General features: G+C 68.2%; 46 protein-coding genes and 1 tRNA gene. 24 read left to right on the forward strand and 23 right to left on the reverse strand.

What is annotated here, in order from left to right; translation table 11 throughout:
• Positions 1-212 precede the first annotated feature (212 nt).
• Together AC1DHD_RS00480 and AC1DHD_RS00485 are read left to right on the forward strand one after the other, a co-directional pair.
• Positions 213-1,412: an acetyl-CoA C-acetyltransferase gene (locus AC1DHD_RS00480; protein ID WP_476877794.1), complete on the forward strand. Its 1,200-nt coding sequence runs from the start codon at positions 213-215 to the stop codon at positions 1,410-1,412.
• On the forward strand, positions 1,412-1,966 hold the full coding sequence (locus AC1DHD_RS00485) for an aminoacyl-tRNA deacylase (RefSeq protein ID WP_476877795.1): 555 nt from the start codon (positions 1,412-1,414) through the stop codon (positions 1,964-1,966). The genes AC1DHD_RS00480 and AC1DHD_RS00485 overlap by 1 nt, the downstream gene beginning before the upstream one ends.
• Before the next feature lie 110 nt (positions 1,967-2,076).
• Here the strand turns inward: AC1DHD_RS00485 and AC1DHD_RS00490 are convergent, their stop codons facing one another.
• The 10 genes from AC1DHD_RS00490 to AC1DHD_RS00535 form a co-directional block, all read right to left on the reverse strand.
• Positions 2,077-3,909, reverse strand: a complete 1,833-nt coding sequence (locus AC1DHD_RS00490; RefSeq protein ID WP_476877796.1) for a bifunctional metallophosphatase/5'-nucleotidase — start codon at positions 3,907-3,909, stop codon at positions 2,077-2,079.
• A gap of 224 nt (positions 3,910-4,133) precedes the next feature.
• A complete protein-coding gene (rplL, locus tag AC1DHD_RS00495) occupies positions 4,134-4,511 on the reverse strand; it encodes a 50S ribosomal protein L7/L12 (protein WP_476877797.1) in 378 nt (125 codons plus the stop codon).
• Between the two features lie 77 nt (positions 4,512-4,588).
• Positions 4,589-5,179 carry a 50S ribosomal protein L10 gene (gene rplJ / locus AC1DHD_RS00500; protein WP_138768559.1) on the reverse strand — a complete coding sequence of 197 codons (591 nt, stop codon included), beginning with the start codon at positions 5,177-5,179 and terminating at the stop codon, positions 4,589-4,591.
• A 291-nt stretch (positions 5,180-5,470) separates the two neighbouring features.
• On the reverse strand, positions 5,471-6,589 hold the full coding sequence (locus AC1DHD_RS00505) for a GNAT family N-acetyltransferase (protein WP_476877798.1): 1,119 nt from the start codon (positions 6,587-6,589) through the stop codon (positions 5,471-5,473).
• A gap of 132 nt (positions 6,590-6,721) precedes the next feature.
• Positions 6,722-7,834 (reverse strand): GNAT family N-acetyltransferase, encoded by a 1,113-nt coding sequence (locus AC1DHD_RS00510; RefSeq protein WP_476877799.1) that lies wholly within the window; start codon positions 7,832-7,834, stop codon positions 6,722-6,724.
• 94 nt (positions 7,835-7,928) lie between these two features.
• Positions 7,929-8,636 carry a 50S ribosomal protein L1 gene (rplA, locus tag AC1DHD_RS00515; protein ID WP_476877800.1) on the reverse strand — a complete coding sequence of 236 codons (708 nt, stop codon included), beginning with the start codon at positions 8,634-8,636 and terminating at the stop codon, positions 7,929-7,931.
• 181 nt (positions 8,637-8,817) lie between these two features.
• Complete coding sequence (rplK, locus tag AC1DHD_RS00520) at positions 8,818-9,249, reverse strand: 50S ribosomal protein L11 (protein ID WP_476877801.1); 432 nt, start codon at positions 9,247-9,249, stop codon at positions 8,818-8,820.
• Between the two features lie 129 nt (positions 9,250-9,378).
• Positions 9,379-10,185 (reverse strand): transcription termination/antitermination protein NusG, encoded by an 807-nt coding sequence (gene nusG, locus AC1DHD_RS00525; protein ID WP_476877802.1) that lies wholly within the window; start codon positions 10,183-10,185, stop codon positions 9,379-9,381.
• A gap of 112 nt (positions 10,186-10,297) precedes the next feature.
• Positions 10,298-10,582 (reverse strand): preprotein translocase subunit SecE, encoded by a 285-nt coding sequence (gene secE, locus AC1DHD_RS00530; protein ID WP_056738571.1) that lies wholly within the window; start codon positions 10,580-10,582, stop codon positions 10,298-10,300.
• Between the two features lie 79 nt (positions 10,583-10,661).
• Positions 10,662-10,734 (reverse strand) — tRNA-Trp (locus AC1DHD_RS00535).
• 286 nt (positions 10,735-11,020) lie between these two features.
• Here AC1DHD_RS00535 and AC1DHD_RS00540 point away from each other — a divergent pair.
• Positions 11,021-12,238: a pyridoxal phosphate-dependent aminotransferase gene (locus tag AC1DHD_RS00540; protein ID WP_476877803.1), complete on the forward strand. Its 1,218-nt coding sequence runs from the start codon at positions 11,021-11,023 to the stop codon at positions 12,236-12,238.
• Between the two features lie 82 nt (positions 12,239-12,320).
• On the opposite strand, the gene AC1DHD_RS00545 is transcribed toward AC1DHD_RS00540, so the two are convergent.
• Entirely contained in the window at positions 12,321-12,953 is a 633-nt protein-coding gene (locus AC1DHD_RS00545) for a LuxR C-terminal-related transcriptional regulator (protein ID WP_476877837.1), read from the reverse strand.
• Positions 12,954-13,006: 53 nt separating this feature from the next.
• The gene (locus AC1DHD_RS00550) at positions 13,007-14,383 is read right to left on the reverse strand and encodes an ATP-binding protein (RefSeq protein ID WP_476877804.1); all 1,377 of its coding nucleotides are present in this window, start codon (positions 14,381-14,383) and stop codon (positions 13,007-13,009) included.
• 124 nt (positions 14,384-14,507) lie between these two features.
• Here AC1DHD_RS00550 and AC1DHD_RS00555 point away from each other — a divergent pair, with 124 nt between their 5' ends.
• The 5 genes from AC1DHD_RS00555 (at position 14,508) to AC1DHD_RS00575 (ending at position 18,665) form a co-directional block, all read left to right on the forward strand.
• Complete coding sequence (locus tag AC1DHD_RS00555; protein WP_476877805.1) at positions 14,508-16,151, forward strand: PspC domain-containing protein; 1,644 nt, start codon at positions 14,508-14,510, stop codon at positions 16,149-16,151.
• Between the two features lies 1 nt (position 16,152).
• Positions 16,153-16,419 (forward strand): hypothetical protein, encoded by a 267-nt coding sequence (locus AC1DHD_RS00560; RefSeq protein ID WP_476877806.1) that lies wholly within the window; start codon positions 16,153-16,155, stop codon positions 16,417-16,419.
• A 3-nt stretch (positions 16,420-16,422) separates the two neighbouring features.
• Positions 16,423-16,677 carry a PspC domain-containing protein gene (locus AC1DHD_RS00565; RefSeq protein ID WP_476877807.1) on the forward strand — a complete coding sequence of 85 codons (255 nt, stop codon included), beginning with the start codon at positions 16,423-16,425 and terminating at the stop codon, positions 16,675-16,677.
• Between the two features lie 207 nt (positions 16,678-16,884).
• On the forward strand, positions 16,885-17,910 hold the full coding sequence (locus tag AC1DHD_RS00570) for a 6-phosphofructokinase (RefSeq protein ID WP_476877808.1): 1,026 nt from the start codon (positions 16,885-16,887) through the stop codon (positions 17,908-17,910).
• A gap of 44 nt (positions 17,911-17,954) precedes the next feature.
• Positions 17,955-18,665, forward strand: coding sequence for a GNAT family N-acetyltransferase (locus AC1DHD_RS00575; protein ID WP_476877809.1), 711 nt, complete (start codon positions 17,955-17,957; stop codon positions 18,663-18,665).
• On the opposite strand, the gene AC1DHD_RS00580 is transcribed toward AC1DHD_RS00575, so the two are convergent.
• The 6 genes from AC1DHD_RS00580 to AC1DHD_RS00605 form a co-directional block, all read right to left on the reverse strand.
• On the reverse strand, positions 18,662-20,209 hold the full coding sequence (locus tag AC1DHD_RS00580; protein WP_476877810.1) for a DHA2 family efflux MFS transporter permease subunit: 1,548 nt from the start codon (positions 20,207-20,209) through the stop codon (positions 18,662-18,664). The genes AC1DHD_RS00575 and AC1DHD_RS00580 overlap by 4 nt on opposite strands.
• 74 nt (positions 20,210-20,283) lie before the next feature.
• Positions 20,284-20,700 carry an ankyrin repeat domain-containing protein gene (locus AC1DHD_RS00585; protein ID WP_476877811.1) on the reverse strand — a complete coding sequence of 139 codons (417 nt, stop codon included), beginning with the start codon at positions 20,698-20,700 and terminating at the stop codon, positions 20,284-20,286.
• A complete protein-coding gene (gene ygfZ, locus AC1DHD_RS00590; protein ID WP_476877812.1) occupies positions 20,697-21,779 on the reverse strand; it encodes a CAF17-like 4Fe-4S cluster assembly/insertion protein YgfZ in 1,083 nt (360 codons plus the stop codon). The genes AC1DHD_RS00585 and ygfZ overlap by 4 nt, the downstream gene beginning before the upstream one ends.
• Before the next feature lie 22 nt (positions 21,780-21,801).
• Positions 21,802-22,548 (reverse strand): flavodoxin family protein, encoded by a 747-nt coding sequence (locus AC1DHD_RS00595; RefSeq protein ID WP_476877813.1) that lies wholly within the window; start codon positions 22,546-22,548, stop codon positions 21,802-21,804.
• 71 nt (positions 22,549-22,619) lie between these two features.
• Positions 22,620-23,234: a nitrobindin family protein gene (locus AC1DHD_RS00600; protein WP_476877814.1), complete on the reverse strand. Its 615-nt coding sequence runs from the start codon at positions 23,232-23,234 to the stop codon at positions 22,620-22,622.
• A gap of 184 nt (positions 23,235-23,418) precedes the next feature.
• Positions 23,419-24,153 carry a permease gene (locus tag AC1DHD_RS00605; RefSeq protein ID WP_476877815.1) on the reverse strand — a complete coding sequence of 245 codons (735 nt, stop codon included), beginning with the start codon at positions 24,151-24,153 and terminating at the stop codon, positions 23,419-23,421.
• A gap of 376 nt (positions 24,154-24,529) precedes the next feature.
• On the opposite strand from AC1DHD_RS00605, the gene AC1DHD_RS00610 reads away from it, so the two are divergent.
• The 13 genes from AC1DHD_RS00610 (at position 24,530) to asd (ending at position 37,154) form a co-directional block, all read left to right on the forward strand.
• Complete coding sequence (locus tag AC1DHD_RS00610) at positions 24,530-25,228, forward strand: winged helix-turn-helix transcriptional regulator (protein ID WP_476877816.1); 699 nt, start codon at positions 24,530-24,532, stop codon at positions 25,226-25,228.
• 266 nt (positions 25,229-25,494) lie between these two features.
• Positions 25,495-26,493 carry a mycothiol synthase gene (gene mshD, locus AC1DHD_RS00615; protein WP_476877817.1) on the forward strand — a complete coding sequence of 333 codons (999 nt, stop codon included), beginning with the start codon at positions 25,495-25,497 and terminating at the stop codon, positions 26,491-26,493.
• 103 nt (positions 26,494-26,596) lie between these two features.
• Positions 26,597-28,861: an RNA degradosome polyphosphate kinase gene (locus tag AC1DHD_RS00620; protein WP_476877818.1), complete on the forward strand. Its 2,265-nt coding sequence runs from the start codon at positions 26,597-26,599 to the stop codon at positions 28,859-28,861.
• A gap of 11 nt (positions 28,862-28,872) precedes the next feature.
• Entirely contained in the window at positions 28,873-29,838 is a 966-nt protein-coding gene (locus AC1DHD_RS00625; protein ID WP_476877819.1) for an NUDIX hydrolase, read from the forward strand.
• A gap of 75 nt (positions 29,839-29,913) precedes the next feature.
• Complete coding sequence (locus tag AC1DHD_RS00630) at positions 29,914-31,572, forward strand: hypothetical protein (protein ID WP_476877820.1); 1,659 nt, start codon at positions 29,914-29,916, stop codon at positions 31,570-31,572.
• Complete coding sequence (locus AC1DHD_RS00635) at positions 31,569-31,994, forward strand: GntR family transcriptional regulator (protein ID WP_476877821.1); 426 nt, start codon at positions 31,569-31,571, stop codon at positions 31,992-31,994. The genes AC1DHD_RS00630 and AC1DHD_RS00635 overlap by 4 nt, the downstream gene beginning before the upstream one ends.
• A 9-nt stretch (positions 31,995-32,003) precedes the next feature.
• Positions 32,004-32,807 (forward strand): thymidylate synthase, encoded by an 804-nt coding sequence (locus tag AC1DHD_RS00640; RefSeq protein ID WP_476877822.1) that lies wholly within the window; start codon positions 32,004-32,006, stop codon positions 32,805-32,807.
• Positions 32,804-33,388, forward strand: coding sequence for a dihydrofolate reductase (locus tag AC1DHD_RS00645; RefSeq protein WP_476877823.1), 585 nt, complete (start codon positions 32,804-32,806; stop codon positions 33,386-33,388). The genes AC1DHD_RS00640 and AC1DHD_RS00645 overlap by 4 nt, the downstream gene beginning before the upstream one ends.
• Positions 33,388-33,606: an NF038396 family protein gene (locus AC1DHD_RS00650; protein WP_476877824.1), complete on the forward strand. Its 219-nt coding sequence runs from the start codon at positions 33,388-33,390 to the stop codon at positions 33,604-33,606. Before AC1DHD_RS00645 ends, AC1DHD_RS00650 begins: the two co-directional genes overlap by 1 nt.
• A 186-nt stretch (positions 33,607-33,792) precedes the next feature.
• A complete protein-coding gene (locus AC1DHD_RS00655; protein WP_476877825.1) occupies positions 33,793-34,881 on the forward strand; it encodes a WXG100 family type VII secretion target in 1,089 nt (362 codons plus the stop codon).
• 15 nt (positions 34,882-34,896) lie between these two features.
• A complete protein-coding gene (locus tag AC1DHD_RS00660; protein ID WP_476877826.1) occupies positions 34,897-35,550 on the forward strand; it encodes a hypothetical protein in 654 nt (217 codons plus the stop codon).
• A 55-nt stretch (positions 35,551-35,605) separates the two neighbouring features.
• Complete coding sequence (locus tag AC1DHD_RS00665; protein WP_476877827.1) at positions 35,606-35,938, forward strand: hypothetical protein; 333 nt, start codon at positions 35,606-35,608, stop codon at positions 35,936-35,938.
• Between the two features lie 73 nt (positions 35,939-36,011).
• The gene (asd, locus tag AC1DHD_RS00670) at positions 36,012-37,154 is read left to right on the forward strand and encodes an aspartate-semialdehyde dehydrogenase (protein ID WP_476877828.1); all 1,143 of its coding nucleotides are present in this window, start codon (positions 36,012-36,014) and stop codon (positions 37,152-37,154) included.
• Here asd and AC1DHD_RS00675 read toward each other — a convergent pair.
• The gene (locus tag AC1DHD_RS00675; RefSeq protein WP_476877829.1) at positions 37,151-38,269 is read right to left on the reverse strand and encodes a winged helix DNA-binding domain-containing protein; all 1,119 of its coding nucleotides are present in this window, start codon (positions 38,267-38,269) and stop codon (positions 37,151-37,153) included. The two genes, asd and AC1DHD_RS00675, sit on opposite strands and share 4 nt — an antisense overlap.
• 150 nt (positions 38,270-38,419) lie before the next feature.
• On the opposite strand from AC1DHD_RS00675, the gene AC1DHD_RS00680 reads away from it, so the two are divergent.
• Positions 38,420-38,932: a hypothetical protein gene (locus AC1DHD_RS00680; RefSeq protein ID WP_476877830.1), complete on the forward strand. Its 513-nt coding sequence runs from the start codon at positions 38,420-38,422 to the stop codon at positions 38,930-38,932.
• A gap of 49 nt (positions 38,933-38,981) precedes the next feature.
• Here AC1DHD_RS00680 and AC1DHD_RS00685 read toward each other — a convergent pair whose 3' ends face one another.
• Genes AC1DHD_RS00685 through AC1DHD_RS00700 form a run of 4 tightly spaced genes read right to left on the reverse strand, consistent with a single transcriptional unit; the run spans position 38,982 to position 42,302 of the window.
• Positions 38,982-40,049 (reverse strand): UDP-N-acetylmuramate dehydrogenase, encoded by a 1,068-nt coding sequence (locus AC1DHD_RS00685; RefSeq protein WP_476877831.1) that lies wholly within the window; start codon positions 40,047-40,049, stop codon positions 38,982-38,984.
• Between the two features lie 52 nt (positions 40,050-40,101).
• Positions 40,102-41,373, reverse strand: coding sequence for an MFS transporter (locus tag AC1DHD_RS00690; protein WP_476877832.1), 1,272 nt, complete (start codon positions 41,371-41,373; stop codon positions 40,102-40,104).
• Positions 41,374-41,394: 21 nt separating this feature from the next.
• Positions 41,395-41,832, reverse strand: coding sequence for a MaoC family dehydratase (locus tag AC1DHD_RS00695; protein WP_476877833.1), 438 nt, complete (start codon positions 41,830-41,832; stop codon positions 41,395-41,397).
• Positions 41,833-41,834: 2 nt separating this feature from the next.
• Positions 41,835-42,302, reverse strand: a complete 468-nt coding sequence (locus AC1DHD_RS00700) for an FAS1-like dehydratase domain-containing protein (RefSeq protein ID WP_476877834.1) — start codon at positions 42,300-42,302, stop codon at positions 41,835-41,837.
• Between the two features lie 157 nt (positions 42,303-42,459).
• Between AC1DHD_RS00700 and AC1DHD_RS00705 the strand changes: the two genes are divergently transcribed.
• Both AC1DHD_RS00705 and AC1DHD_RS00710 read left to right on the forward strand, forming a co-directional pair.
• A complete protein-coding gene (locus AC1DHD_RS00705) occupies positions 42,460-42,837 on the forward strand; it encodes an ArsR/SmtB family transcription factor (RefSeq protein ID WP_476877835.1) in 378 nt (125 codons plus the stop codon).
• Positions 42,834-44,393 (forward strand): SulP family inorganic anion transporter (locus tag AC1DHD_RS00710; RefSeq protein WP_476877836.1); only part of this gene is annotated, 1,560 nt, incomplete at its 3' end. The genes AC1DHD_RS00705 and AC1DHD_RS00710, both read left to right, overlap by 4 nt.

The following is a 44,393-nucleotide window of genomic DNA, read 5'->3' on the forward strand; positions in this document are numbered from 1 at the left end:
GGCTAAGCCCACCGCTATATGAAGGCTGAAGGTAAACAGGGAAGACGCAAATATCTACGATACGGCAAAGCAACCTACTTGTCTACCCCACTTGCGGCGTGAATGCAAGCACGTCCCCCGGCGCCGGCGCTCCCGCCCTCCCCGCCGAATAGCACCGTGACGGGGCTCACGATAGCCTTGAAGAACATCGTTAGAGATCGGAAGAGATAACCATGAACAACTCCGCGGACAACAATGATGTTGTCATCCTCGCAGCCGCCCGCACCCCCCAGGGCCGGCTCAACGGGCAGCTGGCCAGCTTCACCGCCGTCGAACTCGGTGCCCACGCAATCCGCGCCGCCCTTGCTGCCAGCGGAGTCAAGGCTGACCAGGTCGATTCGGTAATCATGGGCCAGGTCCTGCAGGCCGGCGCCGGGCAGAACCCGGCCCGGCAGAGTGCCATCGGGGCAGGCATCGGCTGGAACGTTCCCACCGTCACCATCAACAAGGTGTGCCTTTCCGGCCTTACCGCCGTGATCGACGCAGCCCGGCTGATCCGCAGCGGGGATGCCACCGTGGTGGTCGCCGGCGGCCAGGAGTCCATGACCCGGGCGCCGCACCTGTTGCCCGGCTCCCGGCAGGGCTGGACGTACGGTTCCATCCAGGCGCTCGACGCCGCCGCCCACGACGGCCTCACCGACGCCTTCGACGGCCAGTCGATGGGACTGTCCACGGAGAGCAAGAATGTCACCCTCGGCATCGACCGCGCCTCCCAGGACGAGGTGGCCGCGGCCTCGCACCAGCGCGCCGCATCGGCTGCGAAGGATGGCGTCTTCGACGGCGAGATCGCGCCGATCAGCGTCAAGCAGCGTAAGGGCGACCCGCTGGTGGTCAGCGCCGACGAGGGCATCCGTCCGGACACGTCGGTCTCCTCCCTGGCCGGACTGCGTGCCGCGTTCGCCACGGACGGCACCATCACGGCCGGCAACTCCTCGCCTCTCTCTGACGGGGCAGCCGCTCTGGTCCTCACCTCGCGGCAGTTCGCCGAGGACCACGGACTGGAGTACCTGGCCGTGGTCGGCAAGCCCGGACAGGTCGCCGGACCGGACAATTCGCTGCACTCCCAGCCGTCCAACGCGATCAAGAGCGCACTGGATAAGGCCGGATGGTCAGCCGCGGACCTGGACTTCATCGAGATCAACGAGGCCTTCGGCTCCGTGGCCGTGCAGTCCCTCAAGGACCTGGACTACCCGCTCGAACAGTGCAACATCCACGGCGGCGCGATTGCCCTGGGCCACCCGATCGGCGCATCCGGAGCACGGCTGGCCCTGCACGCGGCCCACGAGCTGAAGCGCCGCGGCACCGGCAAGGCCGCCGTGTCCCTCTGCGGCGGCGGCGGCCAGGGCGAGGCCCTCCTGCTGTACCGCGACTGATGACCGAACCCACGGCACACCCGGCTGCGGGGCAGGCTTCCGGCCCCGCAGCCGGTCTTCCTTCCGGGCACCACCACGGCGGGAGCACCGGCAGGAAACGCTTCCTCGCCGACGCCGCCGCACGCGGGATCACGGTGGAACTGGTGGAGCGGATGGCCGCGAGCAGCCTGGAGGAGGCCGCGGCCATCCTCGGCATCAGCCCCGGCGACATCGTGAAGTCCCTTGTGGTCAAGCACAAGGACGGCAGCTTCCTCTTCGCCCTTGTCCCCGGCGACCGCCAGATCTCCTGGCCCAAACTCCGCCAACTGGTCGGCGTCAACAAGTTGTCCCTGCCCAGCGCCGACGTCGCCCTCGCTGCGACCGGCTACGAGCGGAGCACCATCACCCCGCTCGGCAGCACCACCGCGTGGCCTGTGTACGCGGACAGCACCATCGCCGGCCGCCGGATCTCGATGGGTGCCGGTGAGCACGGCTACAGCGCGTTCGTCGACGCGGACGCACTGACCGCCGCCCTCGGCGCCGTCGTCGCGGACATCACCGATCCGGTCCAGTAACGACGTAGCCCAGCCCGGTTAACACGTGCCTGGCGCATCGACTGCTCCGTAGGTGCCGTTCTGGGCGCTGAAAACGGCGGTTACGGAGCAGTCGATGGGAGCTCACTGCGTCAGGCGGTGACTGTCAGGGCTTGCCCGTTGACCGTGAGCCGCCAGTTGTCCTGGCTGAAGACCGAGGCGTCGAGCGTCCCGCGGGCCACGACGTAGTCGATGATGCGCTGCCGGATCTCCTGCTGGCTGTTGGAGAGGACCGGGGCCGTCTTGACCGCGGGGAAGTTGCCGCCACCGCTCTGGCGGTAGTTGTTGATGGCCATGGCAAATTCCTTGTCCGCCGGCACGGGGGCGCCGCCGTAGGTGAGATTCATGATCCTGTCCCCCACCGGGCGGCCCAGGTCGATCTCGTAATTCAACGGCGCGTCCAGCCCGTACACGACGTCGTAGTTGTAATCCGGGGTGCCGTTCGGCGCGATGGCGGTGGCCGCGTTCGTGACGTCCTGGGCGCGCGCGGTAGTGCCGCTGACCGGCTTGAAGTACTGGGCCGACCACTCCAGGTAGGCCTTGACCTGCGCGCCCGTGACCTTGATGGAGAGCAGCGTGTTGTCGAAGATGTAGAGGCCCGCCACGTCGCGGATGGTCAGCGGGCCGGCCTTCACATCCACCGACCGGGAGAAGGCAGCCGCAATGGACAGCACCGGGAGTGCCGCTGCCGGGCCGTTGGCGAGTTCGGCTTTGATGGTGGCCGCCTGGACGTAGTTGATCGCATCGATCGCTGCGGAATCGCCCCAGCAGGCGGTGGCCGTGGACAACGGCGCGGTGGAGGTGCCGATGACCTGGTTCACGTACTTCACGGTGGCCTGGTGCCCGGCCTGCACCGCGTTGACAACGGCGGGGTCCGGGTCCACGGTCTTGGCATCCAGCAGGTGTGAGTGGGCCGAGGTCACCTTCCACTCTCCGCGGTCCTTGACCAGATCCAGGTCGATGACGGCGACCCGCATGCCCCATTTCAGCGGCTCGGTCAGGAGGACCTGCCGGCCGGTGGCCTTGTTGGTGACGAACCGCTCGGGGATCTCCAGGTGCGCGTGCCCCACCAGGATGGCGTCAATCCCTGGAACCTCCTCGGCGAGCTGGGTGGACGCGTTCTCGGGGAACGGCAGCGCATCCCCGTAGGAGGAACCCGGGGTGGCGCCCGAGTGGCTGGAGACGATAACGACGTCAGCCCCGGCCGCCTTCATTTCCGGGATGACCGTCTTGGCTTCCTCGACGATGCCGTTGAAGTCGAGCTTGCCCTGCACGTTGTCGCGGTCCCAGAGCGCACACCCCGGAGTCACGAAGCCAACCAGGCCCACCGTCACCCAGCCGTTCCCTGTCTTGACCCGCTTGAGGACGTACGGCGTGAATGCCCGCCCGCCGCTGACGGCGTCGTGGACGTTGGCGCCGAGCAACGGGAAATCAAGCTGCTTCTCCCAGGTCCGCAGCATGGGGACCCCGTAGTTGAACTCGTGGTTTCCGAGGGCGACGGCGTCGTAGCCCACGGCGTTCATGGCCAGGGCCATGGGGTGCTTGACGGTGTCGGAGATGGGGTTCACCTTGGCGAAGTAGTAGGCCAGGGGCGTGCCCTGGATGGTGTCGCCGGAGTCTATGGTGAGGGTGTTGCCGGCGCCGCGTTCGGCCCGGACGGCCTTGATCAGGGTGGCCGCCTGGGCGATGCCGATCTTGTTGCCCGAGCTGTCCGAGTACGGAACGTCCTTGAAGTAGTCCCAGTTGAAGACGTTGTTGTGCAGGTCGGTGGTGCCCAGCACCGTGAGGGTGAACTGCTTCTTCCCGTTGGCGGGTGCTGCCTGGGCGGCCGGGGCCCCGGAGAGCGTCGCTGCGGCGGCGCTGCCGCCAACGAACGCCGCGGTGAGCATGGCGCGGCGGGAGAACGACGGGTTGGGATCGGTCATTGTATGAGCTCCTCAGGGGTTTCGCGGCCGGTCGGCACAAAGCCAAAGTCTAGGGCGGCGGCCGCGTCCTGAAAAGGAGAGCCCGCCATCATTTGCACAGGATTCACCTGCGCCGCCATCCACGCGGCAGTCCCGCGAAGCCCCCGGAACGCAGGAAACCCCGCCCACCGAAGTGGACGGGGTTTCCCGGGTGGAAAGCGTGAAGCCTTCCGAAACTGCGAGTGTTACTTGAGGGTAACGGTGGCGCCGGCAGCCTCGAGCTGCTCCTTGGCCTTCTCAGCAGCTTCCTTGGTGGCGCCTTCGAGGACAGCCTTCGGTGCGCTGTCAACCAGGTCCTTRGCTTCCTTGAGGCCGAGGGAGGTGATGGCGCGAACTTCCTTGATCACTGCGATCTTCTTGTCGCCAGCAGATTCGAGGACGACGTCGAAGTCGGTCTTCTCTTCGGCTTCTTCAGCAGCTCCGCCACCGGCGGGGCCGGCAACTGCGACAGCAGCAGCGGTAACTTCGAAGGTCTCTTCGAAGAGCTTGACGAACTCGGAGAGCTCGATGATGGTCAGTTCCTTGAAAGCTTCAATGAGCTCTTCGTTGCTGAGCTTCGCCATGGTGTGGCGTCCTTCCTATAGGTGGTGCTGGGCGGCCTGGGCCGTTGCTTCGCACCGGAGTCTTGGTTGAAAGAGAGTTAGTTCTCTTCGGTTGCTGCGGCCTCGGCCGGAGCTTCGGTCTCTGCTGCTTCTGCGGCCGGGGCTTCTTCAGCGGCGGGTGCTTCGGCAGCTGCCGGTGCACCGTTCTCTTCTTCAAGCTTGAGGCGCAGGGCGTCAATGATGCGTGCAGCAGCGGCAGCAGGAGCCTTGAGGATGCCTGCAACCTTGGCGAGCTGCAGCTCGCGGGACTCGAGTGCTGCCAGGGCAGCAACTTCGCTGGCGTTCAGTGCCTTGCCCTCGAAGTAACCGGTCTTGATGACCAGCTGCTTGTTAGCCTTGGCAAAATCCGTCAGGCTCTTGGCAGCTGCAACAGCGTCACCCTTGATGAACGCGATTGCAGTGGGGCCGGCAAGCTGGCCGTCGAATGCTTCGACGCCGGCTTCCTTGGCTGCAATGGCGGTCAGGGTGTTCTTGACGACCGCGAACTTAGTGTCCTGGCCGAGAGAAACACGCAGCTGCTTGAGCTGTGCAACGGTGAGCCCACGGTATTCGGTCAGGACAGCGGCGTTCGATTCCTTGAAATCGTTAGTGATCTCAGCTACTGCTGAAACCTTGGTAGGCGTTGCCATAACCCTCCTTCCGGGGATAGTGCCGGTATTCCGGGTCCCCTCAGGATCGCTAAAACTAAAAACGCCCCGCGCAGATGCACGGGGCTTGTCTCAACGCGGGCCAGCCGCGGAGCTTTGCTTCGTTCACCTGCGCCGGCCGCCCTGCGATGGGGGTCCTTCGTCCGGAAATCTACTTTGATCCCCCGCACACAACTGCAGAAGTGAGCGATGCTCAGGAGAGTGGATTTCCAACAACCGACGGTCTTTGGTTCCCCCAGCTTACGGGACGGACCCCGGCAGCTCCAAATCGGCTCAGCTGACACTGGGCCCGAGGTCGGGGAGCTCCTTTTGCCAGATACCGGTGACCCCCGCGGTGGTGAAGCCGAGCTGCTGGTTGACGGTCAGCAGATACCGGTTTTCCGGCGCGTTCCAGGTGTACAGGACCCGGGCGTCCGGGAACTGCTCCGTGAGCCGTTCCATGTTGGCGACCTTGATCAGCAGCCCCAGCTTGTTCCCGCGGTGCTCGGCCAGGACCACAGTGTCATCCTGGAAGACGACGTCGGGGCGCAGCGCCAGCACGCTGATGGTGGTCAGGCCGGCCAGCGACCCGGTGGCGATGTGCTCGACGGCGGTGACCACCGTCCGGCGGCCCTGGGCGATGGCGACCTCTTCGGCTTCCCGGAGGATGCCGCCGTCGAAGACCAGCTCCTCATCGCCGGCACCGGGAGAGCTGCCCTCCCCGGCCCGGTTTTCGAGGGCGACGACGGCCTCGAGCCACTGGTCCGGGCAGCGGTCCGTCCAGTGGTGCAGCCGGTACCGTCCGGCGTTGGCTTCCTCGGCTTCGGCCTGCAGGTCCGCGACCACCTTGCTGTCCAGTGGAAGGGCGCAGGAGCTGAACTGCTCGATGTGCTGGAGCGTGTACCCGGTGTGCTGCGCGAACTCCACCTCCCGGCTGTTCAGCGGAACGAACCCCATGCCGGAGCCGGGGATGAGCTGCCCGGCTGCGCTGTCCGCCAGGCTCGCGCCGGGATGGTTTGTATCGATCAGGATGGTCCGCCGGCCCTCGTCCCGGGCGAGGTGCTCCGCGGCTTCCAGGAGTTGCCGGCCAACGCCGCGGCCTTGGAACTCGGGCAGGATATCCAGGGTGAATTCGGCGAGGTCCAGGTTGTCCGCCAGGGGCAGGGCCACGTCAGCGGTGCCGACAATGACGCCGTCGACCTTGGCCACCAGGATGACCTGTCGCTCGTAGGGGTCCGCCATCTCCAACAGCTTCTCCAGCGGGGAGTAGGCGAGATCGTCGCTCCCCCACGTCTGCATGCGGACTTTGCGGCCGACTTCGACGGCGGCAAGGAAGTCCGCGGCATCCGGTCCGTCCAGCGAATCGGGGATCCAGAGCTGCTCGACCCGTACTTCCTCTGCCTTAGCGGGCATGTTCCCAGCCATCCTGCCGCCGTGCGTTCCGCCCGGCTCTCACCGGGCTTTCAAGCGTCAGCATATGCCCGTTGGGGCCCGCATTCCATGCCCCACGCGGGCCAGTTGCGGGCCGGGCCCGGCCGCGGGTTGTCACCCGGATTGGGAAGCATTCTCCGGGGCGACGGAGCGTTGCCATTCCCCGTCCCAGCCCGCGGGCCGGAAGCCGAGGGCGATGTTGATCGCCAGCATGTGGCTGTTCTCGGCAGCGTTGAAGGTGGTCACCCGCTCCACGTCCGGAAAATCGGCCAGGCGCCGCAGATTGGCGATCTTGACCAGCATCCCCAGGCGGTGCCCGCGATGGCTGGCTGCCACCAGCGTGTCATCCTGTTCGGCGAGCCACGGTTTGCTGGGCGCGAGCTCCAGCACCGAGTACGCCGCGAGCTCTCCGGTCTCCACGTGCCGGGCCGCCGCCACCAGGGAGGTGTTGCCGGCCCGCTGCCAGGTGTCCTCCACGTGCCGGACGCGCGCGACGTCCCACGTCTCGGCGTCGAAACTGAGGCCGCCCATCGGGGCGTCCGTGCTCATTCGCGACATCAGTACGGCCAGCTGGGCGACGTACTCATCCGGGCAGCGGTCGGTCCAGGTCAGGAGCTCGTATCCGGCGGCCCTGGCCTGCGCCCCGCTCTCCAGCCCGTCCAGCCCTGGTGCCGCGGCGGCCACGTCCAGGCTGCTGAACCGTTCGACCTGCTCCAGCCGGTAGCCGGTGGCGGCCGCGAACCGCACGCCAGGTGCCGTTGCCGGCAAGGCGCCGGTGCCCGTCAGGGGCACGACAACGTCCGGACCGTCGGCGTCGAAGTCCGCCGGGTGTTCCGTGAAGGTCATCAGGGTGGTGCGGCCATCGCCGGCCGCGAGGGCCTCGGCATGTTCCAGCAGCGCCCGTCCAATACCGCGGCCGGTGTACTCGTTGAGTACGGCCACGTGCAGGAGTGCACTGCCGAGGTTTTCCTGCTGCTCGAACCTGACCCAGGACTTCGCTGCCATCTTGCCGTCGACGCGGACGAAGAACAGCCGCGTCCGCGTGTAGGCGTTGTCCCGCCAGAAACGCAGCCGGGCCGCGGCCGCCGACGCACGGTCCAGATTCCCCCACGTTTCAAGGGTCAGGGCGTCGCAGAGCTGCCCGAATTCCAGGAACTCCGCCGCGCCAGGGCTTTCAAGGGACTCGGGCAGGACCAGGGGCTCGATCAGATACGTCGATGCAGTCACCGGCCCAGCCTAACGGGCGGCCGAAAAGCAGAAAAGACCGCCCCGCGTGAGCGGGACGGTCTTTTCGTTACTTGCTGCTGCAAGCGGGCGAGGACTAGACCTCGGTCAGGACCTTGGTGACGTTGGGGTCAACCGAGATGCCCGGGCCGAACGTGGTGGCCACGGTGGCCTTCTGGATGTAGCGGCCCTTGGAAGCGGRCGGCTTCAGGCGAAGGACCTCTTCCAGCGCTGCTGCGTAGTTCTCGGCCAGCTTGACGGCGTCGAAGGAAACCTTGCCGATGATGAAGTGCAGGTTCGAGTGCTTGTCGACGCGGAAGTCGATCTTGCCGCCCTTGATGTCGTTGACAGCCTTGGTGACGTCAGCGGTCACGGTGCCGGTCTTCGGGTTCGGCATGAGGTTACGCGGGCCGAGGACCTTACCCAGGCGGCCAACCTTACCCATGAGGTCCGGGGTGGCGACGGCGGCGTCGAAGTCGGTCCAGCCGCCGGCGATCTTTTCGATCAGGTCGTCGGAACCAACGAAGTCGGCGCCGGCTGCGATTGCGGCCTCAGCCTTGTCGCCGGTGGCGAAGACGAGGACGCGGGCGACCTTACCGGTACCGTGCGGCAGGTTGACGGTGCCGCGGACCATCTGGTCGGCCTTGCGGGGGTCGACGCCGAGGCGGAAGGCAACCTCAACGGTGGCGTCGAACTTGGACGGGTTGGTGTCCTTGGCGAGGGTCACTGCCTCGAACGGCGCGTAGAACTTCTCCGCGTCGATCTTGGCGGCGGCTGCCTCATATGCTTTGCTGCGCTTTGCCATGCTGCTTATTCTCCTTGTGCAGGTGTGGTCTGCGGACCGCGCTGGGCCCTGCCACAGTCGGGTCTCGGCCAGATGTTCCCGGCCGGGTTCCCGCTATTCAATGTTTAGGTGGTGCCGGCTGGCCGGCGGTACTGACGGCGTCGTGATCGGTTTCCCGTCCCGTCGCATCAGCAAAAGGGAATTAACCCTCGACGGTGATACCCATGGAGCGGGCGGTGCCGGCGATGATCTTCGCGGCGCCTTCCAGGCTGGTGGCGTTGAGGTCTTCCATCTTGGTGGTGGYGATCTCGTTGACCTGGGCCTGGGTCAGCTTGGCAACCTTGACGGTGTGCGGGGTAGCCGAACCCTTGGCGACGCCTGCAGCCTTCTTGATGAGCTCTGCAGCCGGCGGGGTCTTGGTGATGAACGTGAACGAGCGGTCCTCGTAGACCGTGATTTCAACCGGAATAACGTTGCCGCGCTGGGCTTCCGTCGCAGCGTTGTACGCCTTGCAGAATTCCATGATGTTGACACCGTGCTGGCCAAGCGCAGGACCGATCGGCGGGGCCGGGTTAGCGGCACCTGCCTGGATCTGCAGCTTGATGAGGCCGGTGACCTTCTTCTTGGGAGCCAATGTAGGTCCTTCTCTCAAATACGTCCTGGGGCACAGGAGCGTGCCTCAGGTTGGTGGYCGCCATGGCGAGGCGGCCGGCCGCTCCGGGGCTGCTAAGCGGGCAGCCCGGGGCGAATTCTGTGGGTGGAGCTAGATCTTGCTGACCTGGTTGAACGCCAGGGTGACAGGGGTTTCGCGCTCGAAGATGGAAACCAGGACCACCAGGGTCTGGGACTCCGGCTTGATCTCGGAGATCGTGGCCGGAAGGGTCTCGAACGGACCTTCCTTGACGATGACGGATTCGCCGACTTCGAAGTCAACGGCCACGGGAACCTGGCTCTGCTTGTTGACCGGCTTGCCCTTCTCGGCCTGCTCTTCCTCGAAGACCGGGGCGAGCATGGAGAAGACCTCGTCGAGGCGCAGCGGCACGGGGTTGTGGGCGTTGCCCACGAAGCCGGTGACACCGGGGGTGTGGCGGACGGCGCCCCAGGAGGCATCCGTCAGATCCATGCGGACCAGGACGTAGCCGGGGATGCGGACGCGGTTGATGACCTTGCGCTGAGCGTTCTTGATCTCAACGACTTCCTCCATCGGGACCTGGATTTCGAAGATGTAATCTTCCATGTCCAGGGTCTGGATGCGGGTCTCAAGGTTGGCCTTGACGCGGTTTTCGTAGCCGGCGTAGGAGTGGATGACGTACCAGTCACCCTCCTGGCGGCGGAGCTTGGCCTTGAACTCGTCGGCGGGGTCGACGTCGGCCGCGGCGGCTGCCGCGAGGGCGTCGCCCTCTTCCTCGGTTTCGGCTTCCCCGGCGTCTACGGACTCATCAGCAGTCTCGTCGGCGGCGTCGGATTCGGGCGCAGCAGATGCAGCCTCGGACTCGTCGCTGGCTTCCACCGCGGCGTCCTGGCTCTTATCCAGCTCAGTCTCAGTTACCTCGAGCTCCTGCTCAGACACTTGGTCTCCTGCTTCCTCATTGCCTAACATGCCTATTTAAATGACTCAATTCCGCACACCCCGCAGAAGCTCCGGATTTCCGGAGGTCCACGCGGTCTGCGGACCGGTCGCCTTAGCGGTCCGTGGCGCCTGTTCCGCCGAAGACCCAGCTCACTCCGGTCCCGAAGGCCAGGTCCAGCAGGGTGACGATCACCATCATGATGACCACGAACACCAGCACCACGAGCGTGTAGTTGATCAGTTCCTTGCGGGTGGGCGCGACGACCTTCTTCAGTTCGCCGATGACCTGGCGGACGAAGAGTGCGATCCGGGCGAAGAATCCTGCCTTGGGGGCATTCTTGGCGGGGCGGCCTTTGGAGCTGCTGGCAGCTGTTTCGGTCACCTGATCCTCACTCATCCTCGCAATGTCGGATACCCGGCTCTGAACTGAACCATGGTTGCTGCGCTGGTTCCGGTCGTTCCCGGAACAGCTTGCGCAGGGCAGACAGGACTCGAACCTGCAACCTGCGGTTTTGGAGACCGCTGCGCTACCAATTGCGCCACTACCCTATGGATCGAAAACGGGTCAGACTGCCTTGTTCCGCAGGCTTCCCTGAGGCGCACGCCATCATCGTGTTTTCAACACCGGAGAACCAGTCTACGCAACAACTGCGTCCACGTCGAACCGGCTCCGTCCGGACCCCTGGCTGCGGGCTGAAACAACGTCCCGGAGGTCGCTTTCGCGCCTCGGGTCACATTCATACCCGGCACCCCGGAGGATCCGMTGAACAGCATAGAGTAGATTTCGTCGAATCCCACATCCAGCCACGAGCTGTACGCGAAGAACGGACCCGCAATGCCTGCCGCCCGCATTTCCCAGCGCATTTCCGCCATAGCCGAATCCGCCACACTGGCTGTCGATGCCAAGGCGAAGGCGTTGAAGGCGGCCGGCCGCCCGGTCATCGGCTTCGGGGCCGGCGAGCCCGACTTCCCCACTCCCGGCTACATCGTCCAGGCCGCCATCGAGGCCGCAGGCCAGCCGAAGTTCCACCGCTACTCCCCCGCCGGCGGCCTGCCCGAACTGAAACAGGCCATCGCCGAAAAGACGTTCCGGGACTCCGGCTACAAGGCTGAGGCGTCCCAGGTCCTGGTGACCAACGGCGGCAAGCAGGCCGTCTACAACACCTTCGCCACGCTGCTGGACCCGGGCGACGAGGTGATCGTCCCGACACCGTTTTGGACCACCTACCCCGAGGCCATCCGGCTTGCGGGCGGCGTGCCGGTGGAGGTTTTCGCCGGTCCGGACCAGGGTTACCTCGTCACGGTGGACCAGCTGGAAGCGGCCGTCACGGACCGCACCAAGATCCTGCTCTTCGTGTCCCCATCCAACCCGACCGGTGCCGTGTACTCACCGGAGCAGGTCAAGGAAATCGGCCAGTGGGCGGCCGCCAAGGGCCTGTGGGTGGTCACCGACGAAATTTATGAGCACCTGACGTACGACGGCGTCCCGTTCACCTCGATCGCGACCGCCGCCCCCGAGCTCGGCGACAAAGTGGTCATCCTCAACGGCGTCGCGAAGACCTATGCCATGACCGGGTGGCGGGTTGGCTGGATGATCGGCCCGGCAGACGTGATCAAGGCCGCCACGAACCTGCAGTYGCACGCCACGTCCAACGTCTCCAACGTTCCGCAGATGGCCGCCCTCGCTGCGGTCTCCGGTCCGCTCACGGCAGTGGATGAGATGAAGGTGGCCTTTGACCGCCGGCGGAAGGCCATCGTTGCCGGCCTGAACGCGATCGAGGGCGTGGACTGCCCCACCCCCAAGGGCGCYTTCTACGTCTACGCCGACGTCCGCGCCCTGTTGGGCAAAGAGTTCCCTACCGCGAACGGCCCGGTCCGGCCTTCGACGTCGGCTGAACTGGCCGCACTGATCCTCGATGAGGTGGAGGTCGCCGTCGTCCCGGGTGAGGCATTCGGTCCGTCGGGTTATCTCCGGCTCTCCTACGCGCTGGGCGACGAGGACCTGGCTACCGGCGTCGGCCGTCTCCAGGACTTCCTCGGCAAGGCCAAGTAGCCGCCCCAAATCCCTGATGCGCTATCACTTTTGGTCCCTAAACCGCCGGAATAGGGACCAAAAGTGATAGCGCATCTTTGGGTTAGAGGAGGCGGCGCTGCGCGGCCCAGCGGGTCAGTTCGTGCCGGCTGGAGAGCTGGAGTTTCCGCAAGACCGCCGAGACGTGGGTTTCCACCGTCTTGATCGAGATGAACAGCTCCTTGGCCACTTCCTTGTAGCTGTAGCCGCGGGCGATCAGCCGCATGACCTCCAGTTCGCGGGCCGAAAGCCGGTCCAGCTCGTCGTCCGCGATGTCCGCAGGCGCCGTTCCGAAGGCATCGAGGACAAAGCCGGCCAGCCTCGGCGAAAAGACAGCGTCGCCGCCCGCGACCCTGCGCACGGCGTCGCTGATCTCGGCCCCGGAGATGGTCTTCGTGACGTACCCCCTGGCTCCGGCGCGGATCACTGAGACCACGTCCTCGGCGGCATCCGAGACGCTCAGCGCCAGGAACTTGGTGGTGCCCAGCAGCGGCGCCGAGCCGGCCAGGACGTCGCGGCCGCCGCCGCCCAGTCCGCCCGGAAGGTGGACATCAAGGAGCACGACGTCGGGACGCGCGGCTGCGATGACGGCGACGGCTTCTTCCACTGTTCCGGCCTCGCCGACGACGTCGATGCCGGCGTCCAGGTCGGCCTTCAGTCCGGAGCGGAAGATGGCGTGGTCGTCAACGATCACCACACGCGTGGCCGCGGGCGGCGCCGCCGCCCCGTTGTTGCCCCTGGGCTGGCTGCTCACTGTGTGTCCTCTCCGTTGGTTCCGGGCGCAGTGGTGCTGCTGCCGGCAGTTGCTCCGGTGCCCACCGGGCCGGTGGCCGCGAGCGGCAGCCGGAGGCGCACCTCGGTGCCGTCGGCGTTGCTGGCGATGACGGCCGTCCCGCCGTGGCGGCGCATCCGGCCGATCATGGATTCCCGGACGCCCAGCCGGTCGGCGGGAATCGATCCGGGGTCGAAGCCCGGTCCGCGGTCCTTGACGAAAACTTCCGCGGCTTCATCGGTGACTTCCAGGTAGACCGAGACCGCTCCACCGCCGTGGCGCGCGGCATTGAGCATGGCTTCACGCGCAGCCTGGACCACGGCTTCGAGGCGCTCGGTCATGGCGCAGTCCCCCACCGTGACGACGTCGACGGCGTGACCGAGGGAGTCTTCGACCTCGGCGGCCGCAGCCTTGATCCCGTCCGACAGCTGGCCCGCCCCCTGCTCGGGATCCCGGTACAACCAGCCCCGCAACTCCCGTTCCTGGGCGCGGGCCAGCCGGACGACGTCGTGCTCATTGCCGGCCCGGCGCTGGATCAGCGCGAGGGTCTGCAGTACGGAGTCGTGCAGGTGTGCCGCGATCTCGGCCCGCTCGGTGGCCCGCACACGGCCGGCGCGCTCGGCCTCGAGGTCGCGCCAGAACTTCAGCCCCCACGGCAGCAGCACCAGGGCAACACCGCCCAGCACGGCTACCGAGGCGAGCAGGGCCAGCCAGGTCTGCTCCCAGGAGCCCGAACCGGAGACCATCAGCAGGACCCCTRCGATCACCAGCCCGAGCCCGGCCGCCACCCGCGCCCAGCCGCCGGCCTGGTCCGCCTTGGTCTTATCCACGATGCCGGCTCGCCGGGTCTCGTCCAGCTGCATCCAGGCGATCGCGGCGCCGCCGAGGATGGCGGCCACGGGAATGAGCGTGCCCAGCGGGACGTCCACGCCCAGGAGCCGGGCAATCAGGATGGCCGCCGCCAGCAGGAGCCCGGCGCCGAGCAGGATTTCCTTGCCGTATTGCATGCCGGGGAACCGGCCGCGCCGGACGCCGGTGCCCCCGGCGCCTACGCTTCCCACCCCGGCGCTCCGGCCAGCGGCCGGTCCCTCCGCCACGGGTCCGCTCACGGCCGGGGCGATGGGCGACGCCGGCCGGCGGGCGTTGCGCTTGGCGCTCTCGTCCGCGGTGGGGACCATGATCCATAGCCACGCATAGAACGCGACGCCGGCCCCGCCGGCGAGCGCCGCCACCACCATGCCGATCCGTACCATCCGCACCGGCCAGCCCAGATGGACGGCCAGGCCGGCACAGACGCCGGCAATCACGCGGTCGCTGCTGCGGGCCAGCGGCGGGCGGGAAACGACTGTTGTCATGGATCAATCCAAACACGGACGGGGGTTTCCCGGAGCCGTTTTCCGGCCGAACCGGGGCCTACTCAGGGGCCGTTCAGGGTCTTCCCCAGTAGAGCCGGAACCGCGCAGGCGGCAGGATCGAAGTATGAACCCGCACACTCCGCACCCAGATGAGGACCCGAACGCATCGGGCCGCCCGGACAGCTCGCCGGGCACCACTCCGGACGGCTCACCGGAATCCCCGCCAGCCGGCCCGGCCGCGCCCGGCAGCGACTCCGCCACCGGACACACCGCCGGCCCCGCAGGCGATCCTTTCAGCAGCCCGACCGCTTCCGGCCCTGGCGCCCCCGGCGCCCCCGGCGAGGCGCCGCCCCTCTACCGGCCGGGCGGCCCGTACCCTGCGGGTCCCGGAAGCACCCCGCCGGCGTCGGCAGGTCACCCGCAGAATTTCTTCGACTGGATCCGCAGCCACGGGATCCACCGGGGCCGCGAGCGGTGGATCGGCGGAGTCGCCAGCGGGATCGCGCAGCGGTTCGGCGTCGACCCCCTGATCGTGCGCGGCATCCTGATCGTCCTGACAGTGTTCGCCGGCGTCGGCGTCCTGCTCTACGGCCTGGCCTGGGCCCTGCTGCCCGAGCCCGACGGGCGCATCCACGTCCAGGAGGCGGCCGCGGGACGCTGGAGCTCCGGCATGACCGGCGCCCTTATCACCACCCTTCTCGGATTCCCCGGCCTGGGCGGCGGGGTCTGGGGCTGGAGCCACGGCGGCTTTGCCGGCTTCGCCTGGACCGTATTTTGGGTCGGCGGCGCCATCTACCTGATCTACTACCTCACCCAGCGCAACAAAGCCCGGCACGGCGGCACCCCCATGTACAGCCGCCCTGGTCCCGGCTGGGCGCCAGCTCCGGGCGCACCCACCGACGGAACGACCCACAGCGCCTACGGCCAGGCCCACCCGACGCTCCCGCTGGACGGACTGCCGGCGCACACCCGGGCAGACGCGCCGGCTGGTGCCTCCGGCTGGTCGGCGCCTCCGGCTGGCGCCCCGCAGCCGCCCGCCGGGAACGCCGGCGGCTACGGCGGCGGCTACGGAGCGGGGGGCTACGGCGGCGGAGCGTACGGTTCCGTTCCCCCCGTCCCGGCACCGGCCCCGAAGCCACGCCACCCCGGCCCGGGGGCTCCGGCAGTCGCGATCGCGGCGGGCCTGGCCCTCCTTGTCGGCGGCGGCATCAAGGCGCTGGACGCCGCCCACGCCATCAACCTGGGCACCGCCGGCAACGCCGTGGTCTGGGCCAGCGGAGCGGCCGTCCTGGGACTCGGAATCGTGGTCTCCGGGCTCCGCGGCCGGAGCGCAGGCATCCTTGGATTCTTCGCCGTCGTCGCACTGATCATCGGCGGGATCTTCAACCTGGCGCCCAACGCCGACCGGGCACGGTTCCAACACGTCGATTGGAGCCCGACGAGCCTCGCCCAGGCAGCGGACGGCTTCGACATCACGGGCGGCAGCGGCACCGTTGATTTGACGCAGCTGAACCTGACCCCGCCGCTGGCCTCCGACGTCGTGGTCCGGCTCGATGCCACRGCCAGCAACGTCACAGTGGCCATCCCCGCCAACGTTCCCGTGCAGGTCCAGGCGGACCTGACCATGGGCAACCTAAACGACGGTGGGGGCAGCCACGGCGGTATGACCACCCAGCACAACGACTACAACACGGACAAACCCGGTGGACGCCTGATCGTCAAAGTCTCGGGAACCCTGAGCAACATCACCGTGAAGGAAGGGAACTGACATGAGCGACTTCGACAGGCCGGCGGACGTGCCGGCCACGACGGCCGTGGATTCCGGCGCTCCGCGGGCGCGGGTGGGGACCGTGGTCTGGGGACTGATCGTGCTGGCCCTGGCCGCGCTGATCATCATCTCCCGGCTGGGCCTGGTGGCCCTGAACGGAACGTACGTGCTCATCGGCCTGATGATCGGGGCCGGCGCAGCCCTGGTGGTCGGCGGCCTCCTGTCCGCCCGCAGGCGTGACAAAGACCTGACAACAAGGAAGTCTTGAAACATGGATAAGTTCTTCAGCATTGTCCGGGGCTTCGGCCTGAAGCGCGGCCCGCAGCGCTGGGTTGGCGGCGTCTGCGGCGGGATCGCCGCCAAGCTGAACGTCGACGTCGCGTTCGTCCGGATCGCGTACCTGCTCTTCGCCCTGATCCCCGGGCCCGCGTTCGTGTTCTACCTGGCGGCCTGGCTGATCCTGCCCGACCAGCGGAACGCAATTGTCCTCGAGACCTTCCTCGAACGGCGCGCCGGCCGGCCCTGAGCCCCTCCCCGCGACCGAGCACCGGCGGTCTCGAGCACCTGCGCACACAACAGTGCCCCTGCCATCCGGCGGGGGCACTGCCGCGTCCGGCGGGGGCACCGCTGGTCACGGTTTGTGTCCTTCCCCACATCCGCCAGTAGACTTCTACGTGAGCTCAGCGTGGCGCTCTGCCTGTAATCACCTTCGAACCAGGATTTGAGCCGAGACATGAAAATTGGAATCCTCACCAGCGGCGGAGACTGCCCCGGACTGAATGCCGTGATCCGCGGCGCCGTCCTGAAGGGCATCGCCGTCCACGGCCACGAGTTCGTGGGATTCCTCGACGGCTGGCGCGGCGTGGTCGAAGGCGACATCATCGACATCCCCCGCACCCTGGTCCGCGGCATCGCCAAGCAGGGCGGCACCATCCTCGGCACGTCCCGGACCAACCCGTTCGAGAACAATGGCGGTCCCGAGGTCATCAAGGCCAACATGGACCGCCTCGGCATCGACGCGATCATTGCCATCGGCGGCGAAGGCACCCTGGCGGCTGCCAAGCGGCTGACCGACGCCGGCCTGAAGATCGTCGGTGTGCCCAAGACGGTCGACAACGACCTCGACGCCACCGACTACACCTTCGGGTTCGATACCGCCGTCGAGATCGCCACCGAGGCCATCGACCGGCTGCGCACCACCGGCGAATCCCACCACCGGACCATGATCGCCGAGGTCATGGGCCGGCACGTGGGCTGGATCGCCCTGCACGCCGGGATGGCCTCCGGCGCCCACGCCATCCTGATCCCGGAGCAGCAGGCTTCCATGGAACAGATCACCGAATGGGTCGTCTCCGCCCACGAACGCGGCCGTGCACCCCTGGTGGTGGTCGCGGAAGGCTTTGTCCCCGAGGGCCAGGAGTCCCCGCACTCCGAGCGCGGGCTCGACACCTTCGGCCGGCCCCGCCTCGGCGGCATCGCCGAGCTGCTGGCCCCGGAGCTGGAGGCCCGGACCGGCATCGAAACGCGGGCCACGGTGCTGGGGCACATCCAGCGCGGCGGCGTTCCAACCGCCTTCGACCGGGTCCTGGCGACCCGCCTCGGCATGGCGGCCATCGACTCGGTCGTGGAACAGCGCTGGGGAACCATGGTCTCCCTGCACGGCACGGACATCGTCCACGTCGGGTTCGATGCCGCGCTCGGAAACCTCAAGAGCGTGCCCGCGAACCGCTATGAGGAAGCAGCCGTCCTCTTCGGCTAGGCCCCGTCGCGGGGGCGCGCACCGCGGCTGGGTAGGGTTGAGGCATGACTCTTTCGCCCGGCTCCGCCGACATCATCCAGCTCGCGTGGGCCCGGCGGCTGGGGCTCGACGACGGCGCATTCGCCGCCGCCGCCGGCACCCGCATCAGCCGGGCCGATGACGCGGCGCGTTCACTGCAGTTTGTCCGCCTGTTTGGCAGTTCGGTGCTGGTCGGCCCCCAGTGGGCGCTGGACGCCGCTGCCGGGTACTCCGACGAGGAGCTGGCCCAGCACGTGACGCTGCTGACCATCACCCGCGGGCACGGCGGCCACGGGCTGGGCGCCGCCGCACTGTTTTTCGCCGACGACCTGCCATTGCAGCAGCCCTCCGAGGAACTCAACGTCTCGCACGGGAATCCCGAGGCGATCGAGCTTGAATCGCTGTGCCCGCCGGATGACGTCAACGAGGTGGGCCTCGCTGACCTCGAGCACCGCTTCACGATCATGCACATGGAGGACGGGCAGCGTACCCCGGTGGCGTGCGGCGCCTACACGGAGTGGGAGGGCATCCTGGCCCAGCTCGGTGTGCTGGTGGCCCCGGACTGGCGACGTCGCGGCGTCGGCGCCCTGGCCGCCTCGATCGCGGCCCATGAGGCGCTGGCCTCGGGCCTGACGCTGCAGTGGCGCTCGGACGTCAGCAACCAGGGCTCGCTGGCGCTGGCCCGGCACCTGGGCTTCACCCCCGGCGGCATCCAGACCAGCGTATTGCTGGGCTAGCCCCGGTTGGCCTCCGCGCCGTCGGCTACGCCGGCGTTGTCCGCGGCCGGGACAGACGCCGGGGCAGCGGCGGGGGCACCCCAGCCGCCCTGCGGCTGCGGTTTGGCGAAGAACAGCGCCACCGCCGCACCCAGCAGGATGACGGCCGCCGGCAGCATGATCGACTGGCCCATCGCCGTCGAGAACCCGGCATGCAACGCTTCGGGCAGCTGTCCGCCGAATTCCATGGGGCTCGACTGCCGGCCCGCTCCGCCGGGCGCCGGCGGGAGTTCCGCCGCGAGCCTGGACTGGATCAGCACGGCGATGGCTGCGCTGCCGAGCACCGCGCCGATCTGCCGCGTGGTGTTGTAGACACCGGAACCGGCGCCGGCCTGCCGCGGGGGCAGATTACGGGTGGCTGTGGAGCTCAGCGGCGCCCAAATGCCGGCGTTCGCGAACCCCAGCACCGCGCTGGGCAGCAGGAACAGCCAGATGGGGGTGTCCGGGTGCATCAGGGAGGAATTCCAGAACAGGGCCACGGACATCAGGACCAGACCGGACGCCGTAATGTACTTCGGGTTGACCCGGTCGATGATCTTGCCCACCACGGGTGCCAGGCCGCCGGAGATGACGGCCATCGGGACCATCATGAGGGCGGACTGCGTGGGGGTGAGGCCGCGGACGATCTGGTAGTAGAAGATCAGCGGCAGGCTGAAGGCGGTAACGGTGAAGCCGACGGTGGTGATGCCGACGTTGGCCAGGGAGAAGTTCCGGTCCTTGAAGAGGCCCAGCGGGAGCAGCGGCTCGCCCTTGTTGAACCGCTGCCAGGCGACGAACGCGACCAGGACCACCAGGCCACCGATGATCAGGCCCCACACGGTGATAGGTCCGGTGATGGTGCCCCAGTCGTAAGTCTCGCCTTCCTGGATGCCGAACACCAGGAGGAACAGCCCGACGGCGCTGAGCAGGACACCGGGGATGTCGAACTTGTGCGGGTGGGTGCTGAGGCTGGGGACGAACCGCAGGGCAAGGATGAACCCGACGATGCCGACGGGGATGTTGATGAAGAAGATCCACTCCCAGCCCAGCCCGTCCACCAGGACGCCGCCGAGGATCGGCCCGACCAGGGTGGCGACACCGGCGGTCGCGCCCCAGATGCCCATCGCGGCACCGCGGCGGTCCGGCGGGAAGATCCGGGTAATGACCGCCATGGTCTGCGGCGTCATCATCGCGGCGCCCAGTCCCTGCAGGACGCGGGCCCCGATCAGCGTGTGCACATCCCCGGAGAGGCCGCACCACAGCGAGGCGAGGGTGAAGACCACCAGGCCGGCGAGGTAGAGCTTCTTCGGGCCGAAGCGGTCACCGAGCCGGCCGGTGATGAGCAGCGGGACGGCGTAGGCCAGCAGGTAGGCGCTGGTCACCCAGATCACGGAGTTGATGTCCGCGTTCAGGCCTTCCATGATCTTGGGGTTCGCCACCGAGACAATGGTGGTGTCGATCRGGATCATAAAGAACCCGATCACCAGTGACCAGAGGGCGGCCCACGGCCTGGCTACGTTTTCCATGCGGTTCCTTAAAGTGCGTATTGCCTGGTTAAGAGTCGAAAACCGGCGGTTCGTGCCGGCCGGGTGGTGCCGGTCTAGCCGAGAAGCGTCAGGATATCGTCGCGGCCAAACAACTGCGCGGCTGCCCGCGCGGAGGGGCTGCCGGCGTCGGGATCGGCACCGGCGCCCATAAGCAGCTCCACCACGTCGGCGTAGCCCTTGAAGACGGCGCCGGCGAGCGGCGTCTGGCCGCGGTCGTTGGCCGTGGTGGCGTCGCCGCCGTGGGCCAGGACCAGCCGGACCGTGTCCGCATGGCCGTGGTAGGCGGCGAGCATCAGCAGCGAATCGCCTGCGGCCGTGGTCAGGGTCGCGGGGGCGCCGGCAGCCAGATAGCTGCCGAGGAGGGCGGAATTTCCCTCCCGTGCCGCGTCGAACAGCGTGTGGGCGAGGGCGACGGCCTCGTCGTCGGGGGCGGCCGTTGCGGAGTCCGGTGTCTCCCGGGCGCCGGTCATCGGGTCCCCCGCAGGAATCCGGTCTGCCGGCCCACAACCTGCCCGGCGTCGGGCGCAACGATCGGCTCCTGGGCCGCGGCGTACGGTTCCTCGCCGTCCATAACCGTCAGCTGCTCGTCCGGTGAGACGGAGCGCTTGATGACCGCCAGGGCCACTGGGCCCATTTCGTAGTGCTGCCCGACGGACGTCACGGTCCCGACCTTCCGGTCACCGGCGCGGACCTCGCTACCGACGGCGGGCAGCGTGTGCTGCGAACCGTCCAGCTGCAGGAAGACCAGCCGGCGGGGCGGGTGGCCCAGATTGTGCACCCGGGCGATGGTTTCCTGTCCCTTGTAGCAGCCCTTGGCCAGGTGGACAGCGGTGCGCAGCAGGTCCAGTTCGTGCGGGATGGTCTTGTCGTCGGTCTCGGCGCCCCATCGCGGCCGCCACGCGGCGATGCGCAGCGCCTCGGCCGCGAGGACACCCGCCAGGGGCCGGTCCGCCACTGTCGCCGCCAGCGCGTCGGCCGGCACGAGGTACTCGAACCAGGGCCGCTCGAGTCCCGGGTGGGAGTCCTCCCCCACCACGGCGTACGAATAGCCGCCGGCTCCGACGTGCGGCCACGGGTCTTCCCAGACCAGCAATCCGGACCACTCGGGTACCGGCCGCGTGGATCCCACCACGGCCCACTCGGCGGAGACGTCGGCCACCTCGACCCGGAGCATGAACTTCATCCGGGTCAGCCACTCAGCCAGGGGCGCGGCCTCCGCGGCTTCGACGATCAGCCAGGTGGTGGCGCCGTCGTCGAGCACCCGGGCGTCAAACTCGATGCGGCCTTGGACGCTCAGCAGCAGCAGCTCGGTGGACTGGCCCGGCGGCAGGGCCGTGAGCTGCTGCGAGCTCAGGGTGTTCAGCCAGCTGAGCCGGTCGGGGCCGGCCACGGTCACCACGCCGCGCTGGGAGAGGTCGACGACGGCGGTGCCGGCGGCCAGCGCGCGCTGTTCGCGCAGCGGCTCGCCGTAGTGGGCTGCGACGCCGGCATCCGGGCCCGCCCCTTCGACGGCTCCAGGGCGCGACAGCAGGGGGCTTTTGGTAGTCATATGAAGTAGAAGTCCTCAGCGCTCAGCGGTATTCCGGATTTTCGAAGTCGAATCGTGTCCCGGCTTTCCATGCCTCGGGCAGGTTGCCGTAGGCCGGGATGCCACCGGCGTCCTTGAGCATCCTGGCCAGGTGCAGGAGGTTCCAGGTCATGAAGGTGGTGTTGCGGTTGGTGAAATCGCTTTCCGGTCCGCCGGAGCCGTCGTCCAGGTAACTGGGTCCCGGTCCCACGGCACCGATCCAGCCGGCGTCGGCCTGCGGCGGAATGGTGAAGCCGACGTGTTGAAGGCTGTACAGGACGTTCATGGCGCAGTGCTTGATGCCGTCCTCGTTGCCGGTAATCAGGCATCCGCCCACCTTGGGGTAGAACGCCCATTGGCCTTTGGCGTTCAGCTGGCCGGAGTGTGCATAGAGCCGCTCGATAAGTTTCTTGGTCTGCGAGGAGTTGTCGCCGAGCCAGATGGGTCCGGCCAGCACCACGATGTCCGCCTCCTGCACCGCCGGGTACAGCTCGGGCCACTCATCCGTGGCCCAGCCGTGCTCGCGCATGTCCGGGTAGACGCCGCTGGCGATGTCGTGGTCCACGGTGCGGATGACCCGGGTCGCCACGCCCTGTTTCGCCATGATCCGCCGGCTGACCTCGATCAGGCCTTCGGTGTTGGACGTTTCCGGGGACTTTTTGAGGGTGCCGTTGAAGAAAACGGCTTTCAGGTCGCTGTAGTCGGCCGGCTGGGCCGTTCGGGCGGCGGTGCCATTCGCTGTGTCATTCACTGTGGTGCTCCCTGCGTTCGCTGCGGACAACGGAAATCCAGTGAGACCCCGGCGCCTGGCCGGTCGGGGGTTTAGCCGATCTTGCTGAGGATGGCTGAAGCGTGGGCCTCGAGCCCGCCACCCGGTGTTGCGCCCTTGCCTGCGGCGACGTCCCAGCGCCACAGCAGCTTTCCCTCCACCAGCCCGAAGATCCGGGTTGCCGCGGTGTACTCCTTGGAGTGGCTGCCGCGCATCACCATGTCGGTGCTGAGCTGGATCTGCGGGCCCTTGATCTGGCCGTAGTACAGCTCGGAGATGCCGCCCGGGTGGGAGATGGAAACGGAAATGTCGAACCCGCCGTCGCTGTTGCGCAGTTCCTCGACCTCGTCCGCGCTCTTGAGCACGGGGACGATGTCGGCCGGGATGAGCCCGGGACCGCCGTCCTCATCGCGCTGCTTGCGCTCGAGCGCCCAGAATCCGGTCTCGACAGTGAGCGGACGGAGCTTGGTGCCCTGATCGTCCGTCAGCCACGATTCGGCCCGGTACTGCAGGTAGGGCAGGCCGTTGTGCGTGAAGGACACATGCTGGCTGAAGTGCTCCGAGTCCTCTTCGCCGGCACCTAGCCGGCCGGTGCCCTCCCACTCACCAATGAGCCAGGACAACGGAACAATCTCGGGTGTCAGATCTGTAGGAATTTCAATCGGCACAGCAGCTACCTCTGGAAACTACGGGTTCTGGACGGGTGTCGGGAAAGGTGTGTCTACTTCTGGCCCTTGAAAAGGCGGTACACCACAAAGCCGGCGAACCAGGCCATCGAGAGGCCGGCGACGGCGAGCAGGACAAGGAAGAAGATCTCAAATGCAAGTACGGACATGATGCCATCCTAACCCGTTAGTGAATGAGTAGTTTGTCTATGAAGTAGGCCAGCGAACCGACGGCGGAGACGGGCCCCAGACCCATGCCCAGCACTGCCGGAAGGTTCAGGGCCGAGCCGCGGATGATCACCAGCCGGCGGAAGCTGACCAGGACGGCGCCGATGACGATTCCGACCAGGGCGGCCGGCAGCACGGCAATGTCGGAGAGCACCAGGCCGGCCAGCGGACCCGCGAGGCCCGCACCTACGATGCCCAGCGGCGCGACGATCCTGTCGGGCCAGCGGATCAGGCCGGCCATGAGGGCAATCGCGGCGCTGATGGCGGCGATGAGCAGCATTTCCCGGACCCCGTTGAACCGCGAACAGGCGATCCAGCCGGCCCCCAGACAGGACAGGAGGACGCCGGCGCAGGAGCCGAGGGTGGATTCCAGCCGCTGGGCCTGGCCGGTGCCGCGGATCAGTTGCATCACGAATATCGCCATCACCCCGGCGGCGACGAACGCCGGCGTCCAGTCCAGGAAGCCCGGGGCGGGCAGGTAGGTGGCTGCGACGGCTGAGCCGATTCCGGGCAGTCCGATCAGTGCGGCGAGCGTTTTCTTGGCGGGGATGCCGAGGAAGTGCGGCCAGCCGATACCGACGCACGCGGCCGTGATGACCGCGACGGCGAGCAGGACTTCCGGGCTGGAGTACGCCCCGGCGATGATGGCGGCCACCCCGGCGAGCCCGATGACGCCGACGCTCCACGACTTCATGGGTGCTCCCCCGGGTTTGCCCCCGGGGCATGCCCCGGAATGCGCCCCATCAGGGCGCCCTCGACGCGGTCCCCCACGATCACTTCAGCCACGATCAACCGGTACCTTCGCTCACTGCGGACCCACTCGGCCTGCTCGACTCCGCCGGGCTGTTGGCCCGACGGGTCAATCCTGCCTTATATGAACGATTTGTGTCGGAGGGGAACCAATTCGGAGCAACGGAACAGTGTCCGCAGGGGGTCATTTGGGTATACTCAAAGCTCAGCTACGCTTCCTCCGGCTGCCGCGGTCCAGGGCACCAACCGGAAGTCCAGTACCGGCCGGTGGAAGCCCGGCTCAGACGCCCAATGATGCGCGGACACCCCTTGGAGGAACCATGTCGCACATCCTGCTACTGACGAACAGCACCGGATCATCGGTGGACGTCCTGCCTGCGCTTGAGTTGCTCAACCACCGCGTGCACATCCTCCCGGCCGAACCCACGGCCCTGCTCGAAACCGACCCGTGCGACATCGTTCTGCTGGACGCCCGCAAGGACCTGGTGGGCGCCCGTTCGCTGACCCAGCTGCTGAAGGCCACCGGGCTGAGCGCTCCCCTGATGCTGATCCTGACCGAGGGCGGCATGGCTGCCGTGTCCTCGGCCTGGGCAGTAGACGACATCCTGCTCGAATCGGCCGGCCCGGCGGAGGTCGAGGCCCGTATCCGGCTCGGCGTCGCCCGGGCGCAACCGGACCAGGACGACACCCCCACCGAGATCCGGGCCGCCGGCGTCGTGATCGATGAGGCCAGCTACACCGCGAGGGTCAACGGGGCGGCCCTGAACCTGACGTTCAAGGAATTTGAACTGCTCAAGTATTTGGCCCAGCATCCGGGCCGGGTGTTTACCCGCCAGCAGCTCCTCACGGAGGTCTGGGGCTACGACTACTACGGCGGCACCCGCACCGTGGACGTCCACGTCCGGCGGCTGCGGGCCAAGCTCGGCGCAGACCACGAGAACCTGATCAGCACGGTCCGCAACGTCGGGTACCGCCTGACGCTGGTCCGGCAGCCGGATGAGGAACTCACGGAGGCCTAAGGCCACGGCTGATCCACAGGCGGTTCGCGACACGAAAAAGCCCCGAACCAATTGGTCCGGGGCTTTTTTGCGCCGCTTGGCGCTGCAGTGGAGGACATACGGGTCGAACGTATCGAGGCCACCCCAGTGGTGGATCCCCCTCAAACCAACTCAGCGTTTCGAAGCGCTCAGCCGGATCAGATAATGACTATACGTGCCCCGGGCAAATGCATCAAATCGGCCCGGGACCCACGCGCGTCGGCCCGGCTGGCGTATAGCCTTGCAGCATGAGTCCCGCGAACCCGGCAAACTGGCCCGTACTCACCTCGCAGGGGGCTGTCGATGAACAGCTGCTGCGGGACGTCACCACCCTGGTGGCGGCCGCCGAGGAGTCCGACGGCAACCCGCCGCTCTCCGAACAGACCCTCGTCACGCTCCGCGCCCCGCAGGCGGGCCCGCACACTGTCTTGGCGCTCGCCCTCTATTCCCCCGACTACTCCCGCGAGGACGCAGGGGCGTCCGCGGGGGGATCCGCGCCGCGGGGCAACGACCTGGCCGGGGTCGCCGTCGTGGTTGGGGAAGCGGACGGGACCGGGGTCCTGGAAGTTGCGGTGCACCCCAATTACCGCAACCAGGGCGTCGCGGACCGGCTGGTGGGGGAACTGCAGGAGGTGCGCGGCTTCGCGGGCCTGAAGGCCTGGTCGCACGGCAACCACGAGGCCGCCGCGGACCTGGCCGCCCGCTACGGCTACGGCGCCGTCCGCGAACTGTGGAAGATGCGGCTCGCCACGGCGGCCTCGGAACTTCCCGACGCGGCGCTGCCCGACGGCGTCGCCCTGCGCAGCTTTGTGCCCGGCCGCGATGAGGAGGCGTGGCTCGCGGTCAACCGGGCGGCTTTCGCCCACCACCCCGAGCAGGGGAACATGAGCCGCGCCGACCTCGACGCGCGCATGGCCGAGCCGTGGTTCGACCCGGCCGGGTTCCTGCTCGCGGTCGACGCCGGGGACAGGATCCTGGGCTTCCACTGGACCAAGGTGCACCCGCGGCACGGCGAGCACCCGGCGATCGGCGAGGTGTACGTCGTCGGCGTCGCCCCCGAGGCGCAAGGCACCGGACTCGGCAAGGCCCTGACCGTCGCCGGCATCAAACACCTGCAGCACCAGGGCCTGCACGCCGTCATGCTGTACGTCGACGCGGACAACATCCCCGCCGTCGCACTGTACCGGCGGCTGGGCTTCTCGCGCTGGGACGTCGACGTTATGTACGCCCCGCTCGAGGGCCGGTAGCCGCACCGGCGGCCGGCTCCCCGGCACGGCCGAAACCTGGGCTCGCCCGGGAGCCGATTCCTTGTAAGGTTGAAGCTAAATCGCGCCAGCATTAGGAGAGACCATGCAACGGGAATCTGCCCGGACAGCCACGTCTGAAGCCGCTACGCGGGACAAAGCTGCGCGTCCTGTGCGTGCGCGGTTCGGTTCCTCCGAAGTGCCCGCCTCACGCGCCACCCAGGACCGGATCGACATCCCGGAGTTCGCCCCGAACCTGGAACCGGAAGGTGACATCAGCCCGGACCGATTCCTGGACCGGGAGCTGAGCTGGCTCGCGTTTAACTCGCGTGTGCTGGAACTCGCCGAGGACCCCAACCTGCACCTGCTCGAACGCGTCGGCTTCCTGTCCATTTTCGCGTCCAACCTCGATGAGTTCTTTATGGTCCGCGTGGCCGGCCTGAAGCGCCGCATCGCCACTGGCCTCGCCGTGCCCTCCCCCGCCGGCCAGAGCCCGATGCAGGTCCTCGAGCAGATCGGCGAGGCCGCACACCGGCTCGCGCAGCGGCACGCCCGCGTCTACGCCGAACAGATCCGCCCGGCGCTGGCCTACGAACACATCCACCTGATGCACTGGGAAGAACTCGACGACCAGGCCAAGGACCAGCTCAGCGCCATGTTCGCGGAGAAGGTCTTCCCAATCCTGACCCCGCTGGCCGTGGATCCGGCCCACCCGTTCCCGTACATTTCCGGGCTCTCGCTGAACCTCGCCGTGGTGGTCCGCAACCCGGTCAGCGACAAAGAGCTCTTCGCCCGCGTCAAGGTCCCGGACCAGCTTCCCCGGCTGATCTCCATCGACGGCCCGCGCGCCGGCTCCGTCCCCGGCCGGGTGGCACGCTTCATCGCCCTCGAGGAAGTCATCGCGGTCCACCTGGACCAGCTTTTCGCCGGTATGGAGGTCCTGGAGCACCACACGTTCCGAGTGACCCGCAACGAGGACGTCGAGGTTGAAGAGGACGACGCCGAGAACCTGCTGCAGGCGCTGGAAAAGGAACTGCTGCGGCGCCGTTTCGGGCCGCCGGTGCGCCTTGAGGTCACCAACGACATCAACCCCAACATCCGGGCGCTGCTGATCCGGGAGCTCGGCGTCGAGGAATCCGAGGTCTATTCCGTGCCGGCCCCGCTGGACCTGCGCGGCCTCTCCGTCATCGCCGGGATCGACCGCGCGGACCTGCACTACCCCAAGCACGTGCCGCACACCTCCCGGTACCTCAACGAGTCGGAGACCTCGAAGGCCGCCAACGTCTTCGCGGCCATGCGGCGGCGGGACATCCTGCTGCACCACCCCTACGATTCCTTCTCCACCTCGGTGCAGGCCTTCCTTGAACAGGCCGCCGCGGACCCGAAAGTGCAGGCCATCAAGCAGACCCTGTACCGCACCTCCGGCGACTCGCCGATCGTGGACGCCCTGATCGACGCCGCCGAGGCCGGCAAGCAGGTACTGGCCCTCGTGGAGATCAAGGCCCGCTTCGACGAGCAGGCCAACATCTCCTGGGCCCGGAAACTGGAGCAGGCCGGCGTGCACGTGGTGTACGGCATCGTGGGCCTCAAGACCCACTGCAAGCTCTCCCTCGTGGTGCGCCAGGAAGTGGACGGGCTCCGCCGCTACTGCCACATCGGCACGGGCAACTACCACCCGCGGACGGCCCGCTACTACGAGGACCTCGGCCTGCTGACCGCCAACGAGCAGGTGGGCGAGGACCTGTCCAGGCTCTTCAACCAGCTCTCGGGCTACGCGCCCAAGTCCACGTTCAAGCGCCTGCTGGTGGCGCCACGGTCCGTGCGTTCGGGCCTGATCGACCGGATTGAAACGGAAATCAGGAACGCCCGCGCCGGCATCGCCGCCCGCGTCCAGATCAAGGTGAACTCGATGGTGGACGAAGCCATCATCGATTCGCTGTACCGCGCCTCGCAGGCCGGGGTGCAGGTGGACGTTATTGTCCGCGGCATCTGCTCGCTGCGCCCCGGCGTGCCCGGACTGAGCGAGAACATCACCGTCCGGTCGATCCTGGGCCGGTTCCTGGAGCACTCCCGCGTCTTCGCGTTCGCCAACGCCGGCGATCCCGTGGTCTATATCGGCTCGGCCGACATGATGCACCGCAACCTCGACCGGCGGGTCGAGGCACTGGTGCAGCTGAGCAGCGGCGATGACACCACCTACGTGCTCGACATGCTGCGCCGCTACATGGACCCGGGCACCGCCAGCTGGCACCTGGACCGCAGCGGCGAGTGGATCCGGCACCACCTCGCCGAAGACGGGACCGCCCTGCAGGACGTCCAGTCGTGGCTGCTCGCATCGCGTTCGCGGCAGCGCCCGGCGAGCCTGCGCTGAGGCCGCCGGTTGTGAGCAGCGATTCCCTGGTCGCGGACCAGACCGACCATCCGGGTGAGCCGATCGCCGTCGTCGCGGCCGGTGCCCTGCCGTGGCGGGTCAACAAGGACAAGCTTGAGGTCCTGCTGATCCACCGTCCCCGTTACGACGACTGGTCGTGGCCCAAAGGCAAAATCGACCCCGGAGAGACCATTCCGGAATGCGCGGCCCGCGAGGTCGAGGAGGAAATCGGCCTCAAGGCGCCCCTCGGCATCCCGCTGCCGCCTATCCACTACCACGTGGCGGCCGGCCTGAAGGTGGTGCACTACTGGGCTGTCGACGTCGACGGCGCCGCGCTCCGGCCGGACGGCAAGGAGGTGGACAGCGTGATGTGGTGCGCCCCGGAAAAGGCTGCCGCCCTGCTGAGCAACCCCGGCGACCGTGCCCCGCTGGAGCACCTTGAGGCCGCCCATGCCCGCGGCGAACTGGATACCTGGCCGCTGCTGGTGGTGCGCCACGCCAAAGCCAAGCCCCGTTCCTCGTGGTCCAAGGCCGAGGGCGACCGTCCGCTGGCCGCCACCGGCGCCCGCCAGGCCCAGGCGGTGGGGCGGCTGCTGCAGGCGTGGAGCCCGTCGCGGGTGGTGACTAGCCCGTGGCTGCGCTGCGTGGCCACGGTGGCGCCGTACGCCAAGGCCGTCGACGCCAAGGTCAAACTGCACGAGTCGCTGACGGAGCACCTKCACGGGCGGAGCCCGCATAAAACCGCCAACGTCGTCGAGTCGCTCTTCGACAAGGGCCGCGCGGTAGCTTTGTGCACCCACCGGCCGGCTCTGCCGACGGTGTTCGCACAACTGGGCAAGCACATGAACTCCCGGCTGCGGGCGGCATTGCCGGCCAACGACCCTTACCTCTCCCCGGGGGAAATCATCGTCTGCCACGTCACGCATTCCAAGGGCAAGGTGGTGGCGGTCGAGCAATTCCGGCCGTTCGACGACTAGGTCCTTGACCCCGGGCAGCGCCAGGCCTAGTTTGTATCAAGTACTTGGTACATAACTAAGAATCTTGGGGGATTCATGCCGGGCGAGTTCTATTTTCCGTCGGCGCTGCTGGTCGGCCCGATCATCGGCGCGGTGGTGGTCTACCTCCTGCTCCGCTGGGTGGTCTGGGCGCCGGACACCGGGACGTCGCCGACGTCGGTCTCGCAGCATGCCCTCTGGGTGGGCGTCATCGGCTGGATGGCGAGCTCGCTGCAGGGGTCGATGAATCTCGGCATCATCCCCGCCAACCCCTCCGCCGGCAGCGTCCTGACAACCACTTGGGCGATCCTCCCCGCTCTGGCCTGGCCAGTGCTGGGATGCCTGGGGGTGCACGCGATTGGCCAGTTCAGCTATCCAGGGCCGCGGCGGTCGCGGCGGCAGACCGTGTTGTCGGTCCGGCGGATCCGGGACTTCCTGCCGCGCCGGCTCGCGGTGGCCACCGCCGTCATCTTTGCCGCCGCAGGGGCCCTGATCGCGACGGCAGCCACGCTCCCCGGCTTCGCCCCGGTGCCGGCCACGATGGTGGTCGACGGGCCATACACCCGCCAGACGGGCGGGGCAGACGGCCGGATCCCTGGGGTGGAACTGGCCGCCTGGCTGGGCGGATCCTTGGCCGTCCTCACCGGGGGGACGCTGCTGGTGTTGTGGCTTATCGCCAGCCGCCGCCAACTCGAGGCCCTCGACGCCGCTGACAACGCCACGCTGCGCACCATCGCCATGAACCGTCTCCTCCGGACCGTCGCCACCATCGCCGCGGGCCTGGGCATCATCGCGGGGAACTTTGCGGCGCATCCGGACCCGGCGGCCGGTGTGATGTCCTGGGTCAACCCGGCAGGCCTCGGCGGCATCGCGGTGCTGCTGGTCATGTGGGGCTGGCGGCCGCCGGTGCTGGCTGCCGCCGGGCTGGGGCCACGAAACCGGCCGGTCGAAGGCCTCCAGACCGGTGGCCGGCACCCGGCGGCCCGGCTGGTCGCGTCGCTGGGCCCCCTACTGGGCCTCGCGGCCGCCGTGCCGCTTCTGGCGGGCGTGTTCATCGTTCCCGGGGTGACGGCCGCCGCGGCCGGTTTCGGGATGGCCGGCTTCGCTACCGTGATGGCGGCCACCGTCCTGGTGGTGGTTGCCGCCGGGGAACTGCTCCTCCAGCACAACTATGGCGACCCCCGGGCGCCGCGCGACTGGCCACGGCAGCCGGTCAGCCCCGCAATGCTGACCACCGGCGTCGTGGCCGTGCTGGTGCTGGCGGTGGCGCTGGGCGTTACCGCGGCGGGCCAGGCACGCCTGTACGGGAATGCGGACTGGGGCCCGCCGGCCCTGCTGGTTGCGGCCGGCGTCGTGGCTTCGGTGCCCGCTCTCCTGGCCGCACGATACCGCCGCGGAGTGCCGGACCTGGCCGTTGGCATGGACGCCGCGCTGCGAGCCGTCACCGTCCACCGGATCGTGCGGACGGTGGCGGCCCTGTTCCTCGCCCATGCCGCCGTGCTCCTGCTGAGCCAGGGCCCGGCCTGGGCTGCAGTTTTCGCGGCCGAATCCTTTGGCGAACCGCTTAACCCCGACGCCGGGTCGTGGTGGCCGGCCACCCTCGCCGGTGCGGTCCTCGGAACCGCGGCCACCGTCGTCGCCCTCATCCCCGTCACCGGCCCGGACCGCCTGCCGGCCAGGCCTGTGGCGCGGCGGGACAAAGAACCCGCGGCATGAGCGCTGGGATCACCGTCAACCTGCGATCCGCCACCCCGCCCTACGAGCAGATCCGGGGCCAGATCGCCGCCCTGGTTGCCGCCGGGGCGTTGCCGCCGGGAACCCGGCTGCCCGCGGTGCGGCGGCTCGCCGCGGACCTCGGTATCGCGGCCGGGACGGTGGCCCGCGCCTACAAGGAGCTGGAGCAGTCCGGGCTCCTGGAAACCGGCCGGCGCAACGGGACCAGGGTTGCCGCCGCGGCGGCTCTCCCCGCTCCGGCCGGCGGCCCGGCGTCGTCGGCCACCACGGAGGTCAGCGAGGCCGTCGACCGCCTGGTCGCGGCCGGCCGCCGCGCGGGGATGAACGACGGCGCCCTGCTGGCAGCAGTGCAGGCCAGGCTCGCCCTGCGAGACGGATACGGCCCCGGCGCGAGGACTCAGTAGACTGGAACGGTGAGCATCCCAACGCCCTACGAAGACCTCCTGCGCGATGTCCTGGAGCACGGCACGTACAAATCCGACCGCACCGGAACGGGCACACGCAGTGTGTTCGGCCGGCAGATGCGGTTCGACCTGGGCAGCAGTTTCCCGCTCATCACCACCAAGCGCGTCCACTTCAAATCCGTGGCTGTTGAGTTGCTGTGGTTCCTCCGCGGTGACAGCAACGTGAAGTGGATGCAGGACCAGGGCGTCACCATCTGGAATGAATGGGCAGGCGCCGACGGCGAACTCGGCCCGGTCTACGGTGTGCAGTGGCGCTCCTGGCCCACGCCTGACGGCGGCCACATCGACCAAATCGCGGAACTGGTGGAGAACCTCCAGGCCAACCCGGACTCGCGCCGCCACATTGTCTCCGCGTGGAACGTCGCCGAGCTGAAGAACATGGCCCTGCCGCCGTGCCACGCGTTCTTCCAGTTCTACGTCGCCGACGGCAAACTCTCCTGCCAGCTGTACCAGCGCTCCGCCGACACGTTCCTCGGCGTCCCCTTCAACATCGCCTCCTACGCCCTGCTGACCTGCATGCTGGCCCAGCAGACCGGGCTGGAACCGGGCGAGTTCGTCTGGACCGGCGGCGACGTCCACATCTACGAGAACCACCTCGACCAGGTCCTCACCCAGCTGCGCCGTGAGCCCTACGAGTACCCGCAGCTGAAGATCACCCGCAAGCCGGACTCCATCTTCGACTACACCCTCGAGGACTTCGAGGTGGTCGGCTACCAGCACCATCCCACGATTAAGGCCCCGATAGCAGTATGAGCAACGCAACCAGCGAACCCACCCAGTTCACCGAACAACTGCGCGGCTCCGTGACCGGGCTTGGCCTGGTGTGGGCACAGAGCAGCACCGGCGTCATCGGCCAGGCCGGGGCCATGCCGTGGCACCTGCCCGAGGACATGGCGCACTTCAGCCGGCTCACCACGGGGCACCCCGTCATCATGGGCCGTAAGACCTGGGAATCCTTCCCCGACAAGTACCGGCCGCTGCCGGGCCGGACAAACATCGTCATCACAAGGACGGAAAACTGGGGAACGACCCCGGATGCCGCGGGGGCCCAGACGGTCAAATCCCTCGACGATGCGCTGCTGGAATCCCAGTTCGCGCCGGGCCAGGAGATGGTCTGGATCATCGGCGGCGGCGAGATCTTCAACCAGTCGGTTGACCTTGCCGACCTCGCCGTCGTCACCACGATCGACACCGCCGCCGAGGGTGATACCTTCGCGCCGGAACTCGGCTACGAATGGACCGCATCCGCCAGCCTCCCGCCGGACGGGTGGCTGACCGCTGCGAACGGCACGCGCTACCGCATCACCCTCTGGCGCCGGACGGAGTCCAACTGATGTTGCGCAAGCCCGAAACCCTCTTCGTCCTGGGCTACATGCTGCTGCCGTTGTTGGCGCTGCTGTCCGCGATCGTGGGGCTGACCATGATCCTCGGCGGCAACAAGATCGCCGGCGCCATTGTGCTGGTCATCGTCACCCAGATCTTCGCCTTCGGCGCCGTGTACGCCCTGCGGCGGCGCAAGAGCGCACTGCTGGCAGAGTCCGACGGCGAGTAGCGGCGACGGCGGCCGGTCCAGGGCCGCGGCCTCAGCGACCGTATGGGGAGATCACCCCATCGCGCCATCACGGCGGCCGGGTTAGATTGGGGCCGGTCAGAATAATGGCCCGAGTGCGTTTGCTCAGAATGCACGAGGTCTTGGCGGCGGCCCGTTAGGCTGTTGCCCGTGAAGGGGGATGCCACCATGGCAGGAAACTTGTGGGGCGCTGACGTCGCGCAGTTGCGGATGCTGGCGCAAAATTTCGGCCAGACGTCGGAGACATTGCTGCAGCAGTCGACCGCCCTGACGTCGGCCATCAACAACAACACGTCGTGGAAGGGCGCCGACAGTGCCCGGTTCACCTCGGACTGGAACGGCAGCCACCGCGCCATCATCCAGCAGACCGCCCGGGCCCTCAAACAGGAATCCCGGCGGCTCATGACCCAGGCCGACGAGCAGGAGAAGGCCAGCAACGCCGCTCCGGGCTCCGGCGGCGGTCCGCTGGGGCCTCTGGGCCACGGGGCCGGGGCGTGGGCGGCGGCCGGCGGCATACTGGCCGGCGGCGTCGCGGGCATCAAGGGGTTTATGGGGGTCCAGAAGAACATCAAAGCCCCCCTCACCCTGGCCAAGACGGTGGGCCAGTACGGCTGGGTGCTGAAGAACCAGCGTGAGGACCTGGTCAAGGCGCTCTTCACCAAGGGCCGGCACAGGCTAGGCGGCCCGGGCTTCGAGATGCGCAACCTCTGGCAGACCACCGCGGGGAATAAGACCCTCGAGGGGCTGCTCAAAGATTCGTCCAAGGCGAGCCGCACCCTGAACGCCATCGACAAGGCTTCGGATGCCGCGTCGTTGAAAAACCTTAACAGCTTCATCAAGCCGCTGGACAAGCTCGGCGGCCTGGTCGCCGAGAAACCCTGGCTTGGCGCCGGGAAGAGCTGGGAGTGGCTGGGCAAATCCGGCATCGCGCGCGGACTCGGCTGGGCCGGAGTCGGTTTCAACACTTTTGACTCCGTCTCCAAGTTCGCCGACGGCGACATCAAGGGCGGCGCGTTCAGCGCCGGCAAAGCCGCACTCGGTGTGGGCTGCTTCCTACCGCCTCCCGTCGGGACCGTCTGCCAGGTYGCCAGCGTGGGAATCGCTGTCTACGAAAACTGGGGCACCATCACCAGCGTGGGCAAGGACATCGGCGAGGGTGTGGTCAACGCCGTGAAGGATCCCGGCAAGTTCGTCAGCGACACCGCCAACAACGTCAAGGATGCAGGAAAGTCCGTGGCCAAGTTCTTCGGCTTTTGAGATTAGGAGACCCAGATGACCGTCCAGCACGAAATGACCCAGGAACCACGCCTCGGCGTCGATGTCATTGGCTTTGGCGTGGGCGAACTCGCCTACCTGCTCAACGTCTTTGAGGGCCCGGCCCGTGACCGCTCCGTCAGTGTTTTCCGGGCTGAGGAGCTCGTCGAGGACTCCACCCTGAACACCGCCGGCGCGTCATCCCTTCTGGCCCGGGATCTCGCCCTCGTCTCCGACGACGACGAGCTCGGGGTCAAGGGGGTGGCCGCCGCCGTCGCGACCGCCTTGGGCCAAGCGACGCGCTGGACCGAAATATCGCTGCTGACCGAGGACAGCATGGATAACGTGGTGCTGCTCGAGGCCCCGGACGTGTCCCTGATGCTTCAGCCCCGCGCCCTGGGCACCTGGTTCGCCTTCGCCCAGGACCCCACCATCAGCTCCGCGGAGGCCAGCCTCCGAGTGCTCCGGCAGCACATCGACGAACACCCGGGCGGCACGGCGTATCTGGTGTTCAAGACGCTCCAGGACGAGAAGCACCTGCTGATCCGCCGCGACGGTGACAGCTGGGCAACCGGGGTGCCCGACTTCGCCACCGACGAGGTCGCCGAGAGTGCTCCGCTGGACGACGCAGGCGTGCTTGCTGCCATCAAGGAGTCCCGTGGGGAGGCGTGACCGGGACGTCCCCCAGGAGCCTGGTTACACGGCGCCGCCGCCTCCGGAGACGCCCATGAAGCACCGCCTGGCCGAGAACGGCGAGATCGTCAGCTATACCGACGAGGAATACGGGGTCCGCAAGGACGACGGTCTCGGCGTGATCAAGCCGGTGAACTCCTCCGGCGGACTGCTTTTCCTGTCCACACTGATCACGGCCCTGTTCGGGCTGATGCTCTACGGCGTGGTCCAGATGGCCCTCACCGACCAGTGGCACATCATGGGCGAGATTTGGTGGATGTACGTGCTGGTCCTCATTCCGCTGTTCGCCGGCTGGGCCGGGTATTTCAAGGAACGCCGGGCCGAGAAGCTGCGGGCTGCCCGGAATCTTCCCCGGCCGGCCGAGTAACCACCTGGCGGTCCGCGCCGTGGCGTGACGTAACCGACTGCGGCCGGGCCGCCGCGAAGTCTAAACTGGCCCAATGACTACAGCAGCTACCCCGTCCGTCGGACTGGTCGGTTGGCGTGGCATGGTCGGCTCCGTCCTGATGCAGCGCATGCAGGACGAGGGCGACTTCGCCAACATCAACCCGGTCTTCTTCTCCACCTCGAACGCCGGAGGCGCCGCCCCGGACATCGCCGGCGCTGCTGCCGGTGCGGCCGGCAAGCTCGAGGACGCGTTCGACGTCGAAACGCTGGCGAAGCTGCCGATCATCGTGACTGCCCAGGGCGGGGATTACACCAAGCAGGTGCACACCCAGCTGCGGGACCGGGGCTGGGACGGCCTGTGGATCGACGCGGCGTCCACGCTGCGCATGAACGACGACTCGATCATCGTGCTGGATCCGATCAACCGCGACGCCATCGACGCCGGCCTCTCCGGCGGGGTGAAGGACTACATCGGCGGCAACTGCACTGTCTCCTGCATGCTGATGGGCCTCGGCGGCCTGTTCAAGAACGGCCTGGTGGAGTGGGGCACGTCCATGACCTACCAGGCAGCCTCCGGCGGCGGCGCCCGGCACATGCGCGAACTGCTGAGCCAGTTCGGCACGCTCAACGCCGAGGTCAGCAGTGAATTGGACGACCCGGCGTCGGCCATCCTGGAAATCGACCGGAAGGTCCTGGCGCACCAGCGCACCGCGATCGACGCGACCCAGTTCGGTGTTCCCCTGGCGGGCTCGCTGATCCCGTGGATCGATGCGGACCTCGGCAACGGCCAGTCCAAGGAAGAGTGGAAGGCCGGGGTGGAGACCAACAAGATCCTGGGCACCACCGGGGCTGACCGCGTCATCATGGACGGCCTGTGTGTCCGGATCGGCGCCATGCGGTCCCACTCGCAGGCGCTCACCCTCAAGCTCCGTGAAGACCTCTCCGTCGCCGAGATCGAGAAAATTGTGGATGCGGACAACGAGTGGGCTTCCGTGGTGCCMAACACCAAGGAAGCCTCCATGGCGGATCTCACCCCGGTGGCAGCCTCCGGCACCCTGGACATCCCGGTGGGCCGGATCCGCAAGCTCGAAATGGGCCCGGAGTACATCAGCGCCTTCACGGTCGGCGACCAGCTCCTGTGGGGCGCGGCCGAACCCCTGCGGCGCATGCTCAAGATCGCTACCGGCAACCTCTAGGGCGCCCCCTCCCCCAGGAACCGCCGGTACTTCGCGGCCTGCAGCTCAAAGGATCGACGGGCCGCAGGCCGCAGGCCGTTAACGGCGTCGAACGGTTCCGGCACCACCGTCCGGCCGCGGGCATTTCCGGGCGCCGACCAGGTGCCGACGACGGCGCCGCCGGCCACGATAGTCTTCTTGAAAACACCGTTGCCGCCGGGGACAATCCTGTCCGCGTGTTCCGCGGCCAGCGCCACGGACCGGTCCATGTATCCCAGGAGGAACTCATCGAACCCCGGCAGCGCCAGTACGGAGCGCTGGCCGGGGACGGCGGCGTCGTCGAGCAGTGCTGCCGTCTCCGGCGAGAGCCAGTACTGTGTCCCGTCGAACTCCAGGCAGACCAGCTGGTCGCGGACGGCGGCCAGCGCCGCGCGGGTTTCGGTCAGGGGTATGCCGGACCACCAGGCGAAATCCCGTTCCGTGGCAGGGCCGTGGCTCCTGAAGTAGCGCAGCAGCCACTCGGCGACGCCTTCCGCGCGCTCCAGCTGGCGGGACTCCTTGACCCAGTCATCAAAGGCCACCACCAGCTGCTGGTTGCCTGCCAGGGGGCCCTGCACCAGCCACCCCTGCTGGCAGAGCATGGCCAGCAGGTGGATGCCGCGCTGGCCCGCCGTGGACTGCCCCGCCCGCTCGAAGACCTCGAAGAGCCCGGCCCGGCTGACCGCGGCCCCGCCGGTGACCCGGTCCAGCGCTGCTGCCGCTGCGGCGTCCACATCAGCGGCGGTGATTTCCAGCTCTCGGTGCCGCCCGGCCAGGCTTTTGATCAGGCGGCCCGAGGTTATCTCGAGGATCCATTTCAGATCCTCCGGTGCCAGCAGGTGGAGGGTGCCGCGCATCGGCCACGACCGGACTATCGTGCCGCCGTCCAGCGCCGCGMGGACATCGGCGATGCGCGAGCCCGGCGCACGCTGCCCCACCGCCCACAGCGCGGCCTGCAGGTCCTGCGCCTGCATGGCGGTCATGGCCCGGACCGCGGCCTCGACGGACCCGAAGCCGGGGCCGGACAATCCCTGCGAGACCAGCCGGAGCCGGCCCATAACACCCCGGCTCAAACGTGTGCGCACCACTGCTGCCATGCCATCATCCTAGGGCCGGGGTCCGACACTGCGGACGGATGGCGGCCGCAACCGGCCCGGCAGCTAGGCCTGCGTCCCGGTTTCCGCCGCAAGTTCCAGTGCCCAGTGCCCTCCCAGCCTGCGCCCAGCCGCGTTGATTAAAGTGGATGCATGACTTTGGGAGATGTGTGGCCGCTGCTGCGGCCCGTGTGCAGGAGGCTCGCCCTGCTGGGCTGGGCCTCCAGCGCCGCGGGCATGGCGGCCGGACTGGCCGTCGCGATCGCCAGCGGCACCCGCCTCTCCCCCATGATGACCACCTTCCAGCTGGTATCCACCGTGTGCATGGTGGTGGCAGTTGCCAGCTTTGTCACCGCAGCCATGATGCAGCGGCGGCCGGCGTCGCGGGACTCTGCGTTTCGGAATGGAGGGCGGCGGGACATCCCGCGGCGGGACACTGACGTGGACCCCGGCGCCGAGTTCCCGGCCACAGTGCACAGCTTCCTGCTCGGGTCCTTGGCCCTGCTGGCCGGTGCCGTGGCGTTCGCCTGCGCCGGCCTCATGCTGCGAAGCGGCCCCAGCGCACAGTCGGTGGCGTTCTGCCAGGTATTCCTGTTGGGCGCCGCGGCGTCCGGATTCACCTTTATGCTCTTCAGCAAGGTAGCCCCGCGCCGCGGCAGGCACTGAACCCGGCGGCGGCCGGCGTCGGCGTCGGTGGCGACGACGGTGGCATGTCCTAGAGTCCTACCCCGATCAGCAGCGGCTCCGGGTGCAGTTCGATGCCAAACCGGTCCATGACGCCGCGGCGCACCTCGCGGGCGACCGCCAGCAGGTCAGCCGTGCTGGCGCCGCCGCGGTTGGTAATGGCGAGCGTGTGCTTGGTGGACAGTGAGGCTCGGCCGCCGGAGACGCTGTCGGGCTCAAGTCCGAATCCCTTGCCGAAGCCGGCCTTGTCGATCAGCCAGGCCGCGGAGAGCTTCGTCAGCCCGTCGCTGCCGCCCGGGTAGCGCGGGGCGTCGTCGGGCAGCGCAGCCGCCACCTCGGCCGGGACGATCGGGTTCGTGAAGAAGGACCCCGTGGAGTAGGTGTCGCGGTCTGCGGGATCCAGGACCATTCCCTTGGCGGCCCGGAGCCTGAGCACCTCGCGCCGGACATCGTTTGAGTAGGCGCGCTGGCCGGGTTCAACGCCGAGGGCACGGGCCAGCTCGGCGTAGCGGACCGGTGCACTCATCCGGCCCAGCGGGAGCTGGAATTCCACGGTGAGCACCACGTAGCGCGGGGACCCCTCCGTGGTGGCCTGCTTGAGGATGGAGTCGCGGTAACCGAACTTCAGCTCGGAGTTGGTGAAGGTCTGCACGGCGTTACGCTGCCGGTCCCAGGTCCGGACGGCGGCAATGGTCTGGGAGACGTCGGCACCGTAAGCACCGACGTTCTGCACCGGGGTGGCACCGGTGGCGCCGGGGATCCCGGACAGCGCCTCGACGCCGGACCAGGCGTGCTTCACGGCGTGCTCCACAAGGGCGTCCCAGTTATGGCCGGCCTGGACCACCACGGCGACGCCGCCGCAGGAGTCCTCCGCGTTGACGGTGAAACCCTCTGACGCGATCTTCAGGACCGTGCCGGGGAACCCGTCGTCGCCGACCAGCAGGTTGGAGCCGCCGCCGATGATCAGCAGCGGCTCGTCGGCGTCGTCGGCTGCCCGGACAGCGTCGATGATCTCCGGCTCGGTCCGGGCTTCGACGTAGTTCGCGGCCGGGCCGCCGACGCCGGCCGTGGTCAGGGCGGAAAGCAGAGTTTGGGTCACCCCTCCAGCCTAGCCGGGTTCGGTGCGCGCCCGGAAAGGCGATGGGTGGGCCCTACGTGGCTTTGCGGGCCACCGGGGAGAGCAGGAAGCTGACCACCAGCATCACCATAACGGCCAGCAGTGAGTGCAGGATACCGACGTGCTCGGCCAGCAGGCCCAGCAGCGGTGGACCGCAGAGGAAAGCCCCGTAGCCGATGGTGGACACCACCGAGACACGCGCGGCGGCCTTGAGGGGGTCGTCCGCGGCAGCGGACATGCCAACCGGGAACCCCAGCGAGGCCCCAAGCCCCCAGACCGCGAGGGCGACGTACGCCAGCCAGGGAACCGGCGCGAAGACAAAGAGCGCCAGCCCGGCGACTGCCAGTGCCGCGCACCAACGCATCACCGGAACCCGGCCGTACCGGTCCAGGACCACGGTTCCGACAAACCGGCCCACGGTCATAAACGTGACGAACAGGCCGTACCCGGCGGCCCCGGCGGCGTCGGACTGGCCGTGGCCGTCGGCCAGCGCCAACGCGACCCAGTCCCCGGCCGCGCCCTCGGCCAGCGCGAGCCCCAGGACCAGGACGCCGAGGAGCAGGGTCCGGCGGTCCCGCCAGGCCTGAGCGATCTGCCGCTTGTTATCTAGCGGCGCCTCGGGGCCCGGGCTTGCCTGGCTGATGATGGGCAGCGGGCCGGTGGACGGGTCCTCGAACGTGTCCGTGCCGGCCGGGGCGAAGGCTTCACCCTGCTCTACCGGTGTGATGTCGGCACGGAACCAGGCCGCGGCGGTGGCCACGGAGGCTGCCACCAGCAGGCCGACGGCGGCCAGGTGCCAGAACACGGGGATACCCGCGCCCGCGGCCCAGGCGCCCGCTCCGGCGCCGGCGACGGTGCCGAGGCTGAACGCACCGTGCAGCCGGGGCATGATGTGCCGCCGCACGGCGCGTTCGACGGCGGCGCCTTCCACATTGGAGGCGGTGTTCCAGCTGGCGGTGCCGAGTCCCACCACCACGAGTCCGGCCGCAACCGCCAGCGGGTTGACCAGCACGGACGTCCCGAAGCCGGCAAGGACCAGGCCCGCGCCCACCATGATGCTGCCGATCCGGATGGTCTGCTTGGAGCCAAAGCGCAGCACGATCAGCCCGGACGCGGACACAGACACGAAGGAGCCGAGCGTCATACAGAGCAGGAGCAGCCCGACGTTGCCGGGCGTGAGGTCGAGCCCGTCACGGATGGCCGGCAGCCTCGAGACCCAGCTGGCGAAAGCTATCCCGCTGAACGCGTAGGCGGCCACCACGGCGTTGCGCCACCGCGTGACTTCGGCGGATTGTGGGGCGCGCACCCTCACGGCAGCATCATGGGCTCAGGCCAGCCTGACGACGGCCTGGGCCTTCATAAGGACTTTCTGCCCGCCCGCGACGACAGTGAGGTCAACCCGGACGGTGCCGGCGTCGGCGTCTAGCGCCCCCACGGCGCCGCTGACCTCGATCACCGCACCGGCGTCGTCGGAGCCCGTAGTGTCCGCCACCGGGACCGGCTTGCTGAAGCGGGTCTGGAAATCGACGACGGCGGCCGGGTCGCCGGCCCAGTCGGTCACCAGCTGGACGGCGGCACCCATGGTGAACATACCGTGCGCGATCACGCCGGGCAGGCCGACGCCGGTGGCGAAGTCGCTGTTCCAGTGGATCGGGTTGAAGTCCCCGGAGGCACCGGCGTACTTCACGAGGTCGGTGCGGGTGACCTCGATGGTGCGGCTGCCCACGGCCTGGCCGACGGTGAGTTCTGAAAGTGTGAGGCTCATGGTTACTGTCCCTCTCCGCGGACCAGGATGGATGAGGTGGTGGTGGCGACGGCGTCCCGGGCACCGGATTCCCCGCCGGTCGGGGCGAAGATCTCCGAACGGGTGGTGATCATGGCGCCTCCCCCCATGGCGCGGACGCCGTCGACGTGCAGTTCGGCCACGAGGCGGTCGCCGGCCACGATGGGCCGGTGGTGGACGAAGCGCTGGTCCGCGTGGACCACACGGGAAAAGTCGATGCCTGAATCCGGGTCCTCGATCAGCTGCGCGTCGGCGCGCTGCGCGACGATGATCGCGAACGTGGGCGGGGCGACGAGGTCCTGATGGCCGAGCGCCCGGGCGGCGTCCACGTCGAAGTGGGCGGGGTGCGTGGCCTTGACGGCGCGGGCGAACTCGCGGATCTTCTCGCGGCCGACGTCGTACACCTCTGCGGCAGGGTAACTGCGGCCCTGCAGGTCCGGATTGATAGTCATGGTTCCAGCCTAGCGCCCTGCCTTCGGATGGATTTCCGCGTTACACGCGGGGGCGGGGCGGGGTCTTGCATCCCAACGATATGATGGAAACATCATTTCATCAATCCGTGGTTCGGGTTTTCGCCGGACCGCCAGCCAGGAAGGGCGAAGGACCGCAGTGATTTCCTCCGCGCAGACCCCCTTGTACGAAATCAAGGCCAACTTGTTCAAGGCCCTCGCCCACCCGGCACGTATCCGGGTGCTGGAACTGCTGGCGGCAGCCCCGGACACCTCGGCGCAGGTCAGCTACCTGCTGGCCGAGACCGGACTGGAGGCCTCGCATCTTTCCCAGCATCTGGCCACGCTCCGTAGGCACGGTGTGGTGACCTCGGTCCGGACGGCCAACGCCGTGACCTACCGTCTGGCCCACCCGAAGGTCGCCGAGCTACTCGCCATCGCCAGGACCTTCCTGCTGGACAGCCTGGCGGATTCCGGCGAACAGCTCCGGCTGGCGCAGGAGTTGCCTGCCGCGCCCCTACCGGGTTCCGCATCATGACCGCCGCGACGGCGACCGGGCTGGCGCGGGGCACCCGGGGATCTCTCATCCGGCTCCTGCCCTCCCGCCGTGATTACGACGGGCTGCGGGGCTCGTGGCGGACGGACCTGCTCTCCGGCGTCACCGTGGGCATCGTTGCCCTGCCACTGGCCCTCGCCTTCGGAGTCAGTTCCGGCGTCGGCGCGGAGGCCGGGCTCATCACTGCGGTAGTAGCCGGACTGGTGGCTGCCGTCATGGGTGGCTCACACGTCCAGGTTTCCGGGCCCACCGGTGCCATGGTGGTGGTGCTGGCCCCCGTCGTCGCCGAGCACGGCACCGGCAGCATCGCTCTGGTATCCGTACTGGCAGGACTCCTGGTCATCATCCTCGGTATCAGCGGCCTGGGCCGGGCCGTCGCGTACATCCCATGGCCGGTCGTGGAGGGATTCACCCTTGGGATCGCCGCCATCATATTCCTCCAGCAGGTGCCAATGGCCACCGGCACAGCGGGGGTGCCCGGCCACAACACCGTGCTGGCCGCCGTCGAGAGCGCCACCAAAGCCACGGCGCCCGCCGTGCTGCAGACCCTGGCCGTCGTGGCAGGCGTCGCCGCAGTGATGATGTTGCTGCCCCGGCTGAACAAGGCCATCCCGGCCAGCCTGGCCGCGGTACTTCTGGCCACGGTGGCCGCCGAGCTCCTAAACCTGCCCATTCCGCGGATCGGCGCCCTGCCGCACTCCCTGGCCGCGCCGTCCCTGCCGGCGCTGGATCCTGCGTCCTTGCCCGGGTTGTTTGCGCCCGCCCTGTCCATCGCCACGCTCGCGGCCATCGAGTCCTTGTTGTCGGCCCGGGTGGCATCCGGCATGGTCGGCCCCGACGGCCGGCCCACCGGCACCTACAGCCCGGACCGCGAACTTACCGGCCAGGGCCTGGCGTCGGTGGCGGCGGGGTTCTTCGGCGGCATGCCAGCCACGGGGGCCATCGCCCGGACCGCCGTCAACGTCCGTGCCGGAGCGAAGACCCGCCTGGCTGCGGTGGTCCATGCCCTGGTGTTGCTGGCCATCATCTACCTCGCAGCAGGCCTGGTGGGCCGGATCCCACTGGCGGCACTGGCCGGAATCCTGATGGTCACGGCCACCCGCATGGTCTCCCGGCAGACCGTGGCTGCGGTGCTGCGCTCCACCCGCGCAGACGCCTTCGTCTTTGTCCTGACAGCGCTGATCACCGTGGCGTTCGACTTGATCGTCGCGATTGAGATCGGGCTGGTCGCGGCCGCCGTATTCACGCTGCGCAAGTTCGCCTCGCTCAGCGGCGTGCAGCGCGAAGACATCCCGGGACCGGCGGCACCTGGAGACGGACGCATTGCCGTCCTCCGGCTGGACGGTGCCATGTTTTTCGGGGCAGCGGAGCGCGTCCTGCAGGAGATCAGCCAGGTCAAGAACATCCAGGTGGCAGTCATCCGGCTCTCCCAAGTCCGGATGCTCGACGCGACCGGGGCGCACACACTGGTGGACGTCATCTCGGCCCTTGAATTGCGCGGCGTCACCGTCCTGCTCAAGGGTGTCCAACCGCAGCAC

It is taken from the genome of Arthrobacter sp. 05L45_2, assembly GCF_056397525.1.

Coding starts and splice junctions, on each gene's coding strand:
- AC1DHD_RS00695 (WP_476877833.1), bottom strand. CDS start 41,832: ATGAGCCTCACACTTTCAGAACTCACCGTCGGCCAGGCCGTGGGCAGC.
- AC1DHD_RS00480 (WP_476877794.1), top strand. CDS start 213: ATGAACAACTCCGCGGACAACAATGATGTTGTCATCCTCGCAGCCGCC.
- AC1DHD_RS00635 (WP_476877821.1), top strand. CDS start 31,569: ATGAGCGCTGGGATCACCGTCAACCTGCGATCCGCCACCCCGCCCTAC.
- AC1DHD_RS00505 (WP_476877798.1), bottom strand. CDS start 6,589: ATGCCCGCTAAGGCAGAGGAAGTACGGGTCGAGCAGCTCTGGATCCCC.
- AC1DHD_RS00700 (WP_476877834.1), bottom strand. CDS start 42,302: ATGACTATCAATCCGGACCTGCAGGGCCGCAGTTACCCTGCCGCAGAG.
- AC1DHD_RS00575 (WP_476877809.1), top strand. CDS start 17,955: ATGACTCTTTCGCCCGGCTCCGCCGACATCATCCAGCTCGCGTGGGCC.
- AC1DHD_RS00565 (WP_476877807.1), top strand. CDS start 16,423: ATGGATAAGTTCTTCAGCATTGTCCGGGGCTTCGGCCTGAAGCGCGGC.
- AC1DHD_RS00645 (WP_476877823.1), top strand. CDS start 32,804: ATGAGCAACGCAACCAGCGAACCCACCCAGTTCACCGAACAACTGCGC.
- ygfZ (WP_476877812.1), bottom strand. CDS start 21,779: ATGACTACCAAAAGCCCCCTGCTGTCGCGCCCTGGAGCCGTCGAAGGG.
- AC1DHD_RS00610 (WP_476877816.1), top strand. CDS start 24,530: ATGTCGCACATCCTGCTACTGACGAACAGCACCGGATCATCGGTGGAC.
- AC1DHD_RS00560 (WP_476877806.1), top strand. CDS start 16,153: ATGAGCGACTTCGACAGGCCGGCGGACGTGCCGGCCACGACGGCCGTG.
- AC1DHD_RS00490 (WP_476877796.1), bottom strand. CDS start 3,909: ATGACCGATCCCAACCCGTCGTTCTCCCGCCGCGCCATGCTCACCGCG.
- secE (WP_056738571.1), bottom strand. CDS start 10,582: ATGAGTGAGGATCAGGTGACCGAAACAGCTGCCAGCAGCTCCAAAGGC.
- AC1DHD_RS00650 (WP_476877824.1), top strand. CDS start 33,388: ATGTTGCGCAAGCCCGAAACCCTCTTCGTCCTGGGCTACATGCTGCTG.
- AC1DHD_RS00570 (WP_476877808.1), top strand. CDS start 16,885: ATGAAAATTGGAATCCTCACCAGCGGCGGAGACTGCCCCGGACTGAAT.
- AC1DHD_RS00485 (WP_476877795.1), top strand. CDS start 1,412: ATGACCGAACCCACGGCACACCCGGCTGCGGGGCAGGCTTCCGGCCCC.
- rplJ (WP_138768559.1), bottom strand. CDS start 5,179: ATGGCAACGCCTACCAAGGTTTCAGCAGTAGCTGAGATCACTAACGAT.
- AC1DHD_RS00680 (WP_476877830.1), top strand. CDS start 38,420: ATGACTTTGGGAGATGTGTGGCCGCTGCTGCGGCCCGTGTGCAGGAGG.
- mshD (WP_476877817.1), top strand. CDS start 25,495: ATGAGTCCCGCGAACCCGGCAAACTGGCCCGTACTCACCTCGCAGGGG.
- AC1DHD_RS00660 (WP_476877826.1), top strand. CDS start 34,897: ATGACCGTCCAGCACGAAATGACCCAGGAACCACGCCTCGGCGTCGAT.
- AC1DHD_RS00630 (WP_476877820.1), top strand. CDS start 29,914: ATGCCGGGCGAGTTCTATTTTCCGTCGGCGCTGCTGGTCGGCCCGATC.
- AC1DHD_RS00665 (WP_476877827.1), top strand. CDS start 35,606: ATGAAGCACCGCCTGGCCGAGAACGGCGAGATCGTCAGCTATACCGAC.
- AC1DHD_RS00585 (WP_476877811.1), bottom strand. CDS start 20,700: ATGACCGGCGCCCGGGAGACACCGGACTCCGCAACGGCCGCCCCCGAC.
- AC1DHD_RS00605 (WP_476877815.1), bottom strand. CDS start 24,153: ATGAAGTCGTGGAGCGTCGGCGTCATCGGGCTCGCCGGGGTGGCCGCC.
- AC1DHD_RS00620 (WP_476877818.1), top strand. CDS start 26,597: ATGCAACGGGAATCTGCCCGGACAGCCACGTCTGAAGCCGCTACGCGG.